The following is a 57671-nucleotide window of genomic DNA, read 5'->3' as shown; positions in this document are numbered from 1 at the left end:
GATAAACTGAGAATCTGATTTTCTCCGGTAGAAGCTGCCACGGGAATGGCGAATCCTGTCGTATTTTCTAATAGTCTTACCTCGTAATCGGGACTAATACGGGGAATATAGGGAGTAAAAGAAATTGAGTTAAAGATTTCCTGTACCCGTTTTTCTAAGGACAAACGAAACTGATTTTCTAATCTCTGTCTTACCTCACTAATGCGATTAATTGCCTCTTGAGTCGCTAAACTACGTCGTTGTCCTAAATTAGATTTTTCCTCTTTTTGTTGCTGTTTTTGTACCTGTTTTTGCAGGGATTCTAACTCTTTTTCATAGATATCTAGTTGATTTTTATTGCTGCCCTGTTCCAATCGTAAATCTTTGAGGGAATCCTCGATCGCATCTAAACGAGATTGCAGATTTTTAATATCTTCATCGGGATAATGGCGAAATTTATCCCGAACTTCATCTAATTCTGATTCTACCAAAGATAATTCTAAGCGCCACTGGTGAATATTAGCTTGATAACTATCCACTTCTTGCCAAAAATCTAACACCCGTTTATCTATTTCTCTGACTGTGGAAGATAAGCGAATGGCCGCTTCTTCCACATCGGCCATTCCTGCTTTATTCATCCAGTCTTGTACCTCTAAATAAGCTTGGCTATTTTCCTGTAATTCCTGGCCACAAATACATTTTTTCCGCTCTAATAATTGTTGGACAAATTGCTGTTTGATACCACTGGGTAATTCCCCTTGTTGTCGCAGGCGATCGATTAATTGCTGAAAATTTTGATTAATTTCTTTTAAAAAGACTTGATAAGCTTGCTGGGAAATTAATTTCTTTAACTTATCCTTAGTTCTCACTAAATCTTGCCGCAGATTTCTTTCCTGTTGTTCTAATTTTTCTTTTAACTGTTTTAATTCCTCGGCACCACTTAACTCTAATAAGCGATTAGTCACGGCTTTTTTTAATTCTTCCTGCTGGGATAACTGGTTAATAATATCCTGCTGACGCTGTTTTAATTTCTCGAAATCCTGCTCGATTTTACTTTCCTGTTTCAATAACTTTTTTAAATCCGATTCTCCTAAATCTTTAAGCTCATCTTGTAAAGATTTTTTAGCTTTTTTTAAATGCTCGATCGCTCGATCTAATACTTTAACTCCCAATAATTCTTTTGTATCCTCGGCGATTTTACCTTGGCTACTACTGCGAAATTGATGATCGATATATTCCCCATCAAAAAAGAAATAACGGTGTAAACTTTCGGGTAAAATTTGATTAATAATATCCTCTGGTGGTTGATTGGGTGTGTACCAATTGCCATCATCACCAGCGTAGAGCATATATAAACTATTTTGACCGTATTTAATTTTACTATTTACATCTTGATAGGCGAAAAATTTTCGTTTTACCTGATAGCGTTTATTTTCATGTTCAAAGTTTACTTCTGCGGAACATTCTATGGAAGTTCCCGTGCTTACTTCGGTAATTGCCCGTTTATTAACTAATAACTCTGGTTCGGCAAAAGCTGCTGTAAATTTTTCATAAAGTACCCAAGTACAAGCATTTAAAATGGTTGTTTTTCCCGCACCATTATTGCCATAAATTACCGTTGTATTGCGAGAACTTGCCGCTAAATGTATCTCGGGAGTCTTGCCATAAAATTGTCGAAAATTACATAACTTTATTGATAGTAGTTTCATATTTATATAGAGGGGAAGTGGGGAGGTGGGGAGGTGGGGAGGTGGGGAAGTGGGGAGGTGGGGAAGTGGGGAGGTGGGGAGACCACTTCGTGCGCGTTGCGGGGGGAAGTGGAGCATTTGGAGGAAATTTCCCTAAACCCCTAAATCCCTATCACCCTATCACCCCAAAACCCTATCACCCTATCTCCTGACTCCTGATAGCTAAAAGCTAATTATTGGATTACTTCTTTAATAATCGTTAAAACATCATCATTGATATTGCGAGGATTGCGCTGGTATAACTTATCTCTTTCCAATTTTAAAACTCGATCGATGATTTTTCGCACATCTTCGGGAGCGTTTAAAATCGGTTCTTGGATATTTTGGAGATTATTATCAGGATTAATCATAGGGCAGATTTTTTAATATTTACAGCCGCTGCATCTCAAACAAAATCCTTGCCGGGGTAAGTTAATCTATTACTAACGCACCCTCAGCCTAGATTGTTTTCCTAGACGAAACTTAAATAGGGTAACTTTTGCGCGGTAGATTGAATCAGATCGAGATTTTGTAACAGCTGCCCGCAGGTATCCCAACCCCCTTCTATTAACATCTGTCGGGAACCTTCATTCATAGAGACGGTAGCGACAAAATCCCCCCATTCCACTGTCATGGTTGTCAAGGAAAGATCGACGGGAATTTCGGGATTAGCTGTAATTAAATCCTGTAAATGGGTGATGGTTTTTGCCTCGGCAGTGACACAGGGAACCCCATTAGCGATACAATTGCCAAAAAATATTTCGGCGAAACTTTCCCCGATAATTGCTTGTATTCCCCAACGTAAAATCGCTTGCGGTGCGTGTTCCCGAGAAGAGCCACAACCAAAATTACCATTGACTACCAAAATTTTCGCCCCTTGGTACTGGGGTAGATCAAAAGGATGACTCCCCTGTAAAGCCGCTCGATCATCAGCGAACACTTGTTCGCCTAAACCTTCAAAGGTGATACAACGCAAAAAACGAGCCGGAATAATGCGATCGGTGTCAATATCGTTGCCTCGCAAGGGTAAAGCTCGTCCGGAGATGGTTTTAACTTGACTCATGATCTTTTTCTAACTTTTACTAGCAGTAACAAAAAAAGTGGTTGCATCTTGCCATACTCCCTGATCGGTGGCATTTTTCTCGATTTCTCGGCGATAATTGTTCACTAGAGTCGCAATTTCGGCAGCCGATAGGCGGTCGAAAGGGTTATGCTGAGGATAAAAATACTGCCCATACCAGAAGTTTTTGGCGGTTTCTAGGGGCAAATATCGACCTAGTTGTTCGACATTGACCGATATATTGGTAAATCCCGCATTTTCCAGCAATTGATGGCATTTTTCTGGGGTGGCGATGGGAGTGTGCAGATTAGGCAACTCAAAACCATAGGTTTCGCGACAAACACCACTGATCAAGGGTAGGAAGTGGGATTCTAAATTATTACAGGAAAAAGCGATCGAACCGCCTTTTTTTAACCATTGATACCATTTTGCCAGCACTTGCGGGATATCGGGGAAAAGTGCGATCGCCAGAGAACAGGTGATCAGATCGAAACTAGACTCGGCAAAGTCAATAGCAGCTATATCGGCGTTAATTAGGTCAATATTCTCGATATTTAATGCTTCTAGCTTTTTTTCGGCTCTGGCAATCATTTCCGGCGTGAAATCAACCCCGATGACACTTTTCACTTTTGGGGCAATTGCGACCGCTATAAATCCCGTTCCCGTTGCCACGTCTAGCACAGATTGGCTTTTTTGTAAATAGAGATAATTTACTAATTTAAGGGCGCGAGCTTGCGTAAAATCGTTATCGTAATCGTGACGAAGGGCATAAAAATCAATTACTTGACGCTGATAATCGTTGCTCATCTTCTCTATTGCCCAATTATCGACAAAGACTGACCCAATTGACTTAAATTAAGAGCATGGCCGCCGGTAACTAGATAAACCGCGTCTGCTATTGTGCCAATTCTACGACAGAGATCGCCTAAACGATCGCGAAACAGACGACCGAGGGGATAAGCGGGAACCACACCCCAACCGGTTTCTTCCGCTACCAGAATAACATCAACGGCCGCGTTTTTGAGGGAATACAAGAATCGATCGCTAATTTCTAACCATTCAGCTGCCGACATTTCTAAACAATTGGCTACCCAAGTACCGAGGGAATCGATCAATAAACAGTGAGTAAATGGGCTATTATCAATAGTTTCGCTTAATTGTCGGGGAATTTCTTGGGTTTGCCATTGGGGTAAACGTCGCTGCCGGTGTCTTTCAATGCGATCGCACCATTCTTGATCTTTTTCATCCACCGAGGAGGTGGCGATATAAATAACGGGTTTTTGGCTGATTTTGGCTAAATATTCGGCCCATTCACTTTTCCCAGAACGGGCAGCCCCTGTAACTAGGATAATTTTTTCATCCACGATCGAGATTTTGGCAAATAACTACAGTATATACGGGAGAAAACTGTCCTATTCTCGATCATCAAAACGGTGAATATCATCATCTCCTAAATATTCGCCATTTTGCACCTCGATCATCACCAGAGGAATAGAACCGGGGTTTTCCACCCGATGACGGGTATTCATGGGAACGTATGTAGATTCTTTTTGTTTGAGGAGAGTTTCTTTTTCATCACAAATTACCCGCGCTGTACCGGAGACGACAATCCAGTGTTCACTGCGATGGTAGTGCATTTGGGTACTCATCTGATGGCCGGGTTTAATGACAATGCGATTGATGCGATACCGCGGACCTTCCTCCAATACCGTCACCGTTCCCCAGGGGGGAGTCCGCGTCATTTCTAGGTCTTGGGGAGAAGGGGAGGGAGCATTAATTAAGTCATCCATGGCGGTGGTCTCCAAACTTGATTAACATTCTAGTGGACAATCTCTGGTTTGCAGCTATTAGCTAAAGGTGTGTGGGGTGTGGGGTGTGGGGTGTGGGGTGTGGGGTGATGGGGTGATGGGGTGATGGGGTGATGGGGTGATGGGGTGATGGGGGAGATGGGGGAGATGGGGTGATGGGGTGATGGGGTGATGGGGTGATGGGGAGAATAAATAAAGTAATCTATTGACTCCTGACTCCTGTATCCTGTATCCTGTGTCCTGACTCCTGACTCCTGTATCCTGTATCCTGTCTCCTGTATCCTGTATCCTGTCTCCTGATAACTGATAACTGATTCAGGAGGGCAATTGTTTAAAATCAAAATTTGTCTCTTTTCCCTTGACAGATGGCTCGGTTTGTGCTAGGCGATTAGCCATTTGTACCAGATCCACCCCGGTAGCTTGACGCAATTGTTCAGCAAAGGCAGTCATTTTCGGGACAAGATTACCATCACCTCCGTCCACTACCGTCACCGTTTGCACCTGCACTTCTGGGACACTAGCGACCATTAATTTCAGCAATAACTCCAATTTTTGGTATAAAAAGATGTTTTTAGCGTTATTTCCCGCTCCTTGCCAAGATGCCGCCAGTTTTTTGGTTCCTTCCGCTTGCGCTTTCCCCTGTTCGATAATTTTGGCCGCTTCCCCCCGGGCTTTTGCGATCGCTTGTTGACATTCCGCTGCCGCAGGGGCGATCACATCTGCTTGTAATTGCTGTTTCACCTGCTTAATTCGGGCGTTTTGTACCGCCACTTCGGCCTGTACTTTAGCTAAATCCGACATAACCACCGATTCTACCTCAGCAATCATGGCGCCACGCTTAGTTTGAGTGTCGCGCACCCGTTTTTCTGCGTCAGCTTTGGCTATTTCTAAATCTTTTTGGATACGACGCAAAGCGGTTAGGCGTAGATTCTCGGAATCCTTGATAATCGATGTTTTTCGGGCTTTTGCTTCTGCTATCCGGGCATCTCTCTGTAATTCGGCTTTTTGCTTCCGTCCGATCGAATCGAGATAACGCACCTCATCGGAGATATTCTGGATCTGCAAACTATCCAAAACTAAACCCAATTTTTCTAGATCCTGTTCCGCTTCTTCCAGGAGACTTTTAGCGAAAGCGATCTGATCGGAGTTCGCTTGTTCTGGGGTTAAATTGGCCAAGACACCGCGCAAATTGCCCTCTAGGGTTTCTTTAGCCAATTGTTCGATTTCCTTGCGTTTCTTGCCCAATAAACGCTCGATCGCATTATAAATAATCGGTTCTTCCCCGGCAATTTTAATATTCGCCACCCCGGTGACGATCAACGGCACACCGCCCTTAGAATAGGCATTAACCACCCTGAGATCGATGATCATGTTGGTCAGGTCCATTCGATACACTTGTTCTAGCATAGGTAAACGAATACTGCTGCCCCCTTTTACCAAACGATAACCGATGGTTTTGCCCGTGGCCGTGGGACGACGACTGCCGGCAAAAATTAAGACTTCGCTCGGTTGACAGATATGGTAATAGTTACGGATGACTAATAAACCCGCACCTGTGCCTAAACCGAAAACTCCCAGTAAAACAGCGATAAATTCCATAGATTTTATTACGGTCGATGCTCGGATCAAATTAACTAAATTGTATCCATCAATTTCCAACTTTGACAGACCAGTAGTCTAGTAGGGTGTAGGTAGGGTTTGCGGCAAAAAGTTTTTCGTGGGGGTAGGGTGTGGCCCCCCCAACCCCCCCGACATCGGGGGGGCAGGTGGGGTGTGGGGTTTTACCGATTTTCAGGTGGTCAATTACCTAATTTTCAGGGAAAAAGTCCCGGAATTTTCCCCCCAATCACTCCAATGGTCGGCACTTTTTGAGGGAAAAAAAGTCTAAAAACCTTATCCAACAAGGTTGTTAGATTTATTCAGCAAATCCTAGGTACATCGAAAATTAAAATAAGTTAATGATAGAGTAAAATCCTCTAGTTTTATGTTGACTTCAATCAAATTGCTTCTAAAATCTACACATAAGTACCTAAGCAAAATTAATTACACATATCTAACCACCTCTTGCCTCTTGCCTCTTGCCTCTTGCCTATCTTCACTAGGAAATTAATTTTGCACGACTACTTAACTTTATTCGTAGAGCCAATTATTCAATGTATGAATAATCTCAAAAAATCTCTCGGCATTTGTTGACCGTCGCTTCTGCTGCTGTGGGTGTCCCCGAACCTACGGGTGTTCTTGGTTATATCACACTGGGCGGTTTAATGCTACTAGGGGGTACTGTCCGCAAAGCGAGAAAATAATGTCCCAGAGAGAGGAGGCGCGGGTTTCCTCTCTCTTTTTTTGGGGGGTTTTTGAGCCTTCAGGTTTGAGGATCTATCCCTAATTCCCGCAATCGTGCCGCTAGTTGTTCTGCTCGTTGTTTAGCCGCAGAAGCCTCTTGTTTAGCCGCAAAAGCCTCTTGTTTGGCCGCAATTAACTCCTCATCGGCCAGGGGAATCAACTCTCCCCCCAGCGTCAACCAGCGTAACCATAGCCGCTCAATTCCCCGATAGGAACCTTGCCACAAACCTAAGCTCAATTCTAGTTGAGGAATCGGTAAGCGTCCCTCCACTAAAGTCACGGGTTGGTAATAACCACCTATCAGTTCAAACGCCTGAAGTTGGTTAGTATAGCGACTGAAAACCACATAGTAGGGAATCCGCAGAATCTGTTCATAAACTGTCCACTTAGTTGGCGGTTCCCCGGGTTGGCGTAGTTCTTCGCCTAAATCTTGATTTTCCGTACCTGGAGACAATAATTCCACCACAATCGTCGGAGAAACCCCTTCCTGCCAAATCACATAGCTTAAGCGCAGGTCATGGCCATCGTAGAGGCGAGGAACACCAACCACCCCAAACCAATCGGGACGCTTGTACCATTGGGGGTGTCTGACATTGTAGTAAAGGTTGAGGTCAGCGGCACTAAAAACTAGGTCTGGTTCCCAGTTGGGAGGCTGGAAAGTCAGCAGTAATAACTGAGGTTGTAATAGGTGAAATTCGTCAGGCAAACCGGGTTCCAGTGGATTGTCACTAGGTAAATCGTACATCGTCGGCAAGGATTGCCGGGGGGAAAGGGGAGGGTCAGATTGGGGAATGGTGAAGCTAGGTGTAGTCATTTCAGTTATCAGTTATCAGTTATCAGTTATCAGTTACCACTCAGGCTCTTCTCGACTTTGTGTGATAATTTTTGCTTATAGAATCGTGAAATGTTTACTGGGAAAGACTTTTAGGACTATTTTGCTGAAGAAACTATCAGTATAGACCTAGTTTCCACACAGAAACCAGAAGAGCCCCACTCAGACCTCTCAAACATTGTAACGGTATTATTTAGAAAAGGGGTTTCTTTCAGAAACCCCTTTTCTGTGTAGGGTGCGTTAAGCGGCTATCAATTTGTCATCAAAAAAACCAAACTACAAACTACACTGTAATCTTGATTGAACTAACAGCGTCATTTTCATGATTTATTTCTGGCATTTTTGAAGCGACCGTTATCGTTAATTTCAATCCTAAAGCTTGAAGCCAAGAGGTTAGTTGATTCATGGCTTCAGGTGCAGGTTTTTGCATTAGTTCTTCCAATTGCTTCGCCTGAATTTTGATTTGTTCTGGTGTTAGATTTTGAGGGCCAAGGGCTTCTAGGACGTGATTGAACGCAAGTCTGAGTAATTCTGATTCAAATTCATATTCATCTCCCTCGAGATGAGTTTCCAGATAAACTGCTGCATAATGGGAATCTTTAAGAGATTCGATCAGGGAATCATGATAACTATCACTGACTGGCATTTTCTCGGCTCCTATAGTCTTGCCAATATTTTTGAGCTATTTCAATGTCTTTAGCTTGCGTTTTTTTATCTCCTCCACACAGGAGTAAGATAATCGTTGTTCCGATTTGTCCAAAGTAAACGCGATAACCAGAACCATAGTCTATTCGTAGTTCATAAACTCCTGCTCAAAGCTGATTTATAATCCCCTAAGTTACCTAAATTAACCCGGTTTAGGCGTTGAGCAATTTTAGTTTTAGCCTTAATATCCCGCAAAGAATCGAGCCATTGGGCAAAGGGAACTTTGCCGTCACTGGTAACATAACGTCGAATTTCTCTGGGTTGAGCCGCCATGGAATAATTATAGCAGTTATACTATTTTTCTAAAGTAATGGCAGATATGGTTAATTACCCTCACCCCCAACCCCCCACCCCCCTTATCAAGGGTAGGGTTGATTCATAAATCAACCCTACCCGACATCGTAGAGCAGGGGGGGGTGGGAGAGGGGAGTATTTAGAAAACGGGTTTCTTTCAGAAACCCGTTTTCTAGGGGTGGGAGTATGTCAAACTAAAAAGTAAAGCTTAGACAGCCTATCTTTATCATGCCAGATCAGCCAATCTCGATCGCCCAATACTACCACGAGCGGACCAAATACGACCCCCAGACGATCGCCTCAAAAAGTAAAGGTCTTGATTGGAGTCAACAACCCCATCCCTTCAAAGAATACAAAATCGGTCAGACTTTCGATCTCAAACCCTACCTCTCCCGTCAAACAGTTCCCCAAAAAGGAGACTTTTGGCGACGTATATCGCGAATTTTGGGCTGTAGCTATGGGTTAACTGCCAAAATCGCCACTATGGGGAGTCCCTTGTACCTACGTTCCGCACCCTCTGCTGGTGGATTATACCCCGCCGAGGTCTATCTGATCTCCCGTGGCACGGAATTTTTACCCGCCGGTCTCTACAGTTACCAAGGTCAAAGTCACTCGCTGCTTTTATTCTGGGAAAGTGATGTCTGGACCAACCTACAATCTGCTTGTTTCTGGAATCCTGTTTTAGAAAATACCGATATCGCTGTAGTTACCAGTGCCATTTTTTATCGGTCCGCTTGGCGCTACGAAGATCGAGCTTATCGGCGTATTTTCCTCGATACAGGGCATTTATTAGGCAATATTGAGTTATCAGCCTCGATTAATGACTATCGCGCCCATTTAATCGGTGGTTTTAACGATATCCAGATGAATGAATTGCTTTATCTCGATTCCGAGAAGGAAAGTGTCATGACGGTGATTCCTTTGGCAGATCTGCTCAATATCCGGCAAAATCTCCCCCATAGTACCACGGCACTCCCTTCGGCAACCACGACTCTTTATCCCGAAATTCCCGAGGGAGAATTATTAAACTCCCTACACCGAGCCACTATCATAGCTACAGATGAGAAGATAGAAGCAACTGTTACCCCCTCTAATTGGGAAGATAAATATAATTTTCCTTTTTGTCTAAAAGTTTCCGTGACATCCCGTCCCGTCAATTGGGGGGAAGATTTAATCGCTCTCGAAAGTACGATTCTTAAACGCAGATCTACCCGCGCTTATAGTGGTGCTAGTCTCAGTTTAGACGAATTGCGAGCGCTGCTGCATTTCACCTATCAACCCCAAGATTATGCCGGCCAAAATCTCGATCCCAATCCCGATTATTTCGATCTAGATTTATTGGAAACTTTTATCGCTGTTTCGGCAGTAACTGGATTAGAGGAAGGCTGTTATTATTATGCTCCTAAAGCCCAAGAATTGCGGCAAATTCGCTTTAAAAATTTCCGGCAAGAGTTACATTATCTCTGTTTAGGTCAGGATTTGGGACGGGATGCGGCCGCTGTGGTTTTTCATACGGCGGATCTGTCAAAAGCAGTGGCTAAATATGGCGATCGAGTTTATCGTTATCTTCATGCAGATGCGGGACATTTGGGACAGAGATTAAATTTAGCGGCTATTCATCTGGGGTTAGGGGTTAGTGGTATCGGTGGTTTTTTTGATGATCAAGTTAATGAAGTGTTAGGAATTCCCTCCGATGAAGCAGTTATCTATATCACTACTTTAGGCCGACCGAAAGTTTTTTAAGGTGAGTTTGAACCCCTGAAGGGATGACAAGGAAGCGGGAGCATCTCACTTACGCGATAAGTAATTATACTTAGCCTAAAAGCCACTCTTAATCGTGTCTTGGAACGAAATAGAGGCTTTTAAAGACTGCGTACATGGAGAATTAAAACAAGAATTACCCTCGAAAAGCCTATTTTTCCACTAAGTATTTATGCTCATTGCAAAGGTGAGATGCTCCCAAGGAAGCTGAGGTCATTGTACTCGGTACCTTGACCGGTTTACTTTCTCCCTTGGACATATTTTGTTTAAAGGTTAATCCAACTACGGACCATCTGTCGGGGTTTTCCTGAATTTTTAAAAGCGGTTCTATTGTGGCATAAAAAGCGATTATTAATGTAAAATACATCACCTTTTTTCATTTTGAAGCGGACTGTATTTTCTGGTTTTGAAAAAAAGTCGTCGATGATGTCGAGTGTTTTTGTGATAGCTTCCGGTTGCGCTATTTCCAGTTTGGAGTAAGCGACTTCAATCCAGTACCGCATATAACGAAAAACCAGACCCTGAGAATCGGCTGAGAATAAGGGGAAATTATTCTTTTGAATAGCTTCTTGAGAATTAATCTCTCCAGGTGTAATCACATCGCGCGCCAAAGGTTCGTAAAGATAGGGAACTAGGTCTGTATGGTGTTGCCAGAAATATTGATACAAATTGGCGGCGTTTACTACCAGGGAATCTCCTCCCTCATCCGCGGCAGCAAGACACAGTAAGCCAACAAAATCAGGGAAGTAGTTTTTGGCTGTACTATCGGTATGATAGCCAGTTTCTGCATTCGTCATCGAAACGGGTATAGCTTTTTTAGTGTAATCCATTCCTCGATCGATTACATCAAAAAAATAGCCATAGCGGTGGTTTAGCAGTCCAAAAATGCGAGAAATAAAAGCATAAATTAACCGCATTTCTATTTCTGTTAATTCCGGTTCTAATCGGAAAATAATTATGCCTGGTTTCTGGAGCAATTTCTCACGAAATGGTAGGAAAAAATCAAGATTTTCATTGACTGTTTCCTGTCCTATTTCGTTGGGTTTTTCAAGCCATTTGTGATTGCTTCTTTTTAGTAAATCTGAGACTAATGATTCTGGTACATGAAAAAATAGTTGAGAAGGATCAGGCAATTTTTTCCAAGTCAGTAATGAAATATTAGGATCAAAAATTGGTCTAATCATTTTTGAATTTTGAAAGCAACGTGAAGGGGAAGGTCAATGAGCGGAGTAAAAAATTCTGGGTCTAGTTCTAAATGTTCCTGATTAATTTTTAGTTCATAAACTTCTGGCATTTTTGTGAAGGCTGCTAAACGAAGAGATGTGAAGTAATCTTCCATAGTTTTATGAACACATTGCACGGCGACGGCTTTTCTATCTCGGCGCCAAATCTCACCGGGGAATAATTGATTGCGTCCGGAAAAATAGCCAGCTTTCGGTTTAAAATAAAAGGGAAACTTATCTTTTTTCAGAAAAGGTAAAGAGGGATGGGGGACGGCGAACAGGAAATAGCCACCGAATTTCAAAAGTTGGTAGGCTTTCTGCATCGTGCTAATAGTTTCTGAAACATTTAAGTAGTTGAACAGAAACATAGCCAGAACTAAATCGTATTGTTCGGACTCAGTGACCGCAAAATCACGAATATCACCAGCTTCATAGGAAGCATTAATAATCTGATGCTCGTTTTTTTGAATCAAGGCCTGCTCGATCATTTGCGATGAAATATCAATCCCATGAACAGATTGAGCGCCTCGGTTAATTAACTCTCTTCCTACATAACCTTCCCCACAGCCTAGATCTAATATATTCTTGTTGACAATCGGTTCACATAAATCAATGACAAAGGGACGTGCGGAGTAATCAGAAAGCAAAATCGGTTCTACTCGTTTCCAGTCTCCTGCGCTTTCGTCGTAAAGTTTTTTGGTTTCTTGTGTTGCTTTCATACCCATCTAACGTGATAAAATTTGCACTAATTTTGTTTTAGTCTAGCACTGTGTAAGTAATTACCCATAAAACTTTTACCAGTTAATCCAAAATCAGCTATCGCCAGAAAAATTAGCTCTTCTTCTCCTAAGTTCACAGATTGATGCACACACCAACGGGGAATAACAGCAAAAGTACCTGGTTCGACCTCGTTTTCGTATTGATCAACAATAACTTTTCCTTGACCCTGAAGAAATACAAATACGGTTTCATGTGCGTGTCTGTGCATTTCATTCGCCTTTCCTGGCTTGACTATAACTAGGCGTGCATCTAAAACTTCTAGATCAAATGGCAGGCGAAATACGTTAAAATCAATATTGAGTTTATCAACCTTATTGTTGTATAAGGCTTCTAAGTTGCTGGCGCTGATTGTTGAAATAAGCTCTTTACCTTCTTGCACATGAGTCAAGCTTTTTTGTTCATTAATTTTTTCGGTCAAGCCTCCGAGACGCATCGTTTGAAAATCATGGTAAAGTTGTGAAGCAAGCCTTAATATTGTTTGAGAGCATTGGCATTCACCAGATGGATTTTCAAGCCAATTTAACAAGTTCAGAACTTCTTCCTTGTGCTTTTCCGTTTGCATCCCGTATAGCAAAAGTGAACTCAATCCGAGTAGTAGTTTTTCCACTGGAACAGTAGATAAGTCTTCCGTCAATCCAATACGCACGTCATTGATTTGATGCAATAAAAGTTCCTGTTCCTGATTAGACAGCTTTTTGCCTTTAATCATTTTAGTGAAAAGCGTAACAATCTTGAGTTGGTCTGATGAGGTCAAAGATTTATCTAGTGCCAACGCACGTTCATACATATTGTCCCAGTAAGCAGCACGTAGATTTAAGGCTTTTAACATTCCTTTCCGTAATTCCAGAACAGCCTGTTCGCTTTCACTGGCTAATTCTTTAGCAATCTCAACTAAAGTTAAGCTGTGTTCATCCTCCACTTCTGTATGTAAAGGAAAAAATACATATTGCTGCAAGGATAATGATGTATGTTTTTTGATCGCTTCAATAATGTGTTTGTAGATAAATTTAACAACAGATTCAGTCCCTAAACCTATCGCTCCAATAGCTTGGAGTGAACTTCCATTCTGGAGCAGCGATAAGAATGATTCACGCCAGATTTCCACTTCAACACAAGGCGTTTGCGTGCTATCTACTCCCATCGCTTCTTGAAAACGCTTGAATAACTGTGGGTGAGGAATTTCCTGTACCCACTCGTCCTTAATACTTAATTTACGGATTGCTTCGAGATCTTCATGGTGTAGATGTCCGTTTTCTTCAGCTAAGTTCTTCAGCAGGTGATTTCGATGAGTGGGATTTTCTAGCTTTGATATTACTGCTGTTAAATAACGGGAAAACCAGTCACTATAAGCTCCGTATTGACTGGCAAAGTCTGTCAGAACTTCATCAATATGTTGAAATTCTCCTTTTTCTAAAGCCAGTAAATACGGATGATTAATCGCTCGATGGCTTAGTGCTTCCTTGATTAAATTTTCCATTTTTTCTCATCCCCCGATAGCCGCCCTCTTTTAAATACCATCACAAAATTGGCCAATTGTCAATAGCGTTTGAGATGCGCTCCCCCTGAAAACAGATCATTCTTGATTAAGATTCTCTGAGACTTTCTCTCTCTAATTCGATTAAATTATCGATTTTTTTTAGCTTGGTATCCCCAGCAAGATAACCGATCCCGCGATGTAAATGTAAGCGAAATTGTTGAGTTAGAGTTTCTTTATCGGTTCCTAATCCGTCTTGATGACAACGTTGTTTGAGGGCAATTAAGAAAATATCGGCCATTTCTCCCCCGAATACTTTCCAGGATAATTCTACATTGCTATCGGCAGGAATGGGAACGGGAGAGGGGAGACTCGGTTCAGCAAGGGAACGACAAAAAGCCCAACGACAGAGGATATTCCATTGGTCAATTTTGGTGTAGCGTTTTAATTTTATTAGGCTATCTTTGGCGGTTTGAGATAGTCGAAAACGTTCGATCGGTGATTCCATAATCTATAATTTTACCTCGCTCTGACTGATGAGAAAATAGTTAGTCATTCTCAATCCTGTTTAATAGGAGAGTGGGAAGTGGGGAGCTTTTTTTCAGTGATCGGTAAACAGTGAACTGATAACTGATAACTGATTCAATGTCTCAAGTTAATTGGGCGAGAATTTTTTGGGAATTTATCTCGGTCATAATCTTACCAAAAGTAGCGATCGGGGTGAATAGTAGTTTGACGTTGTTGGGAATTATATTCTAGCAGGTATTTTCTGGCGATTACTTCCTGTTCTTCTAATAAGAGTAGCTCATTTTGTCCAATTTCTGTATCGGTAGAAAGGAGGATGACTTGAGAGGAAGCGGCGGGAAAATAACGTTCAACTAAATTATGGCGATGGGAAGAATCTAAACGTCCGAGGGGTGTATCGATAGCGATGGGTAAATCTCGTCCGGAGACTCGCGCTAATCCCCACAAAAAAGCGATCGCTAATAGTTGTTTTTCTCCGGCAGAAAGACGGTGTTTAGGCACATTTTGTCCATCGGGACCAAAGAGAGATAGACCAAAAGTATCAGCATCGATCGCTATTTTCTGCACCAGATCGGACTTATGCAATAAATAACGAAAACATTCCGCCACTTCTCCCTCTAATCTATTTAATTTTTTTAAAGTTAAGCGTTCTTTAAATAATTTTAAAGTTTGCTGTGCTTTGACAATAGCATTGACGATATGTTCGTTACTTTGCGATTCTAAAGCTTTCTCACTATAGGCAAATAATTCTTTTTTAGTTTTCTCAATTTTCTTTTTGATTTCCTCATAATTTTTGTGGCTTTGCTCGTATTCCGCTTGAGCATTTAGATACTTTTTCTGAGCGGTTTTTAAGTTATTACTCAGGGTTTCGTATTCTTCGGGAGAGGCTGCTACTGCTAATTCTCGCTCTAAATTATCTAAGTCAGCTTCCAGATTTCTTAATTGTTCTATTGCTTGATGAGCGAGGTTAATTTGTGCCGGTAGTTGATGGGTTAAGACTCGATTTAATAACTTGATCGCCTCCTCGTCTAAATCTAAGTAAGGAGTAATCAAAGAATCGCTATCCTCAGCTAAAAACTGATTTTCTTGCTGTAAAAATTCTCTAATATTGTCTAATTGTTCTAAAGTTAAATTCAGTTGTTCTAAATAAGCAAGTAACTTTTTATCTCTGGATTCTAAAACCGATTGAGCGACTTGAGACGATTGAAATTTTAGCTCTTTTTCTCCCTGAATTTTAGCCGCTTCTAGGAGAGGAAAAATTAACTTTAATGGTAAAAATTCCCCCGCCAATTGACCTAAATACTCTCTCTGTTTATCTAACTTTTTATCTAAATCCTTTTTTCTGCTCTCTAATTGACTTCTTTCGGCGGCAATTTTTCCGCCATCAATGCGAAATTTATCCGAGACTGCATCAAAATCATTTCTAACCAAATCTAAATTTTTTTGTTGAGTTTCCATCTCTTGTCTAGCCAATTCTAAATCTTCTTGGTACTGAGCTAATTTTTTCTCGATAGCTTCAATAGTTGCCAGTTCATTTTCTGCTGCTAATAACCGGCGCTTGCGACTAGCTAAGATATCGAGATCAACTGCTAATCTTTCCGCTAATTCTAACCCTAATAAAGTCTGCATCGAATCCTTAACGCTGTCAGGAGGTACATCCTGTTCTGCCAATTCTTTTACCTGTTCCCCATCAAATAAAAAGAGGTTAGAAATACCCAAAGGTAATAAAGTTTCAATATATTCATCCCAAGTATTAGCTAAGGCGGGATCGGGCCAATCTTCATCTAAAATACCGAGGGTATCCCTACCATCTTTGGGCTGTTTTGTCCAGTATCTAACGATACGATATTGTCGCCATTGTTCATTAACTAGATGTTCAAAAGCCAGTTCAATTCTAGCTTGATCGATGAGGGAAGCTTGATTATTAACTGCTTGACTGAGAAACTCGGCATAACTTAAATTATTGCGAGTAGAACACTTTGCCCGCGCACCGTACAAAGCCAAACGAATCGCATCCATTAAAGTAGTTTTACCGCCGCCATTCATGCCTCCCAAAAGGATAATCGGACAGGGATTGTTGTCTTTTTCGGGACGTAAATTAATCACTTGACGACCGGCGTAGGGACCGAAATTTTGCAAAACTAATTCAGTAAAAATCATTAACAGTCAGCCTTATTTAAGTCGAAAGTTTTAGGAAATCTCCTGTAAAAATTATACCTGAAAAAGTGCCGCAGATATTTTTTTACACCCAAGAAAAAACCCCAGACTTTATACTATAGCATTGATCACCATCGCCTAGATATAATCAAGGTTTCCTGATTTTTACTTTCCAGTTTATTACTGGGCATGAGCCTATTTTTTGAAAAAATCGTTATGATCGGCGTGAAAGTGCCAACACAGGGGAGAAAATTGCTATGATCACGATCGGCGAATATTTATGCCAGCGTCTCCATAATTTAGGGGTTAATCATGTTTTCGGGGTGCCGGGGGATTATGTCCTCGATTTGATGGATGTTTTGGTGGAAAGTCCGATCGAATTAGTTTGTACCTGTAATGAGCTTAACGCGGGTTATGCCGCCGATGCCTACGCGCGAGTCAAAGGGATGGGTGCTGTCTGTGTCACCTACGGAGTCGGGGGATTTAGCCTGGTTAATGCTGTGGTCGGTGCTTACGCTGAAAGAGTTCCCTTGGTGGTAATTAGTGGGGCTTCCGATCGCTCGATTCGCCGGGATAATTTATTATTACACCACACCACGGGCGATTATAATCTGCAATTGTCCATCATGGAAAAAGTCACGGTTGCCTCGGTTATTCTCACTAATTCCGCCCAAGCAGCCAGTCAAATCGATCAAACTTTAGCCGCTTGTTTGCATCACAAACGTCCCGTGTATATCGAAATTCCCCGGGATCTAGTCTATCGTCCCTGTATCCCCTCAGAAAAGCCAATTTATTTAACCGATAATCTCACGGATGCCGCCGCTTTAGAAGAAGCCATTGAAGAAGCGGCTTTTTTATTAGAAAAAGCGGAAAAACCAATTATTTTAGCAGGGGTAGAATTCCATCGGTTTAAACTCCAGGATAAGTTGCTGAAACTTTTAGAGGTAACGGGTTATCCCTTAGCCACCACTATTTTAGGTAAGTCGTCAATTTCGGAAATGCAGCCGCAATTTATCGGCACTTATGTGGGGGCATTAAGTCGCGAATACGTTAGTCAACGGGTGGAAAATGCCGATTGTGTCCTCTGTTTAGGGGCGATTATGTCCGATATGAATTTAGGCGGATTTACGGCTAATTTAAATCCCAATAATTTGATTAATGCCAATTCCGAGAAGATAAAAATTAAACATCACTTCTATCAACCAGTATTCCTAGGGGATTTTATCGAGGGTTTAATTAATAAGCTAAGTCACAAAGAAGCGGCTACACTAGAGATTAAACCCGCGGTCGAATTGAAGAATTTAGAATTCATCCCCGTGCCAGAGCAAAAATTAACTAATGCTCGTTTTTATGAGCGAATGAATCATTTTATTGCTCAAGAATCTTTTGTTATTTCTGATACAGGGGACGCAATTATTGCCACAATTGATTTATTAATGCCCCAAAAAACCGACTTTATCGGTCAAGCATTTTATCTCTCTATTGGTTATTCAATTCCCGCCTGTTTAGGAGTAGCTTTTGCCGCACCCAATACTCGTCCTATCGTCTTTGTGGGTGATGGTGCTTTTCAAATGACCGCCCAAGAACTTTCGACAATTATCCGTCACCATCTCAATCCAATTATCTTTTTAATTAATAACGACGGTTACACGATCGAGCGGGTAATTCAGGATAATATTTATAATGATCTACAACCGTGGAAATATCACCAATTACCAGCAGTATTTAACGGGGAAAGTTGGAGTTGTCAAGTCGGGACAGAAGGGGAATTAGAAAAGGCTTTATCGATTGCCCAGGGTAACATCGATCGCCTATCATTTATTGAAGTACATCTCGATCGTTTTGACTGTTCCCAAGGCTTAACTCGTTTAGGTCAAGCTTTACGTTCACCCCATGCTTAGACTGGTTATGCTATTAGGTTTTGACTGTGTGAAGCTGTCCTAAGACACCAGACTGAAACTCTTTTGGCTCCCAAGAGTCAACAATTAAGATACAATCGGTATCTTAATCAAAGTGTGATGGTGACAACCGCAACTAAAAACCCTATGAATGCTTTATGGAAACAAATCACTCTATTGAACTTTTCCCCCGCTTCTTGGTCAAAATATAGCTATCTGCATCGTTTCGTCGGCCTTTTTAGTCAATGGCGACAGGGTAGCCAGTTTGTGCAGTGGACAGAACTGATGGGTGCGCTGTTAATCTCTCTCCTTATCGCCACTGCGCCGTTTTTCTCCACCAGTCAAATCGGTTTTTTATTGTTAGCAATAGCCGGTTATTGGCTACTCTTAACCCTTGTGGATGAAGGCAAAATCGGGGTAACACCGATTCACATTTTAGTGCTTTTATACTGGGGAATTGCCACGGTTTCCACGGCTTTTTCTCCCGTTAAAACCGCAGCTTTGGAAGGATTAATTAAATTAACTCTCAATCTCATCTTTTTTGCCTTTACCGCCCGAATCATGCGATCACCACGCCTAACAAATTGGATTCTGACTACTTTAGTTTTAACCGCCTTAGCAGTGAGCGTTTACGGCATTCGTCAGCAAATTTTTGGTGCGGAACAGTTAGCAACTTGGAACGATCCCACTTCCGAATTAGCGGGAGATACTAGGGTTTATAGTTATCTCGGTAATCCTAATTTATTAGCTAGTTATTTATTCCCTGGTATTGCTTTTAGCGCTGCAGCCTTGTTTGTGTGGCAGGGATGGCTACCGAAAATTTTAGCGGCTTTACTAACTTTAGCCAATGCCGCTTGTTTATTTTTTACCGAGAGTCGTGGCGGTTGGATTGGTTTGATGGTCTTAGGAATCGTCTTCTTATTGCTATTATTTTATTGGTTCAAAAATTATCTACCGTTATTTTGGCAAACATGGCTTTTACCCTTAGTTTTAGGGGGTTTAGCCGTGATGATTTTAGGGGCGATTTTATTGGTGGATCCGCTGCGAATTCGGGTGATGAGTATTTTTGCAGGACGGGAAGATAGTAGTAATAACTTTCGGATTAATGTTTGGGATGCAGTTATCCGCATGATTCAAACCTATCCACTTTTGGGCATCGGACCGGGTAATGATGCTTTTAAGAAAATTTACCCCCTATTCATGAAGCCAAAATACACGGCTTTAAGTGCCTATTCTGTGCTATTAGAAATCATGGTAGAAACGGGAATTATTGGTTTTACCTGTTTCCTCTGGTTATTAGTCACAACTATCGGCCAAGGCATCCATCAAATTAAACTTTTACGGGATAAAATGGATAGTCAAGGCTTTTGGTTAATCGGGGCAATTGCCGCTATGGCTGGAATTCTTGCCCACGGTTTTTTTGATACAGTTTGGTATCGTCCCCAGGTTAGTACCCTCTGGTGGTTAGTTTTGGGTTTAATTGCTAGTCGTTGTGGCGTTGTCAAGTTTGAAGATGATGGCGCATCAGAGCAGACTTGAAAACGCTTTAAGAGTAAGGCTCTCGTTGTGTCGCAATTCATTCTTCATATTCTGATCTGACAACGCCAGTCGTTGTTATTCCCCCGCTAGGGGCTTTAATCGTGGCAATTCTCTCCTCTAAGAGGGCGAAATGGGGAAGCATTGAGGAGTTATTTCAGATTACGGATAGGGCTTGAAGGGTATTTGAGGCGCGTGTGGGCGAGGGCGATTATCAAGAAAAATTACAAAACCTCCATCTTACCATCTCTCGGTGGCCAAAGCAAGAGATAATTAAATTAGATCGTTTCCCAGTTTCTTCCGCGCTTGGCGGAATTTCCTAACTGCTTCATCTATAGCGGTTTTCACAGAAGTGAGTCCCGATTGAAACGCTGAAACGCCTATCTATCAAGGGATTTACTATACCTCATTAGACTGAAAACCGCTATATACGTCGGTTCCTCTATCCATCTGGCACAGACAAATCCTGATTGGATAAGCCTTTCGGCGTGGAGAATGTAAGTAGTCATGCAAAATAAATTTCCTAGTGAAGACAGGCAAGAGGCAATAGGCAAGAGGCAAAAGCTTTATCGAAATGTGTAATTAATTTTGCTTAGGTACTTACCAGAACAAACATCAATCCGCCGTATTGGGCAAGAATTGATACTTTAAAGGAGGTATTTATGAGTTGGCAAGACTTTATTAAAGCAGTTGAAAGAGCTGACTTTGAGTTTGAATGGCAACGTCCATTAATTATTGCTCAATCCATTTTAGAAAGTGGTCGAGGGACAACAGATTTAAGCCGTTATAAAAATATGAACGGCATGAAATATCGGAAATCAATAGCAGTTCCTGGTGCTGAAAAATTCTGGTATAAAACTGACAGTGAACCAGATCCACCAGGCGGTGATTGGTTTTTCAAATTTGATACCTATGAAACAGGGATAGATGTTTGGAAGAAGTTCTACTTCCGTAAAGATGAAGACTGGATTCCCTACCCCAAGGTGTATGAACGCGATCCTAAAATCTTAAAAGATGCTCGTTCTTTTCTAAGCTATATCGGACCGATTTATTGTCCTTATTTTGAAGATTCTCATGATGTTAGCTATGCAGACTACATCATGAATCGATGCTATCCAGAAGCACAAAAACTTTTACGAGAGATTGGAGGAGACAAGTTTATGTTATTACAAGTAGGCAGTCAAGGGTTACAAGTTGGACAATTACAAGCCAAACTTAATGAAATTGGCTTTAACTGTGGTCGGGTTGACAAGATTTTTGGACCCAAAACCAAACAGGCTGTTGAAAATTTCCAACGGGATCATTTAGGGGAATCGGAAGTAACAGGGATAGTAGATGAACGGACTTGGAATCAGATTATGGACCATCCTTCTGTTCGTCCAGCTTCTGTTTTAATTGATCCTGGTCATTCCCCCATCCATTCAGGTACTGATGCAAAAGATGGGACTCCTGAATATGAGATGAATCTTTTGCAAGCCAAGATCGTGAAAGCGGAACTAGATAAAGCAAGCATTTCAGCCGAGATTTTCGATCCAGCAAGCGATCCGCGCGATCTGATCGGACAAAAAGCCGCAGATCATTCCATGTTTCTCAGTTTGCATCACAATGCTACGGACAGAAAACCTCACTACACTTGTGTAATGGTTCACCCAACCAAAGCTAAACCAAAATCGATCGCTTTTGCCAAAAAACTTTCGACTTCGGTTGCTAATGCAATTGGACAAAGGGATTTTGGTGTAATGGAAAATGGTGTAACCGTTCTCTCTGAGTCTGAAGACACGAATTGTCCGATTTGTGTTCTGTGTGAGAGTTACTTTTTAGATGCCATTGATACACGAGCAGAAGCCGAAAAACTATCTACCGAAGCGGCTTATGCGATTGCGTCAACGGTTATTGCTGAACTGCAACCTGCATAATCAAAGCGGCTCTCTTGTTTATTATGGTAGAACATTTTGTCCGCAGTAATCAAGAGAGCCATCAAACTTATAAGGTGGCGTAAGTGTTCTGAAATTAAGTAGTAAGATAGAGGGGATGAATTATGAATAATAATGAAGAGAAAAAAGGATGAGTTGGCGGTAGCGTAACCCTTGCGGGCGTTGGGTTTCATGCTTCAATTTAACCTACGTTCATCTTATATTTAATTCCACCCACCTACTTAATTGATTTTAACGATTGGTGTAAACAAAAGTCCGAAGATAAAGAAGGTAGATATTTTAAATGCGAGTAAATCTAGTCGGTTTTTAATGTCAAACTAAAATTATCTTTTATCCTTGGGAGGAAATCAATATGTCTCAGTTATGGTCAGATAAAATTGTTTCTGCTATACAAGCAGGAAGGAGCATTTCCCATTCCTATAAACCAACTCAATCACGCATCAAGATACTCAGTAACGGCGCTGTTTACATCAAAGCTGATATGGATACGGATGCTGATGGTTCACCTCGCGCACGGACTATTGATCCCAAATATGGTCAACTGCCAACATCTCTCCGCAAGAGCAAAGGTTGGCGAGGAGATGCTGAGTATGTCAATGCAGAAACCATTCCCTATTATGTTTTACCCGGAAATTTTGCTTCAGTCTCCGGTGTAACTTGCAAACTAGGAGACTTAGCTCTTGTCCGTTGGCAAGGACAGGAAATCTTGGCAATTTATGCTGATCAAGGACCTAGCGATAAAATTGGTGAAGGCTCGATCAAACTGGTTGAAGCATTGGGAGAAAACCCTTGGAATGCTGGTAAAACTGAGATTATTAGTGGAATCGAATTTGGAGTTGAGTACCTGGTTTTTCCAAAATCAACTGCTACACGACCTATCCCATCCTCTTTTGATGAAATTCAATCTGTGGGTCTAGAAGTCTTTCGAGAATATTTTGGTGACGTAACCTACTCCATGACGCAGGAAGAAATGCAAGAAAAGGCCGGTGAAAATGATGTTGAGGTTTGGGAGATTATCAATGCGCCAAACTTTAAAACCTTGACTGATTTGAATTTACGTCCTTCTGTTGGTACAGGCTCACCGCCTATCACCACTATCCCTATAAATACAGTGATCAAAAGTCTGGTTGACTCTAGTTCTCAAAGACCGAAAGTTTTTCATGTTGGTTTTGGCAATAGTGGTTTATGGCTGATGGTTGAATATAACAACCAAAAAGGGTTTGTTAGAGCTTCTAAAAATTACATACTTCCGTGGTATCAAAATTGATTGATGATCGCATTCAGAGAGGTAATTTTACAGAAACTTAATCTAGCCTATACAAGATCGGGCGATCGCTTTTCTAGCAAGGAGGAAGGGAACGATCATTGAAATTGAATTAGCAACGATAGACATACATTTCCGTTATCGAACTGCTTGATTAGTACAGAACATAAAAGCAAGCTGTGATCGGGTGATAATTTTTAGAGATGTCCACTTTTGGTTCCACATTGTGAACAAAACATTGTTTTCTCCTGAGAGGAGATTTTCCGTGGACTCACTAAATGTTTTTACCCCAGCCTTGAGTTAGCTAAGGCAATACTAGCAATTAATAGATCGGCTCTACCAATTTGGCAGAATTTAGAAATACCCTGTAACTTACCGTTCATCAATAACTGAAATTTAAGCATAGATGCGATCCTCGATCGCCACCGATTGCAGAAGTCTTTCCACGATAGCTTTAGCTTGACGACCGTGACTAGGAATCAGACGATGGCAGAAGACGTAGGGAGTAATCAACTTAACATCATCGGGGATAGCATAATCACGACCTTCGAGGAAAGCGTAAGCTTGAACTGCTTTTTGCAAAACCACACAACCCCGGGGACTGACTCCTAAACTAATATCTTCGTGATCACGGGTAGCGCGGACTAAATCGACGATATATTGCTGTAAAGTGGGAGCGACCCGAACCAGACTGACTAATCTTTGCAATTCTCCCACCTGTTCTAGGGAAATACAAGCTTCTAGGGATTTAACCGTCTCTTGAGAATGCTGTCTTTGTAACATTTTTAATTCTTCTGCTGCGCTGGGATAACCCAAACTCAGGCAAACGGCAAAACGGTCCATTTGTGCTTCTGGAAGCGGAAAAGTGCCTTGATATTCGATCGGATTTTGGGTGGCGATAACAAAGAAGGGTTGGGGGACCGGCCGCGCTTCTCCATCGACGGTAACTTGTTTTTCTTCCATGACTTCTAGAAGTGCCGATTGAGTGCGCGGGGTGGCCCGGTTGATTTCATCGGCCAACAGGACGTTAGCAAAAGCGGGGCCGGGGATAAATTCAAATTCGCGACTGTTGGGGTTCCAAATCGTGGTTCCCGTGATATCACTAGGCAGGAGGTCAGGGGTGCATTGTACCCGTTGGAAACGACCGTTAATTGAACGCGCTAAGGATTTGGCTAACAGGGTTTTGCCGACTCCGGGTACATCTTCCAGGAGAGCGTGGCCACCACTGAGTAAAGCCACCAGCACAATGCGAATCGATTCGGTTTGGCCAACGATGCTCTGGCTCAAATTTTCCATCAAAATATCAATAGCGTCTCTCATAGTACAAATGGGGGATTTTGTCAAGAAGATTAATGTTAAGTTTTTTTGATCTTAACGATTCTTTTCCTAATTTGCCCAAACTAGCGAGAAAAGTTGACAGACAATGGCGGGAAATTTTCTGCTAGGGAGCTAATCGGGGTTAGGGTTGGGAGCATGAAGAAAATTAGTTAAGAATTGTTGCCAGTGGGCGAAATCAAGATTTTAAGTCGGTTCAGTACGGTAAAATCGAGAAGAATTTCTCTTAATCAGTGAAGATGAAAGCCAGTTCACTCGTTTTTAGTCTTGTTTTAGGAATCGCTGCCAGTACATTAACCAATAGTTTACCCGAAAATTTGACTTTCAATTCTCGGAAAATATTGGCTCAAGATCAGGCTCCTTCCTGTCCCCTTCCTCCAGATCTTGCCATCACTTTTCGCAATAGTGAATGTCAGGCAATTACCCTAGAAAAACCCCAGACTTTCTTCCGTTATTATAGTGACGAAAATTACAAAAAAGGTCGTTTTCTAACAACGGATCAATATACCACCAATGTGGAGGTGATCAGAAATTTAGCCCTCGATCAAAAGTGGAATCCTCCCAATCAAGCGACCAAAGTGGTATCGGTGACTTTACCTGCGGGAACAACGGTTTATCAAGGAATTGTCGCCCCCCAGAATCCGGCTGATTGTTATCCCGGTGGTGGTCAGCAAACTTTTATTAAAGACTCGCGAGATGCCAATATACAATGGGGAGAGGGGCGAGCAATAACGGTTACATCTCTTTCCTGTCGCTAGAATATTATGGAAACGAACATGAGGGAATTAGTTCAATCAATTGACCAAGCTATTACCGTGGCCGAACAGATGCGGGAAACAGAAAGATCGACTCGGATTGAGGGTTTAATTTCTGTCCTGAAAACCATCAAAAGTCAGGCGTTAGCTGGTCAATTACCACCGTCTCAAGGCATTGTTACCCTAGGATTAGCGCGAGAAGTAGCTGATTGGATCGATTCCCTCGATTCTCCTTTATTGAAAGCGGTGGGTAAAGTGGAAAGAGAATACCAAAAATATTAGGAATTGTCAGTTACAGAAGTTAGAATTAATCGAGAGCGATCGCAGTCTATCTCGATCTGATTTTTTAATCGATCGAGAGAATTAAATTTCTGTTCTGGTCGCAGGAATTGCACTAAATCCATCGTTAAAATACGATCATATACATGGCCCGACCAATCCAATAAATGGATTTCCACACTGACAGTTTTTCCCTCAATCGTGGGACGATAACCGATATTCATAACTGCCGGTAAGCGAGAACCATCAAGAGGCACCCAACCGCAATAAACCCCGAATTGCGGCAATAATTTATCGGGGGGAACCTGTAGATTAGCGGTATGAAAACCTAATGTTCTGCCCAGCTGTTGCCCGACGACCACGCGACCGGTTAAACTGTAGGGACGACCTAACATTTGCCCAGCTTGCTCAACGTTTCCTGCTGCCAAAGCTTGACGAATTAGGGAACTACTAATCCGACCCGCCCCACAGTTTTTTAAACCAACAATCTCGACTTTAATATTAAATTGAGAGGCGATCTGTAATAAATCTTCGGCTGTACCTTGACGACGATAACCGAAGTGAAAATCTTGACCAACACTGATCGATTTAGCCTGTAATTTTTCTACTAAAATCTGTTCGACAAAAGCCAAGGGAGTCAGGGAAGCTAATTCAGCCGAAAAAGGCAGTAAAACTAATTGTTTAACGCCTAAATTCTCTAAAACCTCCACCTTTTCCCCTAGAGGAGTTAATAATTGCCATTTTTCTCCCGTAAAAAATTCCCGCGGGTGGGGAGTAAAACTAACAACGGTGGGATAAGCGGGTTCATCCTGAAAAATTGGCTGTAGGACGGTTTGATGACCTAGGTGCAAACCATCAAAGTTACCAAGAGCGATCGCACTGGGGGCTAAAATACGGGTATTAGGGGAATCTACAATCCACACGCTGGCTCTAAGAACAGATACAAGAGAATAGTTCAAGCGATTAATCTTGAGTGTAGCCTTTTGATTCTATATCAATCGGGCGATCAAGCCAAAAAAACGCCCCCAATTACTTGGAGTCCTTTGGAAGCTTTAGCAAATTGAACGTGAACGATCCCGGTGCGATCGGCCCAGAATTCCCAATTAATTGCACCAGAAAGATGAGGGAAACAAGCATTCATTAATTGTTCAGTTCGTTCTTCTCTTGGCCGTCTGTGGTGGTTCTTCGTGCTTTTGTGGTTTCCCAATCTGAGCGAGCATAAGGTTCTTGTTTTTGTTTCTTTTGTTCTAATTTTGTTGCTAATCATAGACGATCTTCTTGAGAAAGAGCATCAATAACTTGTCAAAATGATAACAGTATCACAAATTTATTGTTTTTTTTCCAACATCTATAAAGATCAAGATAGAGCGCTCCCGAAAGTATCTAGCCAAAGGCGAGCGCACTTTAGTTAACTAAAGGTTTACCATAGTAGGGTGGGCGATTTTTATACCACTTATTTTATTTATTGTGTATAATTGAGATGGTGACGACTAATTTTGAATGGGATGAAGATAAAGCTAAGATAAATCTGAGAAAACACGATATTTCTTTTAATGAGGCTAAAACTGTCTTTGAAGATACCTATTCTTTGACTTTAGATGATCCTACTCATTCAATCTTAGAAGATCGTTTTTTGACAATTGGTTATTCTATTCAAAACCGCTTGCTTTTATTTGTTCATGCTGAAAGACAAGAAAACATCAGAATCATTAGTGCTAGGACCCGCATTTCTCACAAAAAGTACGATCACCAACCCCCGAAGCCTTACAAAATCTGGGTTTTGACTGGGTGATCGCCTTGTAGCAAAAACGACAGTGTGTTGTTAGGATTCAACTTAAGCTCATCATCAATTAGACCTTGAAAAAAGAACAAATTTAAAATGCGTATTTTTAGGTTAATTAGTTGATAAAGTCTCAATTTTAAGTAGAGAATGAAGTCAAAAGCTTGCTATAATTTAATCATTAAAACTATTTAAAGTATGTCAAGTTTATGACTCCTAGTTCAGACCAGTCTCGACTCAATCAATTAAATTTTGGAAACCTCAATGGAAGACAAGTAATCGCTAATTTTGAGGGAGGAAAAATCACCTCAGATGCAGGAATTATTTTGATGGCAGAGTTAGACCAAAAGCTAAAAATAACGGCTCGGTTTGCCGAATGTTTTCGAGATTATCGAAATTCATCCTATCTAGATTATTCAGTTCATGAACTACTCGCACAAAGAGTTTATGGGATAGTTTTGGGATATGAGGATGTCAATGATCATGATAAATTACGTCATGCTCCAGCTTTAGCAATAGCATTGAAAAAACTAAATTTTATTGACTCAGCCCAAGCAAATTTAGCGGGAAAAAGTACAATTAATCGACTAGAATATTGTCCGGAAACAGTCATCAATCAAGAGAACAGTCGTTACCATAAAATCGAGCCTAACCCCAAAGAAATTGAAAAAGCTTTTGTGGACATCTTTCTAGAATCCTACAAAAAGCCACCGAAACCAATTATTTTAGACATGGATGTCACCGATGACCAAGTGCATGGAAATCAAGAGGGAGCGTTTTTCAATACTTATTATAAAGGAGTGTGTTATGCTCCTTTGTATATTTTCTGTGAGCATCATTTATTAGTAGCTAAACTCCGGTCTTCTCATGTAGATACTGCTGGGGGAGCATTAGAAGAATTGCAGCGAATAATCGGTATAATTCGAGAAAAATGGTCAGATACGCAGATATTAGTACGAGGAGATAGTGCCTATTCCCGTGAAGATATCATGAAATTTTGCGAAAGTCAAGCAGGAGTTGATTATGTTTTAGCAATGGCAACGAATAGTCAATTAAAATTACGAGCGACCGATGTAATTGAGAAAGCTAAGGCAGATTACGAGCAAAGACTTCAGCCAGTTACTGAATTAATGGAGACGTTATTTTCTCCCGATGAAGAGTTAGGAGAATTGGCGAAATTGGTACCAGAATCGACTTGGTATCGTTCCCTATGTTATCAAACCCAAAAATCCTGGAGCCGTTCAAGAAGAGTGGTGACAAAAGTTTGTCCTGGTAGTGAGGGCGTAAAAATTCGCCACGTTGTGACTTCTTTACCTGCATCAAAGATTCCCCCATCTAAACTTTACACTGAAAAATATTGCCCCAGAGGTGAGAGGTCAAATCGAATTAAAGAGCAACAATTAGACTTATTTGCTGACCGGAATTCGACACAGACATTTGAGAGTAATCAATTAAGACTTTGGTTGTCATCAATGGCTTATGTTTTAATGCAAGCTTTTCGTCAAAATTGTTTGGCTAAAACTTCTTTTGCCAAAGCGACAGTGGGAACAATTCGCCTTAATTTCCTTAAATTAGGAGCTAGAATTACTGTTAGTGTCAGAAGAATTTTAATCGCAATTGCCAGTTCTTGTCCCTATCAAGATATTTTAGCGATAGCTTACTCTAGAATTCAAGCGATAGCGGGAACTGGATAAGTTGAAGAGTTTTCAAAGATCATTAAATAGTCTTAAAAATGGCTGCTTATAAATTCAGCTAACTTTGTCGTGAACATTTTCCCTAATTGACGGAATTTTTCCAGTAATTCAGGAATTTTTTGATTAGTTTAGTCAGATTATTCCTTGATAACTAAGCGGGTTTCTCTTATTTTTGAAAAACACCAACTTTTAACCTCCAAATTAGGTTCTTAATTCAGTTTGTGAGAAATGCGGGTAGGAGAGTAACTAAACATGAAAGAAAAATCTACGAACAAAGTAATCAATGATCCCCTCAAAGATAAAGGATGAAATGTTAGATGATTATTCTCAGGTTTTAACGGAGTCTCATTTAAAAAGTGCAGTCAGAGGAAAGTATGCTCGATCTTTAGCCGATAAGGATGCTTCTACCGTTAAAATTATAGGAGAAAATGAAGAGAGATATGTTAACATGAAAACCATTTAAGTTGAAGCATTCGTTAACAATGAAGGTCAATTAACCGTACAAGTTCCCTCAAATTTAACAGAAGGACAATATCAGGCGGGAGCATCTCACCTTTGCAATGAGCATAAATACTTAGTGGAAAAATAGGCTTTTCGAGGGTAATTCTTGTTTTAATTCTCCATGTACGCAGTCTTTAAAAGCCTCTATTTCGTTCCAAGACACGATTAAGAGTGGCTTTTAGGCTAAGTATAATTACTTATCGCGTAAGTGAGATGCTCCCTATCAGGCTGTATTGATTATAGAAGAACCCAAAAATGAAAATCAATGATCTTAGAATAGATAAAATCCCAAAAAAACACCCCCAATCACTTGGAGGCTTTTTCAGAAAAAATAACTGTTATTAACCTTCTGCTAATTTCAGATCCCGCAGGGCGCTAATATCCACTTGAATCGATGGCCCCATGGAGGAAGAAACGTAAACCGTGCGCCAGTAACGCCCCTTGGCCCCGGAAGGCCGGTTTCTGTCCACCGTTTCCTGTAAAGCTTTCAAATTGACTAACAGATCCTCGGCACTAAAAGAAGCTTTACCAAATTGAACGTGAACGATACCGGTGCGATCGGCCCGGAATTCCAATTTACCCGCTTTAAACTCAGCGATTGCCCCGGTTAAATCCGTGGTTACGGTTCCCCCTTTCGGTGAAGGCATTAAACCCCGCGGACCGAGTTGACGACCTAATTTAGCCACTTTCGGCATCATATCGGGGGTGGCGATCAAAACCTCGAAATCCATCATCCCCTTGGCGATTTCTTCGATTAATTCTTCCGAACCAACGATATCGGCCCCGGCGTTGTTCGCTTCCTGTACCTTTTCCCCGCGAGTAATGACCGCTACTCGCACCGTGCGTCCGGTTCCTTTGGGTAAACTTACCGTTGTCCGCAGTTGTTGGTCGGTATATTTAGGATCGATACCTAAACGAATATGAGCTTCGGCGGTTTCGTCGAATTTCGCCGTCGCTAATTCCTTTAATAATGTCAGTGCCTCTAATGGCTCGTAGGCTTTATTTTCTACCTTAGCCTGGGCATCTCGCAAACGTCGTGAAACTTTTTTTACCATCTGATTTGTTGCTCCTTGGGTAATAACGAAGCTTAACTTCTCCCCGAAATAAGATTTAGTCTGAGATCTTGACACCCATATTTCTGGCCGTTCCCGCCACAATATTCATGGCCGCTTCGATGTCGTTAGCGTTAAGATCGGGCATTTTAGTTTGGGCGATTTCCCGTAATTGGTCGCGGGTAATGGTGGCGACAAATTTCTTGTTGGGTTCGTTGGAACCTCTTTCCACACCGGCCGCTTTGCGGATGAGAACGGAAGCGGGGGGAGTTTTGAGGACAAAGGTAAAACTACGATCCTCAAAAACGGAGATTTCCACAGGGATGATCATCCCAGCCTGATCGGCGGTTTTAGCGTTGTAATCTTTACAAAACGCCATAATATTCACCCCGTGTTGACCTAAAGCAGGACCCACGGGAGGAGCAGGGTTAGCCTTACCAGCAGGTAAAGCTAGTTTAATAATTGCGACGACTTTTTTAGCCATGATTTAGTTTTGTTTTTCGACTTGATTAAATTCCAATTCGACCGGGGTATCCCGACCAAAAATGGAGAGCAGGGCCTTGAGTTTGCCGCGCTCGGGACTAACTTCGATCACTTCCCCTTCAAAGTCCTTAAATGGACCAGATAGAACCAAGATTTGATCGCCAACTTCCATATTGATTTTGACGACGGGTTCTTGAATCTGAGCTTGTTTGAAGATGCGATCGACTTCTGACATACTCAAGGGTAGCGGGGTGACGTGACCGCGGCCGCGTCCGTAGTGGCGCTTTTGTTCGGCCCCGACAAAATTGATCACGTGGGGGGTGTTTTTTACCACCTGCCAAGCGTCATCATCCATGATCATTTTGATCAGGACATAACCGGGGAAGACTTTTTCCTCGCCATGTTGCCGTGAACCATCCTTGCGGACTTTGACGGTGGCCGCTTGGGGAATCTGGACTTGCAGAATGCGATCGGCCACATCGAGGGTGTGGATGCGCTGTTCCAAATTAGCTTTGACCCGTTTCTCACAACCAGAAGCCACCTGCACGGCATACCAACGGGGTTTTTTCGGTAGGTTGCTGAGATTGACTTCTTCGGGAAACTGTTCTTCTTCTAGATTCATGGGAACACCTTCCCCGCACCCCAGGCAAAGAATTTATCGATCAGATAGATGAGAGTGGCTACCAAAGTCACCATTAACATCACGGCCGCTGATTCACTCAAAAGTTGCTGACGGGAAGGCCAGACGACTTTGGCGAGTTCTTCTTTGCTTTCATTGACGAATTCCTTGACCTGAAAGGAGCTTCCCTCTTTCTTGTCGCTCGTGTCTTTTTCTAGGGTTTCTTTTTTGGCCACGATCGCTACTCCTTAAAATGATACTCAAGCTATCCTTAACTTATCATTTTCACCGGACAACCCACACTAACCCCCAGACATTTAGATCATGTCCTTTGCAGTTATCGGCTTGGTGATTACCAAACGCGCCCTGGAGGACTTGAACCCCCGACATCAGGTTTTGGAGACCTGCGTTCTACCAACTGAACTAAGAGCGCCCATTCGCTAAACTATTTGGCTTTTTTAAGGCCTTTATTTATTATAGCGTAGTTGTTGGCGATTGAGCAACTTTCTTGGTTAGGCTGTCGCCGGAAAATTTTTAGAGAGGGCGATCGAAACGTTCTTGTACCCTGGTGGCTTTGCCAACCCGATCGCGCAGATAGTAGAGTTTCGCCCGACGTACTTTACCACGACGGATGATCTTGATACTGGCAACCCGCGGCGAGTGGAGCAGGAAGACTCTTTCTACTCCCACACCCTGGAAGACTTTGCGTACTGTAATCGTTTCGTTGATACCGCCATGGCGTTTGGCGATGACAATGCCCTCGTAGGGCTGAATCCGCTCTTTATCTCCTTCAACGATTCGCACCCCTACCCGGATCGTGTCACCGACATGGATAATGGGCAGATCGCTCTTGAGATACTCGGCTTCGATTGATTTGATAATCTCTTCCGTTTTCATCGGCTTTCGTAAAACTGACAGTTTTCCATCATACCATATTTTTTGAGTAAAAAGCAATAGCTATTAGCTTTCCTAACACTGAGCGTTGCTGACTTGCCGATGCTGTCACCAGATGTTAGGGTGATTGTCCCGGATTACGGTCATTATCAACCGGGAAGGCTCTTGCCCTTAACTGCCACTCTAGAGACGGTAATAAGCACATCTCTAGAGAATTTCTCTAATCCCTAATTAACTTCTCGAACCGCGATAAATGCGATCAGCTTGGGAGGGATCTAAATAATTATAGCCCGGTTTTTGGGTTGAGGAGCCATTCTTTTTCGCCACAGTATTAACCGCAGGAGTCGCTTTTTTTACGTCCGCATTAGTCCGGATATAATCCTCAGAAATCTTGAAGGGATGACTATTGGGAAGATGACGACTAGAGGGTAAATTGTCTTCTGCTTCGGGATGGGTAATTTTACTATGGGGAGCGACAAAATCGTGTAGGATGGGATCATAGGCTAAAATTTCGCCGGTTTCAATCCGAAAAATCCAACCGTGTAGGGACAATTTACCCTGATGTAATCGGGAACGAATAATTGGATAGGTTTGCAAATTACTTAACTGGTTGAGAACATTTTCTGCTACTGTCACCTCGATTAGTTCTTCTCCTTCTAGTTCTTTGTAATTATCCTTAACTAAACGTCGAGTAGCTTCTGCTTGCTTTAACCAATCGTAAACTAAAGGCATTTCATCGGCCAGACTTTGCAATTTTAACAAACCTTTCATCGCTCCACAATGGGAGTGACCGCAGATAATCACTTGCTCGATGCCGAGAGCGTTGATAGCATATTCTATAGATGCAGCTTCACCACCATTGGTTGCTCCGTAGGGAGGAATTATATTCCCCGCATTACGAATTACGAATAATTCCCCCACCTCCGCTTGGGTAATTAGGTTAGGATCGATCCTGGAATCGGAACAGGTGATAAACAGGATTCTCGGTTTTTGTCCGTGGGAGAGTTGCTCAAATAATTGCCGATGTTCATCAAAATAACCACTCTGGAACTTTTCTAGTCCCTGTAGGAGTTTCTTCATAATAATTTTTCTGGTTTAGTTTGATCGCTATTGAGTCGATCCTTTCAGCATTATCGGGCATGAGATAACAGCAATGCAACCGGCCAGATTAGCGATCGCTATCGGCGGCGAGATCGGTTATATCTTGTTAAGATAGGATACAGACTGTAAGCTGTTGACTATCTAAATTACTCGTTAAGATTGCAGGGGAGCGCTGGAGCTGCGGAGCAGGGAGAAGCAGTTTTAGCATTTGTACTAAAATTTTCAATACGCAGTTTAAATTCAGTACAGCTTATCTAAGCAAATTTTATTCTATGGAAACTGCAACAATTTTGGGTATTTTGATCGCTGCCGCTGTGGTGGGGATTACCGTTTTAGCTCTTGATACCGCTTTTGGACCGCCAGCTGCAGAATTAAGCGATCCTTTTGAAGATCACGAAGATTAATTCTTTAATAACCATGGGGCTATCTGCCAAGGAAAAAGTTGCTCAACGGGATCGATCGCTGGGGAGGGACAAAATCGTGTAGGATGGGATCGTAGGCCAAAACTTCACCGGTTTCAATCCGAAAAATCCAACCGTGTAGGGACAATTTACCTTGATGTAATCGGGAACGAATAATTGGATAGGTTTGCAAATTACTTAACTGATTGAGAACATTTTCTGCTACTGTCACCTCGATTAGTTCTTCTCCTTCTAGTTCTTGATAATTATCCTTAACTAAACGTCGAGTAGCTTCTGCTTGCTTTAACCAATTGTAAACTAAAGGCATTTCATCGGCCAGACTTTGCAATTTTAACAAACCTTTCATCGCTCCACAATGGGAGTGACCGCAGATAATCACTTGCTCGATGCCGAGAGCGTTGATAGCATATTCTATAGATGCAGCTTCACCACCATTGGTTGCCCCGTAGGCAGGAATTATATTTCCCGCATTACGAATTACGAATAATTCCCCCACCTCCGCTTGGGTAATTAGGTTAGGATCGATACGGGAATCGGAACAGGTAATAAACAGGATTCTCGGTTTTTGTCCGTGGGAGAGTTGCTCAAATAATTGCCGATGTTCATCAAAATAACCACTCTGAAACCTTTCTAGTCCCTGTAGGAGTTTCTTCATAATAATTTTTCTAGTTTAGTTCGATCGCTATTCTAGTTGATCCTTTGAGAACATTGTCGGGCCAGGGTGAGAGCATCTCAAACGCTATTGACAATTGGCCAATTTTGTGATCCGCGTGGGCATTTCCAGTGATACCAGTCCATCAGAATAGTTACGAACTCGACCTATTTGGTCGATTGTTGCTTAACAATTGAGATGGCAAATTCTCCTCAAATATGTCTGAATCGTGGGTAGGCAACTCACATAAAGTTCATTTTGTCAAGGATTGTTAAGATGCACTTACCCTCAACCAGCCCGATTAGCGATCGCTATCGGCGGCGAGATCGGTTATATTTTGTTAAGATAAGATACAGACTGTATCTAAGCAAATTTTATTCTATGGAAACTGCAACAATTTTGGGTATTTCGATCGCTGCCGCTTTGGTGGGGATTACCGTTTTAGCTCTTTATACCGCTTTTGGACCGCCAGCTGCAGAATTAAGCGATCCTTTTGAAGATCACGAAGATTAATTCTTTAATAACCATGTAGCTATCTGCCAAGGAAAAAGTTGCTCGACGGGATCGATCGCTCTTTCTAAACCGTCGATCGATTCTTTTATTGTTAATTGTAATTGATTTTGCCAATCAATAACAGCGTTTTCTCCCTGACATTCATAAACGCGCATTACCCAACCCCGAAAGGATGTTTCACTTTGTTTTAAACTCATTAAAATTAAGTTATCGGCCGAGAATTTTAACCATTGTGCCACGGGTGGCAACTGGTTTGATTGAGAAGAATTAGTAATAAAAACAACGGTGACAGGTGAGTTTAACTGCCAAGCGTGATGGACAGTTTTCGCCGTTTTCCAGTTACCTTGATGGGGATATATTGCATAGGTAAATTCTTGTTTCCCCAGATCCGCCTCGGGATCGGGCCATCGGGGACTTCTCAACAGAGTTAATCGCAGTTGCCGGTTAGTAGCATCATAGCCATATTTATTATTATTTAAAAGACTAACCCCGTAGTTTGCCTCTGTATCGGTTAAATCCGCCCATTTATGACCGTAAACTTCCCATTTTGGTGATTCTGGTTCGTGGGAACGCTCGATCGCACCACAGGCAATTTCATAGGTGGTAAAATCGCTGTTTAGGGTAAGAGGAAAAGCGGTTTTTACTAAAGTATGTTCTTGCTGCCAATTAACAATAGTTTTAATCTGGAGAATAGGAGAATCTTTTTCTAAGATATAATCTTGACAAAATTCCGAATCAGCTAAACTTCTGATCACGCGAATCTGCCAGCGCAAGGGACCACATTCTAAGCATTCGATCGATTTTAATACTGTTTTAGGTAAGGGATATTGTTGATAATTCGGATCGATATTCCAAGCGTCCCAATATTGCCCTTGATCTTTAAATCCCTGTAATTGGTTCCCCGCAGCTTGCAGGATTTCTTTTTGATTAATTATATCAAATATACTATCTATATCCCCCGTTTCCGAGTTAATAGTAACTTTAAGCAAGCCATTATCTAAAATAAATTGGCAGTTAGTTAAATTTTTCTCGGTTGCTTGCTGATTGGGAACTAACCAAAATAACTTATAACCCACAGCAGGAATATTTTCAGCGAGAAATAATAGGTGATTGTCGTGGGATAATTGCGAAGGACAGAGACAATTATTTAAGTCATAAACCGAGCAATTTACAGATTCTACAGCTAAAGAGATAACCTGGGATCTTTCCCAGTTAAGAGAATTAAAAACTAGAAAAGGTTTTGCTTGAGGATGGGGGGGATTAGGTAAATTAATTTGAGTGGCAATTGCTTGTAAAGCTTGATCTAAAATTGCTTCACCTGTGCTGATAACTTGCTGCCATAACTGATTGGCATCCCTAAACACTTCGGGTATAGAAGTACCAGGCAGTATATCATGAAACTGATTTAATAAAACCTTTTTCCAGGCGGATTCTATCTCGACTTTCGGATAGGGAATCTCTAGTAAAATATTAGCCAGAGAAGACCATAATTCTCCTTGATACAAGAGGATTTCACAGTAACGATTATAAGCCTTTTGGTCGGCGTGGGTAGTATAACAACCCCGATGGAATTCTAGATATAATTCATCATCCCAGATAGGGAGATTACTTGTCTCCAGACTGTCCAGATAAGTTGTTGCTTGGCTAAATTTTAACTGGGGGAAAAAAGGAGATGTTTGCCAACGTTGGGCCACTTCTAACATATCACGAGTCGGACCGCCGCCATGATCGCCAACACCAGGCAACCAAAAAATCTCTTTTAAGCCGGTTTGCCGTTCCCAATTGAGAGCATGATCGGTCATAATAATTGGGTTAGTATCCATAACTCCAGCAACATTGGGAGGAGACATGAGGGAAAGAATTTTACTGCCATCGGGAGATTGCCACCAGAAAAAACCGTGGGGAAATTTAGTCGTATCATTCCAATGTAGTTTCCCGGTTACAAAATATTTGATGCCAAAGGATTTAAGAATTTGCGGCAATTGGTAGGGAAAACCAAAGGTATCCGGCAGCCAAGCAGTTTCAGTGATTTGTCCAAATTTTTCTTGAAAATATTTTTGTCCATAAAGCAGCTGTCGAAATAGGGATTCCCCAGAAATTAAATTGACTTCTGGTTCTACCCACATCCCGCCCAAAAGTTCCCAGGATTGCCCTTTATATGCCTCTAGCATTGCTTCAAACAGGTCAGGATGATGTTTTTCTATCCATTCGTAAATTAGGGGACTAGAATGACCAAATATGAGGGCAGGAAAATCTTTTTGCAGGTTTAAAACCGAGATAAAAGTGTTTTTTGCCACTTGCCAAGTTTCTGCCAACGGCCACAACCAAGCCAGATCCAAATGTGCGTGGCCGAGAAGATGAAAACTGCGTTCTTTGAGCGGTTTAGCGAGGGGTTGTAGGGATTGACGAATTGATTCTAGGGAGCGATTAAATTTATCTTTGTTGGTGACATTATCCCAGTCAATATTATCGAGAGTAGCGGTAAAAGCCGCTAAGTTTTCAGGATAAAAAGTTTGTAGATAATTATGGAGAATGGTTAATTCATCAGCGACAAAACTAGGATCGATAGCTTGGCTATATTCATAGATTAACTGCGATTTCATCAAACCACCAATATCATGATTGGGACTGACTAAACGGAGAGTAACAAAGATTTCTTGACCGGTAGAGACCGAGTTAGAAAGTAAAATGCGCGTGGAAGAATCAAAGAGGTCTCCTGCTTGGATAAATTGATTATTAACATAAATTTTGACATCTTCCGCCCACCAAGTTAAGATTAATCTCAGTTCCATTCCCTCTAAAGGATAACCGGCTAAATGTTCGGGGACAATAATTTTTTGAGTTAGATATTGGATTTGTCTGCCGGCAGGCCAAATAATGTATTGTTTTTCATTGAGGGTGACGGGTTGAATTGGTTTTCCCGCTGCTGTAGCGATAAACCAATTTTTCTGAACATCTCTGCGGGTGAGGTGAGACAGTTTAGCGATGTTGTCCAGGGGAGACATGAGCCAACAAATAAGGTAATTTTGACTATTTTAAGCGATCGATGTCTAATTGGGCTAGGGGAGAACTTCTGTTAACGCAATAGTGCTGAAGACTTACTTAGGGTTTGCGGCAAAAAGTTTTTCGGTGGAGGTAGGGTGTGGGGTGTAGGGTGTAGGGTTTTAACCATTTTCAGGGGGTCAATTACCTAATTTTCAGGGAAAAAGTCCCTAAATTTCCCCCCCGATCCCTCCAATGGCCGGTACTTTTTGATTTCAAAAAAGCCTAAAAATATTATCCAACAAGGTTTTTAGATTTATTCAGGAGACCCTACTCAATCTCATCCTTCAATTGTTGATTGAGAATGAGCAGGAAAGAGAAAGCCCGTGATGAGGATTGAACTCATGACCTCACCCTTACCAAGGGTGTGCTCTACCACTGAGCTACACGGGCATTGATCGTGGTGGGCCGGGCCGGATTCGAACCAGCGTAGGCGTAGCCAACGGATTTACAGTCCGCCCCCATTAACCACTCGGGCACCGACCCATTAATTCCACGATTAACAATCATAGCACCCTTAGCTAAAACACACAAGTGTTTAGGGAAAAAAATTTTTGAGCCATAAAATAACTCCCATTAAAGCCATGGCTTTAACGGGAGTTTTCTGACGATCTGGAGAGAGATTACTTCAAAGCAGCTTCTTCTTGGTGGGTGAGGATCACACAGTCAGAGGTAGGATAGGCGACGCAGGTGAGGACATAACCCGCTTCAATTTGATCGTCATCTAAGAAGGATTGATCGGATTGATCGACAGTACCGGATTCAAGTTTACCTGCACAGGTGGAGCAAGCTCCTGCGCGGCAGGAATAAGGTAAGTCCACTCCTTGCTCTTCAGCTATATCGAGAATGTACTCATCATCGGGAACCTCAATTTCATGGTTGCCATCGGGTGTTATCAGGGTGACTTTATAAGTTGCCATCGGTTGTTCCTCTTAATTAAATGCTAGTGAAAGCGGCAGTCTCTACAATTGCCTCTCGCTCGTAGTCAGATTGAACGATTGGAGCGAGTTTCATTTTTGATACTACGGGAAAATCTGCCTGACTCAGCCTTGCATTAGTAATGACAGTCTTAAATAAACTTAAAATAAAATTTACTTATAGATCTAACCCAGAATTCTTGACGCTCCTTGCTCGATCTCTAGATAATTTCATCCCTCTACAATCTAGCTAAACTAACCACTACTAAGCATTTGGAGCTATAATGCTAATCGTTTTTTTCGTCTTAAGCCGATTTTTGTTAAATATTAGTTTAACTTATAGTTAAGATATATGTCGATGAATTGTCTTTAACCCAGCCAAGAAATTGCTTTTCGGCACTACTGCCGGTAACACATCTAGGAAAACTTTGACATCCTCACCGCCGTAAACGGACGGTGATTCCCAAACCTCACGATTTAGGTTTCTGCTTCTTTCCCTTGCGGGGTTCCGCACCTGCCTTAACAGATTTACTCTGTTCTGGTCTTATGGTCGCTCTACAGACTGACACCGCAAGCCCTGCGGCCAAAATATTTTTACTGGCGTTAATATCTCGGTCATGGTGAGTCCCACAGTCTGGACAATCCCATTCTCGAACATTTAACGGCATCTTTTCGACAATATGCCCGCAATTACTACACCTTTTAGAGCTAGGAAACCATCTATCTATTTCGATGTAATTTCTTCCATACCAACGGCATTTATAGGCTAATTGTCGGGTAATTTCTCCCCAGCTTACATCAGATATTGCCTGAGATAATTTCGGGTTTTTGACCATATTCTTGACGGCTAAGTTCTCAACCACAACCGTTTGGTTTTCACGAACTAATTGAGTGGTTAGCTTATGTAAATGGTCTTTTCTGCTATCGGTGATTTGAGCGTGAATCTTGGCTACTTTGATTCTTGCTTTTTCCCGATTTTTTGACCCTTTCTGTTTTCTAGAAAGGCTTTTTTGGGCCTTTCGCAGTCTCCGATAATGCTTTTTAAAATGCTTGGGATTAGACACTTTATCGCCATCGCTGGTAATCACGAGGCTACTAATTCCTAAGTCAATTCCAATGGCTTTATCTGTTACTGGTAAAGGCTTAATCGTTGGGTCATCAAATCTAATTGAAATATGCCAACGTCCTGAGGGATGTAATCTGACTGTTACTGTGCTTGGTTCACAGCTTTCTGGTATTTGTCTTGACCATCGAATAGGTAAGGGTTCTGTGCATTTGGCTAAATAGATTTGTTTGTCTTTGAACTTAAAAGCAGATTTGGTAAATTCGGCACTTCCTCCTTGATGTTTTTTCTTAAAGTTAGGATACTTAGTCCGACCAGCAAAGAAATTAGTAAAAGCTGTTTGTAAATGTCTTAAGCCTTGTTGTAAAGGTACACAGCTAACTTCGTTGAGAAAGTCTAATTCTTCTTGCTTTTTCCAATCGGTCAACATTGAAGAAGTTTGAGCGTAGCCTACTCTTTCTTGCTTTTCGTACCAAGCTTGTGTTCGTTCGTGGAGAGCTTTATTGTAAACCAATCTTACACAGCCCAATGTGCGCCGCAATAGCGACTCTTGTTCTGGTGTGGGGTAAAATCGGTAAGAATAGGCTTTTTCCATACCTGACATTTTAGCATATATTTCGTAAATGTTCTAATATTTAACAGTAAAGCCGCCGTAAAACGGCGGGGTTTCAGACCCAAAATTTCCGATGAAAAAATATATTGACAATCAAACCAATAAATGATAGAGGGAGATAAATCCCCTGTTGCCAGGGCTACCACCCGTTAAAACGGATGGCTAACCCTCCCTGACGACTTTATGGTTTTCGGATTGCCAGTTTTCCAGGATCTGGTTCACTGATTACCGGTCACTAATTAGGGCTGGCTGAATAAAGCTAAAAACCTTGTTGGGTAAGACTTTTAGACCTTTTGTCAATCAAAAAGTACTGGATATGGGAGTGATCGGGGGAAATTTAGGCACTTTTTCCCTGAAAATTAGGTAATTGGCCACCTCAAAACTGGTAAAACCCTACACCCCACACCCTGCCACCAGGAAAAACTTTTTGCCGCAAACCCTACTTATTAGGTTGGGGAGTCATGCGTAGATAGGGTTTGATTTCTTCAACTCCTTTGGGGAATTTGCTACGAGCTTCTTCAGTGGGAATAGAGGGAACCACCACACAATCGCCGCCGTCGGTCCAGTTAGCGGGGGTAGCCACTTGATAGTTATCGGTGAGCTGCAGGGAGTCAATCACCCGCAGTATCTCGTTAAAATTGCGTCCCGTGCTGGCAGGATAGGTAATGGTTAAACGTAATTTTTTGTTGGGATCGATGATAAACACCGAACGTACCGTGAGATTGTTGAGGGAATTGGGGTGAATCATGCCGTAGAGATCGGACACTTTGCGATCGCCATCGGCGATAATCGGATAGTTAACGGTAGTGTTTTGAGTTTCGTTGATGTCATTAATCCAACCCCGATGGGATTCGGCACTATCCACACTCAAAGCGATCACTTTCACATTACGTCGCTCAAATTCTGACTTAAGACTAGCCACCGTACCTAATTCCGTGGTACAAACGGGGGTATAATCAGCCGGGTGCGAGAACAGCACCACCCAGCTATCTCCTACCCACTGGTGAAAAGAAATCGGACCTTCACTAGAATCTTGTGTAAAATCTGGAACGATATCACCCAATTGGAGAGCCATAATTGTGTCTTCCTTATTATGTATTTCAAGACAAGCAACAGTCTATGATGCCATAGGAGTGCTGTTCGTCATTGATAATTTTAGGGATTTGTAATAATTGGGTTAGGGGATAGGGGAATGAGGAAATGGGGGAAGTGGGGAGATAGGGAGATAGGGAAATTCAACTGTAGCAGCCGCCAGATGGCAGCAGGAAAATCCTTGCCAGAAAAGGGTTTTAGCGATTTAGATTGTCCTAACCAACTTGTTCTTTGTGATCAAACCCCAAAACCGCAAAACCCTTCCCCTAGGGGGGCAAACTAGGTTATGATCTGGTCTAATGGCATGATATAACTTTTTTAACTAGCTATCAGCGTTCAGCTAATACCTAGGCTGCGGTGGCAAATCCCAACTACCCACCCTATGCCTAGTCGGAAAGCTGACGGCTTAATTTCTTGTCCTGATCGTTAATTTGCCTTGGTTTTAGGAGACCACAACTGCAATGAAGAATCTTGTTCGTCTGCTGGCGGTAATTGCCTTGATTATCGGGAGTTTTTGGGGCAAAGTTCCCGCTCAAGCTCTCAATCTCACCTCGATCGCCCTTCCTTCTCTTCCTGTGGCCGTCTTAAATGCGGCCGATGCCAAACTAACCACAGAATTTGGGGCGAAAATCGACCTCAATAACAGTGATATTCGCGATTTCCGGGACTTGAGAGGGTTCTATCCCAATTTAGCTGGTAAAATCATCAAAAACGCCCCCTACGAAGAAGTGGAAGATGTCCTCAATATCCCCGGACTCTCGGACACTCAAAAAGAGCGTTTACAGGCTAATCTGGAGAAATTTACCGTTACTGAGCCTTCTAAAGAATTTATCGAGGGTGATGACCGTTTTAACCCCGGAGTTTACTAAATCCAATTAATTACGGTTTAAAAAAAATTACTAGGTGGGCGATCGCTCACCTTTTTCAGTGATCAGCTTCTGAAGGCAAGAGGCAAAAGAAAGAATCTGGCATACTGCCCCAAGGGAAAGACTGGCGATTTTTGCCAGAGCTATAGAGAAATGGAATGCTAGAATAAATAGAATTTATCAATTCATCCCTCAATGGTCGTTTCCTCGCAACTGCCGAGTTATCAAGATGTGTTAGTGGTGGGATCGGGAGCGGCGGGATTGTATGCCGCGCTGTGTTTACCCCCTAACTTAAAGGTGGGTTTAATTACCAAAGAAGATTTAAAAACTGGGGCTAGTGATTGGGCGCAGGGGGGAATTGCGGCGGCCACCTCCCCGGCAGATTCCCCCGTTTTCCATTTAGAAGATACCCTGAAAGCTGGGGCGGGCTTATGCGATCGCTATGCCGTGCAGTTTTTAGTCGAGAAGGCCCCCCAAGCAATCGCTGATTTGCTGCGGTTAGGAGTTAGTTTTGATCGCTCTGGAGATGACTTAGCCCGCACTCTTGAGGCTGCCCATTCCCAGGCCAGGGTGCTGCACGCAGCCGATCGCACGGGGAGAGCGATCGTCAGTACCCTGATGGAAAAAGTGACCGAGCGCCCCAATATTACCATTATTCCCCAAGCGATCGCGCTGAAACTCTGGCTTGACCCGGAAGGGCAACGCTGTCAAGGTATTTGTTTACTCCATCAAGATCATCTCTGTTGGCTGCGAGCGCAAGCAGTCATTCTGGCTACGGGAGGCGGCGGTCAAGTCTACGCCCAAACCACTAATCCCGCCGTTAGCACCGGGGATGGAGTCGCCCTGGCTTGGCGTGCTGGGGCAGTGATTCGCGACCCGGAATTTTTTCAGTTTCACCCCACCGCTTTGACTGTGCCGGGGGCACCGCGGTTTTTAATTAGTGAGGCGGTGCGCGGCGAAGGAGCGCATTTAATTGATGCCCAGGGGCGGCGTTTTGCCTTCGATTATCATCCGGCTGGAGAATTGGCCCCCCGGGATGTGGTCAGTCGGGCGATTTTTAGCCATTTGCAAAAAACCTCCGACGATCCCGCCCATGCCAAAGTATATCTAGATTTAAGACCGATCGAACCGGAGCGCCTGCGTTATCGTTTCCCCAATATTATCCGCATCTGTCAAAAATGGGGCATTAATGTGTTTGAAGATGTGATTCCCGTTGCCCCCGCCGCTCACTATTGGATGGGAGGAGTGGCTACCGATTTAAACGCCCGCACTTCTCTACCCGGTTTGTATGCGATCGGCGAGGCGGCCAGTACGGGTGTTCACGGTGCTAATCGTTTAGCCAGTAATTCTCTTTTGGAATGTATTGTCTTTGCGGCAAATTTAGTTGAAATAGGTCTAGAGCCAGAAAACTTGGTGGGGGAAAGACCAGAAAAACCCTTAGAAATTGCGGAAAACTGGCAGGAAGAACAGGAATACTGGCAAAAAGTACGGAGAGAATTACCGATTTTAATGTGGGAAAATGCGGGAATTTGCCGATTTCAAAATGAGTTAGAAACTGCTATCCTACGGGTGCATCAGTGGAAACAACAGTTACAATCCTTAAAGATGGGCCAATTTCTCCAGAATCTTCTCCCCGACAAAGGACAATTATTTTTGTGTCCCTCGGTGCAGTTAGAAATAAGGATAGCGATCGAGACATTAAATCTTTTAGATATCGCCGACTTAATTCTGGAAAGTGCCTTATTAAGAGCAGAAAGCCGAGGCGGTCACTATCGGGGCGATTATCCAGAAACTGTGGCTAATTGGCAATTCCACACGACTATTCAAGGTCGAACATGGCGCAAAACTCCTGTGCAAGCTTAATTAAGCCAGTTTTTCACAGATAATCTCTGAGGGCTGAACAGTGGACTCTCTCTCCGATCCCAGTAGCGGCACTATTTGCCCAATGGTGACTGGTGGCTTTTCCCCATTATTGTGGTCTATGACCCATCTCTGGGGTTCAGTGCTTGTCATTTATGGCTTTTAGGCTATCATACTGTTACCTACCCCTAAACAGTTACATAAATTCTATGATCAAACCCAATTTCCTATTTTTGTTAGCTATCGGTGTGAGCAGTTGGGGTCATAATTTCCAGACTTTACCCACGGCTAACGCTCAAACTCCACCTAGGTTAGAGCAACCCCAGACTGTGGCCACTTACGATCAGTTGATGAAAGCTGGTTACGAAGCTACAGCCCAAAGAAATTACCAACTCGCCCTAGAAAAATTTCAACAAGCTCTGGCACAACGTCCGAACGATACATTTGCTCAAAATGCGATCGCTAATATGCAGAAGTATCTAGGTCAAAACGCTGCGGCCGCCAACGCAGCCGCCGGAAATGAGACTTCACCAATACCGTTAATTGCTGGCTCGGCTCTGTTATCCATCGCTTTATTGGCAGCTTTACTATCGCTTTTCTTTCAATATCGTCCTAAGGGCAAAGCCTCAAAACGCCGCAAAAAGACAACTTACGTCAATCCTAAAAACCCACTCGACAACTTTTCTAGGGGCAATGGCAATTCCTTCGACGCGGACACCAAAACGGGCAGTGACATTAATGGCAGTGGTGAAGAGGATTTCGAGCCTTCTTTGCCCGTACAAGCTACCTCCCGTATCCCGAACGTAGACTTAATCCTGCGTTTAATTGAAAGTCTTCGCGATAACGATCCTCGTACCCGTAGACGGGCGGTTTGGAAACTGGCACAAATGTCCGATTCTAGGGCAATGCAGCCTTTAGTCGATAGTATGGTGGATGGGGATTCCTACGAACGTAGTTTAACCCTAGAAGCCCTCGCTCAAATCTGTACCCGCTCCCTGCGACCGATGAACCAAGCTTTGGCTATCTCCCTCCAGGATAAAAATCCCCAAGTGCGGAAAAATGCTATCCGGGATTTAACCAGACTCTACGATATCATGTCTCAGATCAGTCAATTAATTTGTCATGCCCTCGATGATTCCGATGAAGAAGTGCAAGAAACAGCACGCTGGGCAATCAGACAGTTAAATCTGCAATTACCGCCCCGTTTAGATATTGCTCCCCTAGAAACCACTGGTGAACCGGAAGATGATGACGTACAGGATACTTCCTTCACTGAAACCACACCCACAGAGGTGCAAAATTGAGTCGAAAACTGTTATTTCTCTCCACCCCCGTGGGATTTTTGGGTTCGGGGGGCGGCGGTGGCGTAGAATTAACTCTTTATAATCTCGCTCGCACTCTGACCAGGCAAGGCTATCCGGTGCGGGTAGTGGCTCCAGAAGCCTCGCAGTTGCATGATATTCCCTTAATCACTATAGCAGGAAATGCCCAGATTTCCGCCCAAAGTCAGGGCCGGCAAGCCCCGATTTTAATGCCCGAAAATGCCGTTTTGGCCAATATGTGGCACTACGCCCAACAGGTACAAAATCAGTACGATTTAATTGTTAATTTTGCCTACGATTGGCTCCCTTTTTATCTCACTCCTTTTTTTGCCACTCCCGTCGCCCATTTAGTCAGCATGGCTTCCGTTTCTTTGGCGATGGATCATATTATTGAAAAAACCTACAGCAATTTTCCCCATTTACTCGCTTTTCACACCCTTGCCCAAGCAGAAACTTTCTCCCTCTCTCCCCCCTATCGCTGTTTGGCTAATGGTTTAGACGTATCTTTGTATCAGTTTCGGGACGATCCTTCCCCCTGTCTAGCCTGGGTGGGACGGATTGCCCCGGAAAAGGCTTTGGAAGATGCGATCGCAGCTTGTCAACAGTTAGGTGTCCCTTTACGGGTTTTCGGTCATATTTCCGATCCTCTCTACTGGCAAAATTTACAGGATACCTATAGTTTCGATTTAGTCGATTATCGCGGGTTTTTGCCCACCGGGAGCCTACAAAAAGAGCTAGGCGACTGTTTTGGCCTGTTGATGACCCCGCGCTGGGTTGAGGCTTTTGGTAACGTGGCTATTGAAGCTTTAGCCTGTGGTGTTCCCGTAGTTGCCTATCGTCGCGGTGGTCCGGTAGAAATTATTGAAGAGGGAAAAACTGGTTTTTTAGTTGAACCCGATAGTATCGAGGGATTAGTTACAGGAATTAAAAATTTAGACCGGATCGATCGATATTCTTGTCGTGCAGTAGTCGAGCAAAAATATTCCCTAGAAGCTTTGGCAAATCGAGCTATTAATTGGTTTGAAGAAATTTTTGCTCGCAAAAAATAAATAGGCTCTCTTGGTTTAGTCTGGTTAAATCTAGCCTAGCATAGGGCTTGCTGAATAAATCTAAAAACCTTGTTGGGTAAGACTTTTAGACTTTTTGGAAACCAAAAAGTGCCAGATCTGGGAGTGATCGGGTGGAAAATCCCTGGACTTTTTCCCTGAAAATTAGGTAATTGACCTCCTCAAAATCGCTAAAACCCTACACCCTACACCCTACACCCCACACCCTGCCCCCAGGAAAAACTTTTTCAGCAAACCCTAAATAAACTATTCAATACTATTTGATAAATTTCATCCATGAATCTACCAATTTTATCATCGTTTAAATATTCACTTTTAATCTCATCTCCTAATAATTTTTCTACAGCTTTGTCTTCAAAAAATGGTTCTTCGTTACTTGGTATGGTTTGATCGGGTGGCATAAATCGACTAAATCCTTATCTGGCAAGAGACTTAATTGATTAGCTCGTTCTAGATCGAAAACAATTGGCAAAAATCGAAGCAATGTCTTTATATATAAGGGTTTCATCCCTTATAACCCCCCTCCATTGCATAACAAAAACCGAAGAACCCAAAAAATTGACTAAATAAATACAAGGGGCGTGACACCATTCCTAGCCCATTGAGAATCATGGCTTTTAAGACTTGTCCTGAACTAATTTTTTCTCTTTTATCAACACCTAGTTTTTCATTGATTACTTCGACTATTCCTATTTCATCAATTAGTCCTGCTACTATTCCTAAATGGTCTATATTTTTAATTTGTATTTCTTCTGAAGCAGACATTGCTTGTGTTTTTTTTCATTAAGTACCTAAGCAAAATTAATTACACATCTAAGCCACTACTCCGTCAGACTTCTGGTGTGAGGAAACAGTGAACTGAAAACTCAAATCCGATCCCTAATAGCTGTCTCCCGTCTCCCGTCTCCCGTCTCGGAGTCTCCTGTCTCGACTAGGAAATTAATTTTGCACGACTACTTATCTCACGTTTTGGTCGAGGAATTTCTGAGTATAAATACTCAGTTAGTCTTTTCCCTTGTTTGTAACTTTTTATGTTACAAACTGAAGTGCGGAATGTAAGTTTGAATGAATTGTGGGGACAGATTACCGAAAAATTGGGTTGAAAGCCTCGCCCTTTGAGGGCGACTTTATAGGATGTATGATATTAAGAATAGGGGGCCGGGTAAGCAACCGCTTAAAAAACCCAGTCATCAACCGATGAACGCACCTTGAAAACTAGAGTTATGGGGTTCTCTAGGGGAATGCTCCTATAGGTAAAAGCTCTCAGCGTCAAGTACCAGAGAAACCAATTATTTTAGAGGTTTTGAACTGTATCGTAGGGGCCCCCGAAAACAGGCTTCTGTAAGGTCGCGAAAGTCTGAGGAGAGAACCACCTCTGGGTGGGATTTCGCCAGGAATCTAATTCAAGTGGACTCGTTGAGCCAGAAATTCACAGCAGTGATGCTAGAAGAATCCACGTCCGTTTACGGCCTGGGGTATGTCAACTGACTTGACAGTCAAACAACCCCACTCGCTTTTTGTTGCTCTACTTTGGGGTAGGATTCAAGAGCGCTGTTTAGGGATAAATGACTATTCGTCGGCGATATTGTCTAGTTTTTGAGCGTTTTTTCCAGCTGGGCTACCCTTGCTTTCTGTTGCTTCAAATCGGCTAGTTGTTTTAGTAATTGTTCTCTTACTTCATAGCGATAGGCAAAAAAATGCTCACCTATCCCTAGGGTCGCTAGATACTCTTCTAGCAGACGGGGTTTGACCCAGGCAATCACCGCCAGTTGCCACCAGAAACGGAACCGCGTCGGTCGGACAATCCCCTGCCGCCAGAGCAAGGAACGGAACAATTGCCACTGTTGCCCATCTAATTTACGGTTCGATTTGCCGCGCCATCCCCCCATCATCATGAAATGGTTGAAGGTTCGTTTCAGGTAGTTAACAGGATCGTAGATTTCCCAGAAAGCGTCGATGTATTCTTCGGTAATCTCTTCCACCGGGCGAGTTGGCTCAAAGTTCATCATGGCTCCCTGATGGAAAGTGCCCATGCCATCCACCAGACGACCTTCCCGTTGCAGGCGATTCCACAGGGCGGTATTTTGCAGTGCCTGGAGCAGGCTAAACTGCCCCTGGGGAATACTCGCCTCCATAATAAAATCTTTGATCCGCTGCCCTGCGCCAGGTTTCTCATTGTCAAAACCGATAATGAAGCCAGACATAATCTGCAGCCCCATGCGGGTAATTTTGTGACAGGATTCGATCAGGGATTGGCGGGTGTTTTGAACCTTGTTAATGCCCATTAAGCTATCGGTATCTGGTGTCTCAATCCCCATAAACACCAGCATAAAGCCGGCCTTGACCATTAACTCGATCAGTTCACTGTCTTCGGCCAGATTAAGGGAAGCTTCCGTAATCAGTTTAAAGGGATACTGGTGTTGTTCCATCCAGGGGATCAACTCCCGCAGAAACACCTTGGCATTCCGCTTATTGCCAATGAAGTTGTCATCGACAACAAAAATGTAGCGCCTCCAGCCCAGTTGATATAACGTCTCCAACTCAGCCAACATTTGTTCTGGGGTTTTGGTGCGCGGTTTGCGGCCATAGAGGTTGATGATGTCACAAAATTCGCATTGAAAGGGGCAACCGCGAGAAAACTGCACGGTAATCGCCAGATAGGCATCCAGATCTAGTAGATCATAGCGGGCGATCGGTGTCATGGTGACATCGGGTTTCTCGCTGGCTCTAAAGACACCACTCGGTTCACCCCGCTCTAGGGCTGCCAGGAACAGAGGGATTGTCAGTTCTCCTTCATCCAGAATCAGGTAATCTGCTCCAGCTTTTTGGGCAACTTCTGGATAGGAGGTGGGGTAAGGCCCGCCCACCGCCACTTTTTTACCCAACTGCAACCCTTTGGCAATCAATTCTTGAAAGTCCTTTTTCTGAATGATCATGGCGGAGATGATTACCAAATCGCACCACTCCCAATCCGAAGCCGTTTCCAATCGGACATTGCGATCAACAAACCGGATTTCCCAATCCGATGGCAACAGGGCCGCCACCGTAATTAAACCCAGAGGCGGATTGGTTGCTCTCAAGCCGGCTAGATTTAAAGTCTCTTGATAGGACCAAAAGGAGTTGGGCATCAGCGGCCATAGTAATAGGGCTTTCATTCAGGTGTCTCCAATGAAGAAGCTATATGCTTTACATACTAGCCACAAAGCCCAAGTCGATCAAGACTGTTTTAACATCTTTTTTTACTAATAAATTAGTTCTAAATAAATCGTGAAAAAACAGCAATTTTTTCGAGATTAGTACAATTCAATGCACGATGCTTGCTAAAAACTCGTGTTTTCCCATTTTTATCAACGCGCTCTGGGGGCTGTGTGCCTCTTTTGGGTATTTTTGGGTAGGTTCCCTAATGGGACTTAAACAAATTTCAAGCCCAAACAAAGCCTAAACTGGCTTTGTAAGCGGCAAACACATCCCGATTCTCGGTCAGCCACTCAAAGAAACGGAAAGACATCGCTGTCCGAAAAGCTTCCAAGGCTTCCACAAAAGTGTTTAAAGGTCGATTCGCCCACTGCCTTTGCAATCCCCCAGTTAACTTATGCCACAGGATAAATGTATAGGCACAAAACACCAGGATAAAATGACGAAGTAAGCTTCGTTTATCCCTGACTTGATATTCCCTTAACCCTAACCATCCTTTGGCTTCTCGGTAGAATACTTCCACCCAATTTCTTTCGGTGTAAGTCCTCACTATCCACGAAGCTGTTACTGTATCTGCCTCAACTACATTGGTGATGAAATAGTCCACCTCTGTGGCTTTTTCCATTGAACTTGCATTCATGACGATCGCCAAGTTCCTTTCTCCTTCTAGTTGAGATATTTTCGCTCTGAATACCGCTACCCAAACCGTTTTTTCTTTATCTAGATTTAGGGTGATTTTCTCCCAATCCTTTTCTGATAGGCTTTTTGCTAGTTGCTCAAGCTGGATTGTTTCTTCCACACCCCCTTCTTTTTCAATAATTACTTTTCGATTTTTTGCCAATCCTCCTAAGTATTTTAGCTTTCTTTCTTCCAGGGCTTTGAGAAAATTTGTGTTGTTGCCATAACCAGCATCTATTAAGACGATTTTCGGTCGATAGCCTCTGGTTAAGCTCCGGTCAATTAAATCTATCGCTATCTCTGGTTTCTTCTTAAATTCTTTGTCTTCTTTCCCCTCGGCTAAGGAACTAGCCGGTTGATAAATTTCAATGTCTAGGGGGACACTTTTTTTGCCGTCGTAGAGATGGGTAGTGACGGCGACTATTCCGTTGTCTGTCTTGCCAATTTCTCCTAGGTACTGCCTGCCAACTCCGGCGGTCAGATTGCCACTTTTTCGATGTCCTGAGTCATCGACAATCAGGGAAAATCCTCGGGGGATTTGCGTCTGGCGGCATTGGTTCATCACTTGCAACCGACATTCATTCACCTGACGGTCTGACCAGGGAGATTCGGTCAAAAAGTGATGTAATCGGTTATAAACTACTCCGACGGCATTATTGGCCATTTGAGTGAGGTTTTTCCTCTCACTTTCCCCTAATAATCCTCCTAAATATTGTCTGAAGCCGTTTTTTTGCGCTTCGTTTTTGAAGCAATTGTCAAACCGCCGACACCATCGGTCAAAGCATGGGGGCATCGCGGCTGGGGTTGTCTCTTTCATCGCTGATCTTTCAACGTAAAGTGCTTACTCTTTAACGATTATACTCGATTTGATCTTTATTTGGCGTTTAAGTCCCACTAAAAAATGCTGATTCTGAAAAACTCTCTTAAAATTCGCAAGCACCGAATAGTAAGGGTTTTGTTTCAGTCACTAGGAAGTCTATTTGATCGGTAAAACACCAGTTACTAGACATCTGGACAATGACTATTTCTGGTCAGGTAAACATAAGCGTAATTACACTATTTTATCCCGACCCATCATGACTCAACTACCATAAAATATAGTTTATGTCTCTTTAATTTTGGAAGATGAATAAATTAAATAACTGGTAATTATAGTCATATTTATGACCAAGATCAATTATACTCAGCTAGTTGATCCGATTAATTCTCCTCACTTAGGAGAGGAACAATCTCGCAGATGGCCAGTCAATCATACTTGGGTGCGATTGTCTGGTTTTAACTAATTGCGGTAAAATTAACCTAAATTCTCTATCGGCAAATTCGATGACTTCCTTCACTACTTCCCTAGCTCTTTTAAGTCAATTTAAATTGGGAGATTTAAACTTAGAAAATCGTCTTGTGCTTGCTCCCATGACGCGAGCGCGAGCTGGAGAAAAACGTCTTGCTAATGAGATAATGGCCGAGTATTACCGGCAAAGGGCCAGCGCGGGATTAATGATTACGGAAGCGACGGTAATTTCTCCCCAAGCTAACGGTTGGCAAAATACCCCCGGTATCTACACCGATGAACAAGCGCAAGCATGGCAAATGGTGACAAAAATCGCCCAAAGAAAAGGAACACCACTTTTTTGTCAATTGTGGCACTGTGGTCGCGCTTCTCACCCTAGTTTTCAGGAAAATGGGGCTTTACCCGTTGCCCCTTCCGCAATTAAGATTAAGGGGGAGTTGCATACACCCATCGGCAAACAGCCCTACGAGACCCCTAGAGCCTTAGAAACCGAGGAAATCCCCACAATTGTCGCCGATTACCGCCAAGCCGCTCAGAGGGCAAAATTAGCGGGGTTTGATGGCATAGAAATTCACGGGGCTAATGGTTATTTAATCGATACTTTTCTACAATCGGCCACTAATCAGCGTCAGGATAAGTACGGTGGCAGTTTGGAAAATCGCTATCGTTTTTTGCAGGAAGTGGTCGAGGCAATTTTAACTGTTTTTCCCAGTCATCGGGTGGGGGTGCGTCTGTCTCCCAATGGCGTTTATAATGACATGGGTTCCGAGGATTTTCGAGAAACTTTTCTCTATGTTGCCCAAAGATTAAATGAGTACAATTTAGCTTATTTGCATCTGCTAGATGGCTTGGCTTTTGGGTTTCATGAAAAGGGTCAACCGATGCTTTTATCCGAGTTTCGTGCTGTTTTTAATCGTGCTTTAATCGGCAATTGTGGTTATACCAAAGAAACTGCTGAAGCCGCTATTCAGTTAGGAGATGCGGATTTAATTGCTTTCGGTCGCCCCTATATCAGTAATCCCGATTTGGTGGAAAGATTCGCCAATAATTGGCCCCTTAATCCCGATGCTGAGATGAAAGATTGGTATTCTTTTGACAAGGAAGGTTATATCGATTTTCCCAGTTATAAACCCTAGTTATACTAAATCCAGTTATTAAAGACTGATTATCTATTCCTCCTTTTGCCTCTTGCCTCTTGCCTATCCTGATAAGTAGCCTATACTCAAGGGATTTAAGTAAGTACCTAGGCAAAATTAATTACATACTCGCCTCCAAAATTGTCCAGCACTTTTTTAACGTAAGCGAGGAGGCTCTTTCGGTCTTTATAGGCGCTAAATTCAATCCATTCATATTTTAAAAATCTCCATAATATTTCAATTAAATTTAAATGAGGTGAATAAGTGGGCAACCAAAATATTTTCAAGTTTTTCTTTTCCCATTCCTCAAGTTTCTCCATAAATGCCTCGCTGGTATGAATGGAAGCTTGGTCAATTATTATGACAGTTTTTTTCTGTATATTTTGGCAATATTTATCCAGAAAATTAATAACTATCTCGCTAGTAACCGTTCCGACCTGTGTCTCATAAAATAATTGATTATCTCGTTTCATTATTCCTAAAATATTTAGTCTTTTACCTTCAATTGGTGGTAACTTTATCGTGGTTTTTTCTTCTTGCCAAGCGTCAGGAATACAAGGCTTTGAATCCCCTCCCATTTCATCCAAATATCCTATCTCAATCTCTCCTCTTTTTTCCTGTTTTTTTAGTTCTTCTAAAATAGGTAGTTTGACCTCAAGCTCCCACTCATCAGGGGTTTTGGCGACCCCTCTTCTCACCCTTTTCCACCTCATGTTGATTTTTTTTATGAGTCTTTTTATCGTGTCTTTGCTTACGGTTAATTTCCCTTCTTCTACAATTTTTATCTGGATTTTTTTTAAGCTTTTCGGTTCTTCTTTTACCCAGTCAATAACTTGTTGACCTTGGGCTTCTGTCAATTTAGGTTTTCTCCCTCTTCCTCGACGATTATAAAAACCAATTAGTTTTCTATCTTCCCAGGCCGTCAACCAATTATAGATGGTCTTTCTCGTAACTCCAAATATTCCGCTCAATTCTTCTATCGTGGTTCCCTGAAAACTTAAGAGTATACATTTCGCTCGCTCTCTTACTTGATGATGTTTACTAGCTCGATAAATTCTCTCTAGCATTTTCTGGCTCTCGGGGTTTAGGTCTCTAATCAATCTCATTGTATTTTCCTGCTGCTTCGTTTTTTTATGTATTATACTTCTTAATTTTTTATTTGGGTAATTAATTTTGCATGACTACTTAGCTGGTTATAATTAAATTAAAAATGGATTTTAGGTTCGATCCCCCCTGCCCCCCTTAATAAGGGGGGTGCCGATAGGCGGGGGAATCTGACAGTTTTTAATACCTACCTACTTAGTATTAGATATGTGTAATTAATTATGTCTAGCTACTTATCCATTATGTATGTGCCAAAATTCAATAGGCGAGAGTGCCTTTGTCCCTAACCAAAAAGGAAGGCGTTTAAACCTTCCTTACCATAGAATTGGTCATTTATTGCCGTTTGCGAGCCAATAAACCCAGAGAACCCACCGCTAATAAACCTAAAAGGGTGCCTGGTTCGGGGGTTGTCTGTGTCTGGGCAGGTTGAATGGTCCAGTTAGCAGCAACGATATTACCTGATACATTGGTCAATTGGACCTTGTAATAATAATTTGGGTCAGTATAGTAAACGCCATTGCCCCCATTCACGTACCATCCTATAGGTGTTTGTGTAGAATTGGTTGAGACGACATTGACATTAGTATAATCATACCACTCAGAAGGAACAGCCGTTAACTGTCCTGAGGCATTGGTGACAAAGCTTCCTGTGCTAACACTCAACCCATCACCCCCATTAGGATTAAAGGTGGTAACGTGGGCCCCATTACCAAAGTTGAAGGTGACAGTCACAATGTCACTGGCGTTCCATGTTTGGTTGAACAGGGAAGTTCCCCCATTGTCAAGCTGATAGGTGATAACCGCAGTATCACCGACAATAACGTTATCGACATCAGCAGAGAAAACAGTATCCCCCGCATTTCTCACAAAAAGTACGATCACCAACCCCCGAAGCCTTACAAAATCTGGGTTTTGACTGGGTGATCGCCTTGTAGCAAAAACGACAGTGTGTTGTTAGGATTCAACTTAAGCTCATCATCAATTAGACCTTGAAAAAAGAACAAATTTAAAATGCGTATTTTTAGGTTAATTAGTTGATAAAGTCTCAATTTTAAGTAGAGAATGAAGTCAAAAGCTTGCTATAATTTAATCATTAAAACTATTTAAAGTATGTCAAGTTTATGACTCCTAGTTCAGACCAGTCTCGACTCAATCAATTAAATTTTGGAAACCTCAATGGAAGACAAGTAATCGCTAATTTTGAGGGAGGAAAAATCACCTCAGATGCAGGAATTATTTTGATGGCAGAGTTAGACCAAAAGCTAAAAATAACGGCTCGGTTTGCCGAATGTTTTCGAGATTATCGAAATTCATCCTATCTAGATTATTCAGTTCATGAACTACTCGCACAAAGAGTTTATGGGATAGTTTTGGGATATGAGGATGTCAATGATCATGATAAATTACGTCATGCTCCAGCTTTAGCAATAGCATTGAAAAAACTAAATTTTATTGACTCAGCCCAAGCAAATTTAGCGGGAAAAAGTACAATTAATCGACTAGAATATTGTCCGGAAACAGTCATCAATCAAGAGAACAGTCGTTACCATAAAATCGAGCCTAACCCCAAAGAAATTGAAAAAGCTTTTGTGGACATCTTTCTAGAATCCTACAAAAAGCCACCGAAACCAATTATTTTAGACATGGATGTCACCGATGACCAAGTGCATGGAAATCAAGAGGGAGCGTTTTTCAATACTTATTATAAAGGAGTGTGTTATGCTCCTTTGTATATTTTCTGTGAGCATCATTTATTAGTAGCTAAACTCCGGTCTTCTCATGTAGATACTGCTGGGGGAGCATTAGAAGAATTGCAGCGAATAATCGGTATAATTCGAGAAAAATGGTCAGATACGCAGATATTAGTACGAGGAGATAGTGCCTATTCCCGTGAAGATATCATGAAATTTTGCGAAAGTCAAGCAGGAGTTGATTATGTTTTAGCAATGGCAACGAATAGTCAATTAAAATTACGAGCGACCGATGTAATTGAGAAAGCTAAGGCAGATTACGAGCAAAGACTTCAGCCAGTTACTGAATTAATGGAGACGTTATTTTCTCCCGATGAAGAGTTAGGAGAATTGGCGAAATTGGTACCAGAATCGACTTGGTATCGTTCCCTATGTTATCAAACCCAAAAATCCTGGAGCCGTTCAAGAAGAGTGGTGACAAAAGTTTGTCCTGGTAGTGAGGGCGTAAAAATTCGCCACGTTGTGACTTCTTTACCTGCATCAAAGATTCCCCCATCTAAACTTTACACTGAAAAATATTGCCCCAGAGGTGAGAGGTCAAATCGAATTAAAGAGCAACAATTAGACTTATTTGCTGACCGGAATTCGACACAGACATTTGAGAGTAATCAATTATAGTCATTTCAAATAAGTGTGAGACGAGGGAAAAATAAGGTAAAATCAAGAGAAACGAGCAACCCATACAGAAAAATGTCTTATAGCCTAGACTTGAGAAAAAAAGTAATCGATTATGTAGAGAATGGGGGAAGCATAACCAAAGCCGCCGCTCTATTTAATATAGGAAGAGCGACGATATATAGATGGCTAGGTAGGGAAAAACTGGAAGCAACAAAGGTAAAACACCGTCAGAGAAAGCTGGACTGGAAAGCACTGTCAAAAGATGTCCAAGAAAATCCCGAGGCAAGATTAAGAGACAGAGCCGAGAAATTTGGAGTGAGACCAAGTGCCATTTGCTATGCCTTAAAAAACATGAAAGTTACCAGAAAAAAGAAGGAACTTCGTTATAGAGAAAGAAACCGAGAAGAAAGAATGAAATACTACAGAGTGCTGAGAGAATTGATTAAAATATATGGAAGTGAAAGCCTTGTATTTATTGATGAGTCAGGGTTTGAAGAATTTCAAGCCTGTTTTTATGCTTGGTCAAAAAAAGGGAAGAAAGTCTTTGGAGATAGACAAGGAAAACGAGGAAAAAGAGAGAACCTTGTCGCTGGTAGAAGAAAGGGAAAAAAAGACTTTATTGCACCGATGGTATTTACGAGAAGCCTGAATGCCGAAGGTTTTGAAGGGTGGTTATCTT

At 42.3% G+C, this 57671-nt stretch carries 53 protein-coding genes, 3 tRNA genes and 6 pseudogenes (2 of these 62 cut by a window edge); 23 read left to right on the top strand and 39 right to left on the bottom strand.

Annotation, left to right across the window (positions count from 1 at the left end; translation table 11 throughout):
* Window positions 1-1688 carry the 5' portion of an AAA family ATPase gene (locus MAE_RS16000; RefSeq protein WP_012266506.1) on the bottom strand. It extends 385 nt beyond the left edge of the window, so 1688 of the gene's 2073 nt are visible here — the first part of the coding sequence; the start codon lies at window positions 1686-1688; its stop codon lies off the left edge, out of view.
* Here MAE_RS16000 and MAE_RS32420 point away from each other — a divergent pair.
* On the top strand, window positions 1673-1879 hold the full coding sequence (locus MAE_RS32420) for a hypothetical protein (protein WP_125730508.1): 207 nt from the start codon (window positions 1673-1675) through the stop codon (window positions 1877-1879). The genes MAE_RS16000 and MAE_RS32420 overlap by 16 nt on opposite strands.
* A 21-nt stretch (window positions 1880-1900) precedes the next feature.
* Here MAE_RS32420 and MAE_RS34140 read toward each other — a convergent pair whose 3' ends face one another.
* The 6 genes from MAE_RS34140 to MAE_RS15975 all read right to left on the bottom strand — a co-directional run bounded on the left by MAE_RS34140 (window position 1901) and on the right by MAE_RS15975 (window position 6173).
* Window positions 1901-2077, bottom strand: a complete 177-nt coding sequence (locus tag MAE_RS34140; RefSeq protein ID WP_012266504.1) for a hypothetical protein — start codon at window positions 2075-2077, stop codon at window positions 1901-1903.
* Between the two features lie 101 nt (window positions 2078-2178).
* Window positions 2179-2769: a 3-isopropylmalate dehydratase small subunit gene (gene leuD, locus MAE_RS15995; protein WP_002792549.1), complete on the bottom strand. Its 591-nt coding sequence runs from the start codon at window positions 2767-2769 to the stop codon at window positions 2179-2181.
* Window positions 2770-2778: 9 nt separating this feature from the next.
* Window positions 2779-3573 carry a class I SAM-dependent methyltransferase gene (locus MAE_RS15990; RefSeq protein WP_012266503.1) on the bottom strand — a complete coding sequence of 265 codons (795 nt, stop codon included), beginning with the start codon at window positions 3571-3573 and terminating at the stop codon, window positions 2779-2781.
* Window positions 3574-3578: 5 nt separating this feature from the next.
* Complete coding sequence (gene cobU, locus MAE_RS15985; protein WP_012266502.1) at window positions 3579-4130, bottom strand: bifunctional adenosylcobinamide kinase/adenosylcobinamide-phosphate guanylyltransferase; 552 nt, start codon at window positions 4128-4130, stop codon at window positions 3579-3581.
* Window positions 4131-4178: 48 nt separating this feature from the next.
* Window positions 4179-4556 carry a phosphomannose isomerase type II C-terminal cupin domain gene (locus MAE_RS15980; RefSeq protein ID WP_012266501.1) on the bottom strand — a complete coding sequence of 126 codons (378 nt, stop codon included), beginning with the start codon at window positions 4554-4556 and terminating at the stop codon, window positions 4179-4181.
* Between the two features lie 333 nt (window positions 4557-4889).
* Entirely contained in the window at window positions 4890-6173 is a 1284-nt protein-coding gene (locus MAE_RS15975; protein WP_012266500.1) for a flotillin family protein, read from the bottom strand.
* Window positions 6174-6291: 118 nt separating this feature from the next.
* Here MAE_RS15975 and MAE_RS33835 point away from each other — a divergent pair, with 118 nt between their 5' ends.
* Entirely contained in the window at window positions 6292-6462 is a 171-nt protein-coding gene (locus MAE_RS33835) for a hypothetical protein (protein ID WP_012266499.1), read from the top strand.
* Window positions 6463-6778: 316 nt separating this feature from the next.
* Window positions 6779-6877, top strand: a pseudogene (locus tag MAE_RS35160) (PEP-CTERM sorting domain-containing protein); the annotation flags it as partial.
* A gap of 59 nt (window positions 6878-6936) precedes the next feature.
* On the opposite strand, the gene MAE_RS15970 reads toward MAE_RS35160, so the two are convergent.
* The 3 genes and pseudogenes from MAE_RS15970 to MAE_RS36130 form a co-directional block, all read right to left on the bottom strand.
* On the bottom strand, window positions 6937-7731 hold the full coding sequence (locus MAE_RS15970) for a Uma2 family endonuclease (protein WP_012266498.1): 795 nt from the start codon (window positions 7729-7731) through the stop codon (window positions 6937-6939).
* A gap of 301 nt (window positions 7732-8032) precedes the next feature.
* Window positions 8033-8395: a DNA-binding protein gene (locus tag MAE_RS15965; RefSeq protein WP_012266497.1), complete on the bottom strand. Its 363-nt coding sequence runs from the start codon at window positions 8393-8395 to the stop codon at window positions 8033-8035.
* Window positions 8382-8727: pseudogene (locus MAE_RS36130) on the bottom strand (type II toxin-antitoxin system RelE/ParE family toxin). Before MAE_RS36130 ends, MAE_RS15965 begins: the two are co-directional and overlap by 14 nt.
* A gap of 249 nt (window positions 8728-8976) precedes the next feature.
* Here MAE_RS36130 and MAE_RS15955 point away from each other — a divergent pair.
* Window positions 8977-10491: a SagB/ThcOx family dehydrogenase gene (locus MAE_RS15955; protein WP_012266495.1), complete on the top strand. Its 1515-nt coding sequence runs from the start codon at window positions 8977-8979 to the stop codon at window positions 10489-10491.
* Window positions 10492-10775: 284 nt separating this feature from the next.
* On the opposite strand, the gene MAE_RS15950 is transcribed toward MAE_RS15955, so the two are convergent.
* From MAE_RS15950 to dndD, 5 genes are all read right to left on the bottom strand, one after another.
* Entirely contained in the window at window positions 10776-11693 is a 918-nt protein-coding gene (locus MAE_RS15950; protein WP_012266494.1) for a TauD/TfdA family dioxygenase, read from the bottom strand.
* Complete coding sequence (locus MAE_RS15945; protein ID WP_012266493.1) at window positions 11690-12451, bottom strand: class I SAM-dependent methyltransferase; 762 nt, start codon at window positions 12449-12451, stop codon at window positions 11690-11692. The genes MAE_RS15950 and MAE_RS15945 overlap by 4 nt, the downstream gene beginning before the upstream one ends.
* Before the next feature lie 26 nt (window positions 12452-12477).
* Window positions 12478-13989, bottom strand: a complete 1512-nt coding sequence (locus MAE_RS15940) for a cupin domain-containing protein (RefSeq protein WP_012266492.1) — start codon at window positions 13987-13989, stop codon at window positions 12478-12480.
* Window positions 13990-14095: 106 nt separating this feature from the next.
* Complete coding sequence (gene dndE / locus MAE_RS15935; protein WP_002765973.1) at window positions 14096-14494, bottom strand: DNA sulfur modification protein DndE; 399 nt, start codon at window positions 14492-14494, stop codon at window positions 14096-14098.
* Between the two features lie 191 nt (window positions 14495-14685).
* Complete coding sequence (gene dndD / locus MAE_RS15930; RefSeq protein ID WP_012266491.1) at window positions 14686-16671, bottom strand: DNA sulfur modification protein DndD; 1986 nt, start codon at window positions 16669-16671, stop codon at window positions 14686-14688.
* 254 nt (window positions 16672-16925) lie between these two features.
* Between dndD and MAE_RS15925 the strand changes: the two genes are divergently transcribed.
* The 4 genes from MAE_RS15925 to MAE_RS15910 all read left to right on the top strand — a co-directional run bounded on the left by MAE_RS15925 (window position 16926) and on the right by MAE_RS15910 (window position 23303).
* Entirely contained in the window at window positions 16926-18569 is a 1644-nt protein-coding gene (locus MAE_RS15925; protein ID WP_002796891.1) for an alpha-keto acid decarboxylase family protein, read from the top strand.
* Between the two features lie 144 nt (window positions 18570-18713).
* Window positions 18714-20105 carry an IctB family putative bicarbonate transporter gene (locus MAE_RS15920; protein ID WP_012266490.1) on the top strand — a complete coding sequence of 464 codons (1392 nt, stop codon included), beginning with the start codon at window positions 18714-18716 and terminating at the stop codon, window positions 20103-20105.
* Between the two features lie 659 nt (window positions 20106-20764).
* The gene (locus MAE_RS15915) at window positions 20765-22018 is read left to right on the top strand and encodes a peptidoglycan-binding protein (RefSeq protein WP_012266488.1); all 1254 of its coding nucleotides are present in this window, start codon (window positions 20765-20767) and stop codon (window positions 22016-22018) included.
* 370 nt (window positions 22019-22388) lie between these two features.
* Window positions 22389-23303, top strand: a complete 915-nt coding sequence (locus MAE_RS15910; protein ID WP_012266487.1) for a glycoside hydrolase family 75 protein — start codon at window positions 22389-22391, stop codon at window positions 23301-23303.
* 393 nt (window positions 23304-23696) lie between these two features.
* Here the strand turns inward: MAE_RS15910 and MAE_RS15905 are convergent, their stop codons facing one another.
* On the bottom strand, window positions 23697-24620 hold the full coding sequence (locus MAE_RS15905; RefSeq protein ID WP_012266486.1) for an AAA family ATPase: 924 nt from the start codon (window positions 24618-24620) through the stop codon (window positions 23697-23699).
* Between the two features lie 254 nt (window positions 24621-24874).
* Between MAE_RS15905 and MAE_RS15900 the strand changes: the two genes are divergently transcribed.
* Entirely contained in the window at window positions 24875-25393 is a 519-nt protein-coding gene (locus tag MAE_RS15900; RefSeq protein WP_002761128.1) for a hypothetical protein, read from the top strand.
* Between the two features lie 6 nt (window positions 25394-25399).
* Complete coding sequence (locus tag MAE_RS15895; RefSeq protein ID WP_041804159.1) at window positions 25400-25672, top strand: hypothetical protein; 273 nt, start codon at window positions 25400-25402, stop codon at window positions 25670-25672.
* On the opposite strand, the gene MAE_RS15890 is transcribed toward MAE_RS15895, so the two are convergent.
* Entirely contained in the window at window positions 25669-26592 is a 924-nt protein-coding gene (locus tag MAE_RS15890; protein ID WP_041804158.1) for a bifunctional riboflavin kinase/FAD synthetase, read from the bottom strand. The two genes, MAE_RS15895 and MAE_RS15890, sit on opposite strands and share 4 nt — an antisense overlap.
* 83 nt (window positions 26593-26675) lie before the next feature.
* Complete coding sequence (locus tag MAE_RS35785) at window positions 26676-26810, bottom strand: hypothetical protein (protein WP_269453925.1); 135 nt, start codon at window positions 26808-26810, stop codon at window positions 26676-26678.
* A 339-nt stretch (window positions 26811-27149) separates the two neighbouring features.
* On the opposite strand from MAE_RS35785, the gene MAE_RS15880 reads away from it, so the two are divergent.
* The 3 genes from MAE_RS15880 to MAE_RS35145 all read left to right on the top strand — a co-directional run bounded on the left by MAE_RS15880 (window position 27150) and on the right by MAE_RS35145 (window position 29606).
* Window positions 27150-27461 (top strand): BrnT family toxin, encoded by a 312-nt coding sequence (locus MAE_RS15880; RefSeq protein ID WP_012266483.1) that lies wholly within the window; start codon window positions 27150-27152, stop codon window positions 27459-27461.
* A 197-nt stretch (window positions 27462-27658) separates the two neighbouring features.
* Entirely contained in the window at window positions 27659-29143 is a 1485-nt protein-coding gene (locus MAE_RS15875; protein ID WP_012264152.1) for an IS1380-like element ISMae9 family transposase, read from the top strand.
* Window positions 29144-29453: 310 nt separating this feature from the next.
* Complete coding sequence (locus tag MAE_RS35145) at window positions 29454-29606, top strand: hypothetical protein (protein ID WP_231859634.1); 153 nt, start codon at window positions 29454-29456, stop codon at window positions 29604-29606.
* 379 nt (window positions 29607-29985) lie between these two features.
* Here MAE_RS35145 and rplA read toward each other — a convergent pair whose 3' ends face one another.
* From rplA to rplS, 6 genes are all read right to left on the bottom strand, one after another.
* Window positions 29986-30699 (bottom strand): 50S ribosomal protein L1, encoded by a 714-nt coding sequence (rplA, locus tag MAE_RS15865; RefSeq protein WP_002796882.1) that lies wholly within the window; start codon window positions 30697-30699, stop codon window positions 29986-29988.
* Window positions 30700-30754: 55 nt separating this feature from the next.
* Window positions 30755-31180 carry a 50S ribosomal protein L11 gene (gene rplK, locus MAE_RS15860; RefSeq protein WP_002735897.1) on the bottom strand — a complete coding sequence of 142 codons (426 nt, stop codon included), beginning with the start codon at window positions 31178-31180 and terminating at the stop codon, window positions 30755-30757.
* A gap of 3 nt (window positions 31181-31183) precedes the next feature.
* Window positions 31184-31801, bottom strand: a complete 618-nt coding sequence (gene nusG, locus MAE_RS15855) for a transcription termination/antitermination protein NusG (protein WP_002796880.1) — start codon at window positions 31799-31801, stop codon at window positions 31184-31186.
* Window positions 31798-32034: a preprotein translocase subunit SecE gene (gene secE, locus MAE_RS15850; RefSeq protein WP_002761141.1), complete on the bottom strand. Its 237-nt coding sequence runs from the start codon at window positions 32032-32034 to the stop codon at window positions 31798-31800. The genes nusG and secE overlap by 4 nt, the downstream gene beginning before the upstream one ends.
* A gap of 124 nt (window positions 32035-32158) precedes the next feature.
* A tRNA-Trp gene (locus MAE_RS15845) sits at window positions 32159-32231 on the bottom strand.
* Between the two features lie 101 nt (window positions 32232-32332).
* Window positions 32333-32695 carry a 50S ribosomal protein L19 gene (rplS, locus tag MAE_RS15840; RefSeq protein WP_002738040.1) on the bottom strand — a complete coding sequence of 121 codons (363 nt, stop codon included), beginning with the start codon at window positions 32693-32695 and terminating at the stop codon, window positions 32333-32335.
* Between the two features lie 99 nt (window positions 32696-32794).
* Between rplS and MAE_RS35780 the strand changes: the two genes are divergently transcribed.
* Window positions 32795-32923: a hypothetical protein gene (locus tag MAE_RS35780; RefSeq protein ID WP_269453924.1), complete on the top strand. Its 129-nt coding sequence runs from the start codon at window positions 32795-32797 to the stop codon at window positions 32921-32923.
* On the opposite strand, the gene MAE_RS15835 is transcribed toward MAE_RS35780, so the two are convergent.
* On the bottom strand, window positions 32924-33772 hold the full coding sequence (locus tag MAE_RS15835) for a carbonic anhydrase (RefSeq protein ID WP_012266481.1): 849 nt from the start codon (window positions 33770-33772) through the stop codon (window positions 32924-32926).
* 293 nt (window positions 33773-34065) lie between these two features.
* Between MAE_RS15835 and psbN (MAE_RS15830) the strand changes: the two genes are divergently transcribed.
* The gene (psbN, locus tag MAE_RS15830) at window positions 34066-34197 is read left to right on the top strand and encodes a photosystem II protein N (RefSeq protein ID WP_002799553.1); all 132 of its coding nucleotides are present in this window, start codon (window positions 34066-34068) and stop codon (window positions 34195-34197) included.
* A gap of 49 nt (window positions 34198-34246) precedes the next feature.
* Here the strand turns inward: psbN (MAE_RS15830) and MAE_RS15825 are convergent.
* Window positions 34247-34870, bottom strand: a pseudogene (locus tag MAE_RS15825) (carbonic anhydrase); the annotation flags it as partial.
* A gap of 378 nt (window positions 34871-35248) precedes the next feature.
* Here MAE_RS15825 and psbN (MAE_RS15820) point away from each other — a divergent pair.
* Window positions 35249-35380 carry a photosystem II reaction center protein PsbN gene (gene psbN, locus MAE_RS15820; protein WP_012266479.1) on the top strand — a complete coding sequence of 44 codons (132 nt, stop codon included), beginning with the start codon at window positions 35249-35251 and terminating at the stop codon, window positions 35378-35380.
* Here the strand turns inward: psbN (MAE_RS15820) and MAE_RS15815 are convergent.
* From MAE_RS15815 to MAE_RS15790, 6 genes are all read right to left on the bottom strand, one after another.
* Window positions 35377-38385 (bottom strand): alpha-mannosidase, encoded by a 3009-nt coding sequence (locus MAE_RS15815; protein ID WP_012266478.1) that lies wholly within the window; start codon window positions 38383-38385, stop codon window positions 35377-35379. The genes psbN (MAE_RS15820) and MAE_RS15815 overlap by 4 nt on opposite strands.
* A gap of 358 nt (window positions 38386-38743) precedes the next feature.
* Window positions 38744-38815: transfer RNA gene (locus MAE_RS15810), tRNA-Thr, on the bottom strand.
* Between the two features lie 8 nt (window positions 38816-38823).
* Window positions 38824-38908 (bottom strand) — tRNA-Tyr (locus MAE_RS15805).
* A 137-nt stretch (window positions 38909-39045) separates the two neighbouring features.
* Window positions 39046-39342, bottom strand: coding sequence for a ferredoxin (locus tag MAE_RS15800; protein ID WP_002796877.1), 297 nt, complete (start codon window positions 39340-39342; stop codon window positions 39046-39048).
* A 467-nt stretch (window positions 39343-39809) separates the two neighbouring features.
* The gene (locus MAE_RS15795; protein ID WP_012266477.1) at window positions 39810-40997 is read right to left on the bottom strand and encodes an RNA-guided endonuclease InsQ/TnpB family protein; all 1188 of its coding nucleotides are present in this window, start codon (window positions 40995-40997) and stop codon (window positions 39810-39812) included.
* Window positions 40998-41454: 457 nt separating this feature from the next.
* A complete protein-coding gene (locus tag MAE_RS15790) occupies window positions 41455-42090 on the bottom strand; it encodes a peroxiredoxin (RefSeq protein ID WP_002761158.1) in 636 nt (211 codons plus the stop codon).
* 478 nt (window positions 42091-42568) lie between these two features.
* On the opposite strand from MAE_RS15790, the gene psbU reads away from it, so the two are divergent.
* The 4 genes from psbU to MAE_RS15770 all read left to right on the top strand — a co-directional run bounded on the left by psbU (window position 42569) and on the right by MAE_RS15770 (window position 47204).
* Entirely contained in the window at window positions 42569-42976 is a 408-nt protein-coding gene (psbU, locus tag MAE_RS15785; protein WP_012266475.1) for a photosystem II complex extrinsic protein PsbU, read from the top strand.
* A 192-nt stretch (window positions 42977-43168) separates the two neighbouring features.
* Complete coding sequence (gene nadB / locus MAE_RS15780) at window positions 43169-44836, top strand: L-aspartate oxidase (RefSeq protein WP_012266474.1); 1668 nt, start codon at window positions 43169-43171, stop codon at window positions 44834-44836.
* A gap of 206 nt (window positions 44837-45042) precedes the next feature.
* Window positions 45043-46137: a HEAT repeat domain-containing protein gene (locus MAE_RS15775; protein WP_041804157.1), complete on the top strand. Its 1095-nt coding sequence runs from the start codon at window positions 45043-45045 to the stop codon at window positions 46135-46137.
* Entirely contained in the window at window positions 46134-47204 is a 1071-nt protein-coding gene (locus MAE_RS15770) for a glycosyltransferase family 4 protein (protein WP_041804156.1), read from the top strand. Before MAE_RS15775 ends, MAE_RS15770 begins: the two co-directional genes overlap by 4 nt.
* 257 nt (window positions 47205-47461) lie before the next feature.
* On the opposite strand, the pseudogene MAE_RS36500 reads toward MAE_RS15770, so the two are convergent.
* From MAE_RS36500 to MAE_RS15755, 5 genes and pseudogenes are all read right to left on the bottom strand, one after another.
* Window positions 47462-47584: pseudogene (locus MAE_RS36500) on the bottom strand (DUF4277 domain-containing protein); the annotation flags it as partial.
* Window positions 47563-47694 (bottom strand): hypothetical protein, encoded by a 132-nt coding sequence (locus MAE_RS35775; protein ID WP_269453923.1) that lies wholly within the window; start codon window positions 47692-47694, stop codon window positions 47563-47565. The gene MAE_RS35775 and the pseudogene MAE_RS36500, both read right to left, overlap by 22 nt.
* Window positions 47695-47774: 80 nt before the next feature.
* Window positions 47775-47987: pseudogene (locus MAE_RS15765) on the bottom strand (DUF4277 domain-containing protein); the annotation flags it as partial.
* An 824-nt stretch (window positions 47988-48811) separates the two neighbouring features.
* Complete coding sequence (locus MAE_RS15760; RefSeq protein WP_012266469.1) at window positions 48812-50377, bottom strand: B12-binding domain-containing radical SAM protein; 1566 nt, start codon at window positions 50375-50377, stop codon at window positions 48812-48814.
* A 266-nt stretch (window positions 50378-50643) separates the two neighbouring features.
* On the bottom strand, window positions 50644-51912 hold the full coding sequence (locus MAE_RS15755; RefSeq protein WP_012264345.1) for an IS701-like element ISMae34 family transposase: 1269 nt from the start codon (window positions 51910-51912) through the stop codon (window positions 50644-50646).
* Window positions 51913-52418: 506 nt separating this feature from the next.
* Between MAE_RS15755 and MAE_RS15750 the strand changes: the two genes are divergently transcribed.
* Window positions 52419-53519, top strand: coding sequence for an alkene reductase (locus MAE_RS15750; protein ID WP_002796869.1), 1101 nt, complete (start codon window positions 52419-52421; stop codon window positions 53517-53519).
* Window positions 53520-53626: 107 nt separating this feature from the next.
* Here MAE_RS15750 and MAE_RS15745 read toward each other — a convergent pair whose 3' ends face one another.
* Together MAE_RS15745 and MAE_RS15740 are read right to left on the bottom strand one after the other, a co-directional pair.
* On the bottom strand, window positions 53627-54625 hold the full coding sequence (locus tag MAE_RS15745) for an IS630-like element ISMae24 family transposase (RefSeq protein ID WP_012265275.1): 999 nt from the start codon (window positions 54623-54625) through the stop codon (window positions 53627-53629).
* A gap of 331 nt (window positions 54626-54956) precedes the next feature.
* Entirely contained in the window at window positions 54957-55505 is a 549-nt protein-coding gene (locus tag MAE_RS15740) for a PEP-CTERM sorting domain-containing protein (RefSeq protein ID WP_231859633.1), read from the bottom strand.
* Window positions 55506-55744: 239 nt separating this feature from the next.
* Here MAE_RS15740 and MAE_RS15735 point away from each other — a divergent pair.
* Together MAE_RS15735 and MAE_RS29950 are read left to right on the top strand one after the other, a co-directional pair.
* Window positions 55745-56989, top strand: a pseudogene (locus MAE_RS15735) (IS1380-like element ISMae9 family transposase); the annotation flags it as partial.
* A 75-nt stretch (window positions 56990-57064) separates the two neighbouring features.
* Window positions 57065-57671: the 5' portion of an IS630-like element ISMae21 family transposase gene (locus tag MAE_RS29950; protein WP_012264307.1), read on the top strand. 242 nt of this gene lie beyond the right edge of the window; only the first 607 of its 849 coding nucleotides appear in the window; it begins with the start codon at window positions 57065-57067; its stop codon lies beyond the right edge, outside the window.

Source organism: Microcystis aeruginosa NIES-843 (genome assembly GCF_000010625.1).
In the GTDB taxonomy this organism is placed as follows: domain Bacteria; phylum Cyanobacteriota; class Cyanobacteriia; order Cyanobacteriales; family Microcystaceae; genus Microcystis; species Microcystis aeruginosa.
The sequence above is the reverse complement of the archived record's forward strand: the minus strand, read 5'-3'. Positions and strand labels throughout refer to the sequence as shown.

Coding starts and splice junctions, on each gene's coding strand:
- MAE_RS34140 (WP_012266504.1), bottom strand. CDS start 2,077: ATGATTAATCCTGATAATAATCTCCAAAATATCCAAGAACCGATTTTA.
- leuD (WP_002792549.1), bottom strand. CDS start 2,769: ATGAGTCAAGTTAAAACCATCTCCGGACGAGCTTTACCCTTGCGAGGC.
- MAE_RS15990 (WP_012266503.1), bottom strand. CDS start 3,573: ATGAGCAACGATTATCAGCGTCAAGTAATTGATTTTTATGCCCTTCGT.
- MAE_RS15980 (WP_012266501.1), bottom strand. CDS start 4,556: ATGGATGACTTAATTAATGCTCCCTCCCCTTCTCCCCAAGACCTAGAA.
- MAE_RS15975 (WP_012266500.1), bottom strand. CDS start 6,173: ATGGAATTTATCGCTGTTTTACTGGGAGTTTTCGGTTTAGGCACAGGT.
- MAE_RS15970 (WP_012266498.1), bottom strand. CDS start 7,731: ATGACTACACCTAGCTTCACCATTCCCCAATCTGACCCTCCCCTTTCC.
- MAE_RS15965 (WP_012266497.1), bottom strand. CDS start 8,395: ATGCCAGTCAGTGATAGTTATCATGATTCCCTGATCGAATCTCTTAAA.
- MAE_RS15955 (WP_012266495.1), top strand. CDS start 8,977: ATGCCAGATCAGCCAATCTCGATCGCCCAATACTACCACGAGCGGACC.
- MAE_RS15950 (WP_012266494.1), bottom strand. CDS start 11,693: ATGATTAGACCAATTTTTGATCCTAATATTTCATTACTGACTTGGAAA.
- MAE_RS15945 (WP_012266493.1), bottom strand. CDS start 12,451: ATGAAAGCAACACAAGAAACCAAAAAACTTTACGACGAAAGCGCAGGA.
- MAE_RS15940 (WP_012266492.1), bottom strand. CDS start 13,989: ATGGAAAATTTAATCAAGGAAGCACTAAGCCATCGAGCGATTAATCAT.
- dndE (WP_002765973.1), bottom strand. CDS start 14,494: ATGGAATCACCGATCGAACGTTTTCGACTATCTCAAACCGCCAAAGAT.
- dndD (WP_012266491.1), bottom strand. CDS start 16,671: ATGATTTTTACTGAATTAGTTTTGCAAAATTTCGGTCCCTACGCCGGT.
- MAE_RS15925 (WP_002796891.1), top strand. CDS start 16,926: ATGATCACGATCGGCGAATATTTATGCCAGCGTCTCCATAATTTAGGG.
- MAE_RS15920 (WP_012266490.1), top strand. CDS start 18,714: ATGAATGCTTTATGGAAACAAATCACTCTATTGAACTTTTCCCCCGCT.
- MAE_RS15915 (WP_012266488.1), top strand. CDS start 20,765: ATGAGTTGGCAAGACTTTATTAAAGCAGTTGAAAGAGCTGACTTTGAG.
- MAE_RS15910 (WP_012266487.1), top strand. CDS start 22,389: ATGTCTCAGTTATGGTCAGATAAAATTGTTTCTGCTATACAAGCAGGA.
- MAE_RS15905 (WP_012266486.1), bottom strand. CDS start 24,620: ATGAGAGACGCTATTGATATTTTGATGGAAAATTTGAGCCAGAGCATC.
- MAE_RS15900 (WP_002761128.1), top strand. CDS start 24,875: ATGAAAGCCAGTTCACTCGTTTTTAGTCTTGTTTTAGGAATCGCTGCC.
- MAE_RS15895 (WP_041804159.1), top strand. CDS start 25,400: ATGGAAACGAACATGAGGGAATTAGTTCAATCAATTGACCAAGCTATT.
- MAE_RS35785 (WP_269453925.1), bottom strand. CDS start 26,810: ATGAATGCTTGTTTCCCTCATCTTTCTGGTGCAATTAATTGGGAATTC.
- MAE_RS15880 (WP_012266483.1), top strand. CDS start 27,150: ATGGTGACGACTAATTTTGAATGGGATGAAGATAAAGCTAAGATAAAT.
- MAE_RS15875 (WP_012264152.1), top strand. CDS start 27,659: ATGACTCCTAGTTCAGACCAGTCTCGACTCAATCAATTAAATTTTGGA.
- MAE_RS35145 (WP_231859634.1), top strand. CDS start 29,454: ATGTTAGATGATTATTCTCAGGTTTTAACGGAGTCTCATTTAAAAAGT.
- rplA (WP_002796882.1), bottom strand. CDS start 30,699: ATGGTAAAAAAAGTTTCACGACGTTTGCGAGATGCCCAGGCTAAGGTA.
- rplK (WP_002735897.1), bottom strand. CDS start 31,180: ATGGCTAAAAAAGTCGTCGCAATTATTAAACTAGCTTTACCTGCTGGT.
- nusG (WP_002796880.1), bottom strand. CDS start 31,801: ATGAATCTAGAAGAAGAACAGTTTCCCGAAGAAGTCAATCTCAGCAAC.
- rplS (WP_002738040.1), bottom strand. CDS start 32,695: ATGAAAACGGAAGAGATTATCAAATCAATCGAAGCCGAGTATCTCAAG.
- MAE_RS35780 (WP_269453924.1), top strand. CDS start 32,795: ATGCTGTCACCAGATGTTAGGGTGATTGTCCCGGATTACGGTCATTAT.
- MAE_RS15835 (WP_012266481.1), bottom strand. CDS start 33,772: ATGAAGAAACTCCTACAGGGACTAGAAAAGTTCCAGAGTGGTTATTTT.
- psbN (WP_002799553.1), top strand. CDS start 34,066: ATGGAAACTGCAACAATTTTGGGTATTTTGATCGCTGCCGCTGTGGTG.
- psbN (WP_012266479.1), top strand. CDS start 35,249: ATGGAAACTGCAACAATTTTGGGTATTTCGATCGCTGCCGCTTTGGTG.
- MAE_RS15815 (WP_012266478.1), bottom strand. CDS start 38,385: ATGTCTCCCCTGGACAACATCGCTAAACTGTCTCACCTCACCCGCAGA.
- MAE_RS15800 (WP_002796877.1), bottom strand. CDS start 39,342: ATGGCAACTTATAAAGTCACCCTGATAACACCCGATGGCAACCATGAA.
- MAE_RS15795 (WP_012266477.1), bottom strand. CDS start 40,997: ATGGAAAAAGCCTATTCTTACCGATTTTACCCCACACCAGAACAAGAG.
- MAE_RS15790 (WP_002761158.1), bottom strand. CDS start 42,090: ATGGCTCTCCAATTGGGTGATATCGTTCCAGATTTTACACAAGATTCT.
- psbU (WP_012266475.1), top strand. CDS start 42,569: ATGAAGAATCTTGTTCGTCTGCTGGCGGTAATTGCCTTGATTATCGGG.
- nadB (WP_012266474.1), top strand. CDS start 43,169: ATGGTCGTTTCCTCGCAACTGCCGAGTTATCAAGATGTGTTAGTGGTG.
- MAE_RS15775 (WP_041804157.1), top strand. CDS start 45,043: ATGATCAAACCCAATTTCCTATTTTTGTTAGCTATCGGTGTGAGCAGT.
- MAE_RS15760 (WP_012266469.1), bottom strand. CDS start 50,377: ATGAAAGCCCTATTACTATGGCCGCTGATGCCCAACTCCTTTTGGTCC.
- MAE_RS15755 (WP_012264345.1), bottom strand. CDS start 51,912: ATGAAAGAGACAACCCCAGCCGCGATGCCCCCATGCTTTGACCGATGG.
- MAE_RS15750 (WP_002796869.1), top strand. CDS start 52,419: ATGACTTCCTTCACTACTTCCCTAGCTCTTTTAAGTCAATTTAAATTG.
- MAE_RS15745 (WP_012265275.1), bottom strand. CDS start 54,625: ATGAGATTGATTAGAGACCTAAACCCCGAGAGCCAGAAAATGCTAGAG.